The following is a 57,323-nucleotide window of genomic DNA, read 5'->3' on the forward strand; positions in this document are numbered from 1 at the left end:
AGATTCTTCCCAAAAATAAAAATATCGGTGTCCGTCGTCACAATATTCCGGAAGGAGTATGGAGCAAATGCAGCAGCTGTGAACAGGTGCTGTACCGGGCCGAGCTGGATCGCAACCTGGAAGTCTGTCCCAAGTGTGATCACCATATGCGCATCAGCGCCCGTGTACGCCTCGACAAGTTCCTCGACAGCGACGGACGGGAAGAGCTGGGTGCCGAGCTGGAGCCCCAGGACGTGCTCAAGTTCAAGGACTCCAAGAAATACAAGGACAGGATCAGTGCGGCCCAGAAGAGCAGCAACGAAAAAGACGCCATGGTGGTGCAGAAGGGCAGCCTCAAGGGCCTGCCGGTCGTGGCATGTGCCTTCGAATTTTCCTTTATGGGCGGTTCCATGGCGTCCGTGGTCGGCGCCCGTTTTGTCAAGGCGGTCGACGCCTGTATTGCCGAGAATCGCGCCCTGATCTGTTTCTCTGCTTCGGGGGGCGCGCGCATGCAGGAAGCCCTGTTTTCGCTGATGCAGATGGCCAAGACCAGCGCAGCCCTCAACCGTCTGTCGGCCGCGGGCCTGCCGTTTATCTCTGTACTGACCGATCCCACCATGGGTGGGGTATCCGCGAGCCTGGCAATGCTGGGTGATATCAACGTGGGTGAGCCCAAGGCGTTGATCGGTTTCGCCGGTCCCCGGGTTATCGAGCAGACGGTACGCGAGAAGCTGCCGGAAGGCTTCCAGCGCAGCGAGTTCCTGCTGGAGCATGGCGCCATCGACATGATCATCGATCGTCGTGAGATGCGTGATCGCCTCGCCGGCCTGATCGGCAAGTTGATGAACCTGGAACCGGTCGTAGCCTGATGAGCACGACAGCTGCGGTTTCTCCGGAGCGGTCCCTGACCGACTGGCTGGCCTATCTGGAAGGCCTGAACATGGCTCATATCGAGTTGGGCCTGAGCCGGATGGAAGCGGTCGCCGGGCGCATGGGCCTGCTCAGCCTGCCGAGCCATGTGATCACGGTCGCCGGTACCAATGGCAAGGGCTCAACCTGTGCCCTGATGGAGGCCATATTGCAGGCCTCGGGGCACAGTGTCGGAGTATACTCCTCGCCCCATTTGATCGATTTTCGGGAGCGGGTGCGTATTAACGGTCAGTTTCCCGCCGCCGAGCGTTTCTGCACGGCCTTCACCGAGGTGGAGGCCGCGCGGGGCGATATCGCCCTGACCTATTTCGAGTTTGCGACCCTGGCTGCACTCTGGTTGTTCCGCGATGCGGCACCCGAGGTGGTATTGCTCGAAGTGGGCCTGGGCGGTCGGCTCGATGCCACCAATGTGGTGGCGTCGGAGCAGACGGTGGTGACCACCATAGCGCTGGATCATACCGATTGGCTGGGTACGGATCGGGAAGCCATCGGCCGGGAAAAGGCCGGTATTTTCCGGCCCGGAAAGACGGCCGTCTGTGGTGAGCTGGATCCGCCCCTGAGCTTGCTGAATCATGCTCGTGCCCTGGGTACGCCCCTGCAGCGGGTGGGCGTCGACTTCCAGTTTCGCCAGGAGGGAACCCGCTGGGCTTTCGAGGGACAGGGATTGACGCTGTCGGACCTGCCGTTACCCAATCTGCCGCTGATGAATGCGGCTACCGCCCTGGCCAGCCTGGCCTGTTCGCCATTTGTCCCTGGTCGGCAGGCGGTGGTCGATGGGCTGACCCAGGCTCGGCTGATCGGACGTTTCCAGCAGCTGAATCCGCAGCTGTGGGTCGATGTGGCCCATAACCCGGAATCGGCCGGCTATCTGGCGTCCCGGCTGGCCACGCTGGGGGCCAAAGGCCGTATCCTGGCGTTGGTGGGCATGCTCAAGGACAAGGATATTGCCGCGACCCTGGCACCCATGCAGCCGGTGGTGGATGAGTGGTACTTGGCGAGTCTGGCTGGCCCCAGGGGATTGAGCGCCGAGGGGCTGGCGCAGCATGTACGGGGCCGGTGTTTTGACTCGGTGAATGCGGCCCTGGCCGCGGCCGAAGCCGATTGCGGCGAGCAGGATATCGTGATCGCCTTCGGCTCGTTTTTCACCGTGGCAGATGTGTTGGCCAACAAAATAACCGGGTAGGAACTGCATTTGGCGACTCAATTTCAGCATCGTTTGGTTGGTACCGTTATTCTGTTTGCCCTGGGGGTGATCTTCCTGCCCGACCTGTTGGATGGGAAGAAACAGCTGGTCCAGGATGAGGCGGTCACCATTCCCCTGCGTCCTGAGCTGGACCCGCCACAACCCGTGATTAGTCAGCCTCTGCCGATTGCTTCGGCAGGGGTGGCTCCGCAGGTTGAGCCGGCTCAGCGCGAGCCCGATCCGGTCGAGCCGGTGCCTGAAGTCTGGGCCCTGGAACAGCCGCAGGAGGCGCCTCCGGCCGCCAAGTCTCAGCCGGTGGTGCAGGCCGCACCCAAGCCGGCCCCGCCCGAGGTTGAATCCAAGCCCCAACCGGCACCCAAACCGGCCCCGACCAAGGTTGAACCCAAACCCCAGCCGGCACCGGTCAAGACTGAACCCAAACCTCAGCCGGTACCGGTTCCCAAACCTGCTCCGGTGATCAAGCCGGCCCCCATTATCCGTCCTGCGCCGGTTGCGCAACCGGCAGCCCAGCCGCAGCAGGGCAGCTTTGTGGTACAGCTGGGGGCATTCCGTAATGCTGGAAATGTGAACGATCTGGTCAAGAAATTGCAGGCGGCGGGATATCGTGCCCAGACTTCACCGGCGGTGCCCCAGCAGGGGGTGTTGAACCGGGTGTGGGTTGGCCCTGACTCCCGGGCCCGGCTCGAGCAACAGCTGGCGCCCCTGGAGCGGCTGACCGGCCTGAAGGGGCGGATACAGAGCTATCCCTGACAGTTAAAGCAACAAACCATTAGGGTAAGGAGGCCACTCGCGACAGCGGGTGGCCTCTTTTATTGCTGATCGATTAGTAAAATAACGGTTGCTGAGCTCAGTCTCAAAATGGAGCGCTATTGGTATCCGTAATTTAGATGCACTTGACCGGTTTGGGCAGGCCGGCCAGCTTGGTGGCCTGCTTGGCCGGGCCCTTGGGAAACAGTCGGTACAGGTAACGGCTGTTGCCCTTTTCTTCCCCCAGCTCCTTGGCCATCGCTTTGACCAGGGCGCGGATGGCGGGCGAGGTGTTGTACTTCAGATAGAATTCCCGCACAAAATTGATGACTTCCCAATGTTCCGCGGTGAGGGTGATACCTTCTGCCGCTGCAAGGGACTCAGCCAATGCAGGCTGCCAATCCTGCACCTGCTTCAGGTAACCCTGGGCGTCGGTTTCTATCTGACGGCCGTTAAATTCCAACATATTGACTCCTGCTACTGTTGCGGACCGATCTTACCTGTCGCCGTGGTGTGCGGCAACGACCCCTGTTGCTGAAAGCCCCGGGACAGCAAGTAGAGATCATTGACCAGCTGGGTAATATTGCCCAGTAATTGCTGGGTCAGGATTTCCCATTCGTCGTCGGTGGCATCGGGGGTTTGGAGCAGGGGCGTGAAGGCCGCCAGCTCCCGGCCGTTACGCAATGCCTGTGCCGCGGCCTGGAGGCGCTCGACCAGCACCTGTGCGTCCTGCAGCACATCGGCATGCTTGCGGTGGGAGCCCAGGGTCGACAGGTAGGACAGCAGGGTATGGTTGCGGTAGGCGATGTCGAAACACAGGTTGAGCCAGTGCCTGGGTACCGGTTCGACCCGTATATTCTGCCAGGTCAGGGCTAGCTGGTTGTCGGCCTGATGCGCGCGCTTACGGGCAATGCGATAATTCAGCTGTTCATTGCGGCCATGGGCGAACTGATCGATGATGGCGGCCAGATAGTCGGCATTGGCATCCATGGCATCGGCCATCAGGCGGGGCAGGTAACGTTGCTGCCAGTCGGGCCAGATAAACCAGACCGCAATAAAGGCCAGCAGACAGCCGGCCAGGGTGTCGAGCAAACGGGGTAAAAACACCTGTTCCTCGCTGCCTGCCAGCAGGCTGAAGGCCAGCAGTACAAACAGGGTCATAAAGCAGACGGCCCAGCTGTAATGAGTCCTGACCTGGGTAAAGAAGACGAAGATGCTCAGCAGCATGATAATAAGCTGCGCGCCCACAGAGGGGAAAAAAGTCAGCAGCGGCATGGCCACCAGGATGCCGCCCAAGGTACCCAGGGTGCGCTGTACCAGCCGCTGGCGGGTGGCGCTGAAACTGGGCTGGCAGACAAAGAGGATGGTCAGCAGTATCCAGTAGCCCTGCTCCAGCCCCAGGGAGGTGATCAGACCGTAGCCGAGGGCAAAGCACAGGCTGATCCTGACACTGTGACGAAACAGTATGGCATTGGGGTGTAGTAGTGTCTTCAACCGGTCCCAGAATGGGGGCTGCTCGGGCCGGGCCAGCTCGATAGCATCGCTGCTGTAATCCAGCACCGCCGGGTGATGGGGCTGGGTGAGTCGCTCGGCACGTAATAGAGCCTGGTGCAGGTGGCGCATATTGCGGGCAAGAAACTTCATCGGGCTCAGCAGGGAGCGGGGATAATGACGCTGCAGGTGACTGTAGGCCAGCTGATCGCCGAGGGCACTCAGCACCCAGGCGAGCCGTTTGTCATGCCGATAACGGCTGTGGGTCAGAATTGCGTAGCCCAGCCGGTAACAGGCTTCGCCCAGTTCGCACTGGGCGGTCTGATAGCCGGCCACCACCTGACTCTGCTCCAGTTCGACTTTCAGCTGCTGATAGGAGTAATGGCTGGATGTTGCTCGCTCGTGCATATCCATGACCAGCAGATACAGGGCCAGCAGGCGGCTCAGTTCTTCGTCCTGGGGCTCGCTCCCCTGCAGGCGCCGGTTAAGCATTTGTTTGGTGTTATCCAGGGCGGTCACCAGCTGGATATTGAGCTGGGCCAGCTGATGGCGCAACTGCTGGTGCTCCTGTTCAGGGGCATCGAAGAAGCGGGCCTTCTCCAGCAGGTAGCGGGACAGGGCAAAGTAGCACTGGGCCAGCTGCTCGTGTACCTGCTTGTAGGGCCAGGCGAGGAGCACCAGCCAGGAAATGAGGCCATACCAGACGGCGCCGGCGGTCAGTAACAGCGGCTGGTACCAGAAATGGGGGCTGTGCAGATGGCCCTGCATGGCATAGAGAGACACCAGCAGGGTACCGAAGCCCAGGGCCCGGGCCGAGGCACCGGCGGCGCCTATCAGGATGAGCATAAAGGTGCCGGCTATCAGCAGGGGGCCGAAAATAAGGGGTTGGTCGATGAACAGGTTGACAAGGATGGTGGCGATAAAAAAACTGCCGAGGCTGACCAGCAAATGGCGGAAGCGGCCCCAGGGGGCCTGGTCTACCTCACTCAGGGCGGCGGCCATGGCCCCCAGGGCCAGGGTGACGGCAATCTGGATTTCGTCCGCCAGCCAGCCGAAGAACAACAGGCAGGATAACGCCAGCAGGACCTTGAGGGCGAAGAAGAAATGGCTGTCGGTAAAGAGTCGTCTTAACCAGGGTAGCAGGCTGGACATCATGGGCTCGTATAGGCATGCAGAGCAAGGATAATAACGCAAGGCGGGGGGCTGGCACGACGGTTAATTCGGCCTTTTATCTGCATGGGACTGGTGTCACCAGCCGCCTTTGTTCACAATAGGCTTAACCTTTGATATTGGGTAACTCCGATGAAAATCAAACCCTTGCCACCTTTGAATAGCCTGGTGGCCTTCGAGGCGGCGGCCCGGCATCTCAGTTTTACCCTGGCGGCCAGCGAACTCAATGTGACCCAGGGCGCGATCAGCCGGCAGATCCGCCAGCTCGAGGAATACTTGGGCAAGCCGATGTTTGTGCGGGCTAGCCGCAGTATCAACCTGACCCCGACCGGGATGCAGTATTACCAGACCATCTACCGGGCGCTGATGGACATGGCCCAGGCCACCGGGGAAATCAAGAAATGGCAGGGAGAACAGCAGGTAACGGTGGCGACCACCAATGCCATGGCCGCCCTCTGGTTGCTGCCCAAGGTCGCCAGCTTTCAGCAGCAACACGATGAAGTGGATCTGCGCATCCTGGCCTCGGACCAACTCACGGATCTGCGCCGGCTGGATTGTGATATCGCGCTGTTTTACTGTCGGCTCCCACCGGACGAAATGCAGGTCACCAGCCTGTTTCCGGAAGAGGTGTTTCCGGTGTGCAGTCCGGCCTACCTGGAGCGTGTCCAGGGCTGGAGCACGCCGGAGGAGCTGTTTGGCAAGACGCTGCTCTATCTGGATGAGTCCCAGCGGGACTGGGTCAGCTGGCAGGAATGGTTCGAACAGGTGGGCCTGCCCCCGGCCAGCCCCCGTAACCGGGTCAACATCAACAATTACCCCATGTTGCTGCAGGCGGCCATCAATGGTCAGGGTATCGCCCTGGCCTGGGGCTCGCTGGTGGATGAATACCTGGAAAACGGCGCCCTGGTGCGGCCGGTGGACACGGTACTGCGCACCCCGGCCAGTTTCTGCATGCTCGAGCCCTTGAACCGGGGCGTGGTGCCGAGCAGCGTCAAGCTGTTCCGCCATTGGCTGCTGGAGCAGCTGCCCAGCGAAGTGGGGGAGAAAGGGCTGACCTGAGTTATTTGTTTTTTCATAAAGCAAAAGGCCGGGGAATTCCCCGGCCTTTTATTCTTTTATATTGATACAGCTTACTTGCCGAGCAGGGGTGCCTTCGTCCAGTCGGATTGCTGCGACTCGGCCTCTGCCAACGGCTTGACCGGGCCATCCAGCTTGGTCGGCTCCGGACGCACATGGTCCGGAAGCATGGCCCAGGGCTTGGGCTCCCGACGAATGCTGTGGAACAGGGTCAGGCTCATCACCGCGATAAAGATGGCGATGGGGAAGCCGGCGATAATGGAGGCGGTCTGCATCGCCTTGAGGCCACCGGCATAGAGCAGCACACCCGCGATCAGCGCTATCATTATGCCCCACAGCACCCGGATCGAGGTCGGGGGTTCGCTGGCACCGGCGGCATCCAGGGTACAGAGCACCAGGGTGCCGGAGTCTGCCGAGGTAATAAAGTAGGTACCCAGCAGCAGGCAGGCCAGCACGCTCAGCAGCTTGCCCATGGTCCCCGTGTCCAGGTTATCGAACAGGGTGAACAATGCCTGGGTGGTATCGGCCTTGGTCGCCGCCAGTATAGGACCGCCGGCGAACTCGGCCTGTGGCGCTTGACCGGATTCGGCCAACACCACGGCCTGCTGCTCATAGGCGACCCGTGAATCCTGCTCGACCTTGAGCGCGGCGCCGCCGAATACCGACATCCACAGGAAGGTGATCAGGGTAGGCACTATCAGGGCGCCGCCGATCAGCTCACGGATGGTGCGTCCCTTGGAGATGCGCGCCACAAACATGCCCACAAAGGGGGCCCAGGTCATCCACCAGGGCCAGTAGTAGGCGGTCCACCAGTTCTGCCAGCCGGAATCGTTCTGGGTATCGCTCCAGAAGCTCATGCCCACTATATTCTGGGCATAGCTGCCGGTGCTCTCCAGCAGGGTATTGAGGATATAGCGAGTCGGACCGACGTAGAGCACGATCATCACCAGCACCAGAGACAGCAGCATATTCCATTCGGACAGGCGGCGAATGCCCTTGCCGACGCCGGACAACACCGAGGCCACGGCACAGGTACAGAGGATCACGATGATCAGCAACTGCACGCCCAGGCTGATGCTGGTACCGAATACCTGGTTCAGACCGCTGTTGATCTGGATAACCCCCATTCCCAGGGTCTGGGAGATGCCGAAGGCGGTCACCGCCACGGTGAGGATATCCACCACATGGCCGATCGGGCCATAGATGCGGTCGCCAATCAGCGGATACAGGATTGAACGCAGGGTAAAGGGCAGATCCTTGCGATAGGAAAAGTAGGCCAGCGCCAGGGCGACGATGATAAATACCGACCAGGGGTGCAGGCCCCAGTGGAAGAAGGCCAGCTGCATGGCGGTGGCGGCGGATTCGTTGGATAACCCAGGACTAAAGGGGTTATCGGCATAATGCCACATGGGCTCGGCCACCGACCAGAAGATCAGTCCGATGCCCATGCCGCCGGAGAATAGCATGGAGATCCAGGACAGGTAGCTGAATTCGGGCTTTTCATTATCCTTGCCCAGGCGGATATGGCCGAAGCGGCTGATCATCAGGTACAACAAAAAGCCGACCACCAGGCTAACCAGTCCCAGGTAAAACCACTTCATATTCTGCAGCAGTACGCCGGATATGGCTTCAAAATATTGCCCGGCCTGATTGGCCAGGATGGCACAAAACAATACAAAACCGATGACCAGCACCTTGGATGCGATGGTCACGGTCGGATTCAATCCTTTTAGAATCCCGGATGTTGCACGCATAACTCCTCCCTCTGCGTTGCACGCATATATGGTTAATTACTTGTTAACGTCGGGGAGAGTAGGGATATGCGGGATCTGGCTCAACTGATTTTTTCTCATCCACGAGTGAACCCTGGTAATGCATGGATCGCAGAACCAGTCGTTAGCTTCACAAGGATACAGCCGAGACCTGGGCGATGGATGACAAAAGCTCATCGATACCCGGCCAAAAAGTCGTTTGTTTGTTACCCCGCTGTTAACGAGAATGCTCCCCATCGGCACCCCGCGTGCCCGTTGCCAACATCAGCGCAGGGAGCACTGCGTCACAGTGGGAGAAATAACAATGAGCAATGTCAATCAGACCATTATTCCAGTCCGGCAGCTCGAGCAGATCGACAGTGTGTTAAACCCGATCACCGAAGCCAACGGCATGCCCAACGAGTGTTATACCAGCCCGGAATATTTCGCCTTTGAGCGAGATCAAGTTTTGGGTAAAACCTGGACCTGTGTCGGCTTTGCGTCCGATCTGGTCAAGAACGGCTATGTCAAACCGGTCAGCTTTATGGATCTTCCGCTGCTGATGATGCGCAACAAGGACGGGGAAGTGCAGGTATTCCACAATGTCTGCAGCCACCGGGGGATGCAACTGGTCCACGAAGCCGGCGAAGTACAGGGCATGATCCGCTGCCCCTATCATTCCTGGACCTATGATCTGAACGGCAATCTCAAGGGCACCCCCCATGTGGGCGGCATCGCCAAGCACAAGGATGACCGCTTCAACTGTGAAAAGCATGGCCTCAAGGCGTTGCGTTCCGCGGTATGGATGGACATGGTGTTCGTCAACCTGTCCGGAGATGCGGCTCCCTTCGAAGAGCATATCGCGCCCCTGGAAGCCCGCTGGAAAGAGTTCCTGGGCGAAGATGGCCTGAGCCTGCTGCGCCGGGCCAACATGGGTGGTCACCTGGAAATTGAAGTTGCCAGCAACTGGAAGCTGACCGTAGAAAACTACTGCGAAGCCTACCACCTGCCCTGGGTGCACCCGGCTCTGAACACCTATTCCAAGCTGGAAGATCACTACAACATCATGTTCGAGGATCGCTTCGCCGGACAGGGTAGTTACAAATACAACCTGTCCGACACCGCCGGTACCCACCTGCCCAAGTTCCCGAGCTGGCCGGAAGACAAGCTGCGTCATGCGGAATATATTGCCCTGTTCCCCAATGTGCTGCTGGGCATCCAGGCGGATCATGCCTTCGCCATGATGATCGATCCGATCCATGCGGAAAAGACCATCGAAAACCTGCGGCTCTACTATGTGAGCGATGAAGCAACCAAAGACGAATACGCTGCCTGCCGTACCGCTACCCTGGAATCCTGGCGTGTGGTGTTCGGTGAAGACATCGGTGCCGTGGAAGGCATGCAGAAAGGCCGTCACTCCCCCGGATTCGGTGGTGGTGTCTTCTCCCCCGAAATGGATCTGCCGACCCACTTCTTCCAGAAGTGGCTGGCGAATCAGGTTAAAGCAGCACTGGAGGCCTAATCAATGCAGCATTATCAGAACTATATCGATGGTCAGTGGCGGGATGCATCCCGCCAAATCACGGTCATGAACCCGGGCACCGGTGAAGCATACGCCACCATCGCCCAGGCCGGCATCGAGGACGCGGATCTGGCGATGGCCGCGGCCCGTCGTTGTGTGGACAGCGGCGCCCTTAGCGATGTCCGCCCGGCCCAGCGCACCAGCTGGCTGCTAAAGGCCGCCGATGCGATCCGCGCCATCGCGGACGAGGGCGGCCTGGTCGGTTGTCGGGAAAACGGCAAGAGCCTGAACGATGCCCGGGACGAGTTTATCGAGGCGGCCCGCTATTTTGAATACTACGCGGGCATGGCCGACAAGATTGAAGGTATCTCGGTGCCGCTTGGCAAGGGTTATGTGGACTTCACCCAGTATGTGCCGTTCGGCGTGTCGGTGCAGATTGTGCCCTGGAACTTTCCGGTGTCCATCTGTGCCCGCTCCCTGGCTCCGGCCCTGGCGGCCGGCAATGCGGTGGTGATCAAGTCTCCGGAAATTTCCCCGTTGGCCATGACTCTGCTGGTCAAGGCCATCGAGCAGGCCGGCTTCCCCCAGGGGGCGGTCAACCTGCTGTGTGGCAAGGGCTCGGAGGTGGGCAGCCACCTGGTCAAGCACCAAGACACCAACCAGATCGTATTTACCGGTTCGGTACCGACCGGCCAGCGCATCCTCAGGGATGCGGCCGAGCGGGCCACCCCGTCGGTGATGGAGCTGGGCGGCAAGTCTGCGGCCATCGCCCTCAAGGACGTGAACCTGGATACCCTGCTGGCTAGCGTGAAAGTCGGCATCTTCTTCAATGCCGGCCAGGTGTGCTCGGCCATGTCTCGCCTGCTGGTTGCGCGTGACCGCTATGACGAAGTGAAGGCGGCCGTGGTCGCCCTGGCCGAAGGCCTGACCATTGGTCAGGGCGAAGGCAACCCGGATCTGACCCCTGTGGTCTCCAAGGATCAGCAACAGCGGGTGCTGGAGATGATCGAGCAGGCCCGGGCCGAGGGCGCCAAGATCCTGACCGGCGGCGTGGATCCGGAGCTGTCCGGCTACTTTGTGGCGCCGACCGTGATCGAAGCGACCCCCGAGATGACCATTGCCCGGGAAGAAGTATTCGGCCCCGTACTGGTGATCATGCCCTTCGACAGCGAAGACGACGCCATCGAACTGGCCAACGGCACCGATTTCGGCCTGGTGGCCGGGGTGTTTGGCGAAGGCCTGAGCCAGACCCTGCGCGTGGCCAACCGACTGCGCGGCGGCCAGGTGTTCATCAACGAATGGTTTGCCGGTGGCATCGAAACGCCGTTTGGCGGCGTGGGCCTGTCGGGCTTTGGTCGCGAGAAGGGACAGGAAGCGATTTACAGCTATGTCCAGACTCGCAATATCGGTATCCGTCTGAGTAACCGTTGATATCGTCAGGATATTGACGAACACATGAGCCGGGGATGGCTTGTCGCTAAGCCGACCCTCTGCGCCAGGGATGGCGCAGCGGAGCCCTCAGGGATGAGTTCATGGCGAGTCGGCGTGAGGCTGACCGTCCCCGGTTTGCGACGGTAGACAGATTGAAAGACCGGCTTATGTCGGTATCAGCAGTAAACAGGGTAGTGGGGAGAAACAAGATGAAAAAGTGGTTATGCATCATCTGCGGACTGATCTATGACGAGGCCAAGGGCTGGCCCGCCGACGGCATTGCCCCGGGCACCGCCTGGGAAGACGTGCCGGATGACTGGGTGTGCCCCGACTGCCTGGTAGGCAAGGCCGACTTCGAGATGATGGAGATCACCGACGAAGAGCCGGCCCCGCTGGCGGCGGTCGCCGAGGTCAGCACTCCGGAGGTCGAATCAGCCCCCGAGCCGGTGGTGATCATCGGTACCGGTCATGGCGGTTATCAGCTGGCGGCGGCGTTGCGCGCCCAGTCACCGGATCTGCCCATTACCCTGTTTACTGCCGACGACGGCGCCCTGTACAGCAAGCCGGCATTGTCCAACGCCCTGGCCCTGGGCAAGGACGGCGACAGCCTGGTCAGCGAAACCGCGCTGGCCTGGGAGCAGCGGCTCAAGGTGCGGGTCTATCCCCATACCCGGGTTGAGCATATCGACCGGGAAAACAAGCTGCTGCATACCAACATCGGCAGCTACCCTTATGGCCGACTGGTTTTGGCGACCGGGGCATCGCCCATCGTGATCCCGGTCGAGGGCGAACAAGGGGCAATGATCAGCGTCAATGACCTGCTCGACTACCGCCGCTTCCGCCACCAGCTGGCCGGTAAAAAGCACGTGACTATCCTGGGTGATGGCCTGATCGGCTGCGAATTTGCCAATGATCTGGCGGCCCAGGGTATAGCGGTGACTGTGGTTGGCCTGGGACAATGGCCGATGGAGCGATTGATCCCGCAACCCCTGGGGCAGGCATTGCAGCGGGCCCTGACCGGCCTGGGCACCGACTGGGCCCTGCAGGACAGCATCAGCCGGATAGACCGCCAGGGTGAGGGCTATCGCCTGCAGCTGCAGAGCGGCCGCACGCTGGATACCGACCTGGTACTGAGCGCGGTGGGCTTGAGGCCCAATGCCGGCCTGGCTCAGGCTGCCGGCCTCGAGACTGGTCGTGGTATCCGTGTGGATGCCCGCCATCAGACTTCGGATCCGCATATCTTCGCCCTGGGCGACTGTGCCGAGGTGGAAGGCCAGTGGGCGCCCTATATCGCGCCCATTAACCAGGCCATTCCGGCGCTGGTCAAGAGTCTGCTGGGTAATATCACGGCGGCAGCCCTGAAAGCCACGCCGGTATTGGTCAAGACCCCGGTGCTGCCCTTGTCGGTGTTACCGGCGGCGGGCGAGGGTGAATGGCGCACCGAGGTTCATGGCACCGAGCTGGCGGCGGGTTTTTATAATGCAGAGGGTGAATTGAAAGGCTTTGCCCTGCTTGGCAGCCAGCTTCAGGGGCAGAGAAGTGCCTGGTTGGCCCGGCTCGACTTGCAACAGAACGCAGCTTAAGGAACCGAACAATGACAGCCTTACCCTTGGATGATAACAGCTGCGGTTGGTATCAGGCCCTGCCTGTTCCCACCTCCGCCCGGGTGTTGAGCGGCGAGCACAATGCCGATTATGTGGTACTCGGCGCCGGCTTCGCCGGCCTGGGCGCGGCCCGGCGCCTGGCCGAGCACAAGCCCAATGCCCGTATCCTGCTGGTGGATGCCCAGCGGGTGGCTTACGGTGCCTCGGGACGCAACTCGGGCTTTGTTATCGACCTGCCCCATAAATTTGCCCTGGAGCATCCGGATCCGGCCCACAAGCAGAAGCTGCTGGGCCTGAACCGGGCCGCGATCGCCCAGTTACAGGGGCTGGTGGATAAACACGGTATCGACTGCCAGTGGTCTCATGCGGGTAAGTATCAGGGTGCCGTCGGTGAGCGGGGGGAAGCCTACCTCGATCATTTCGAACACCTGATGAAAGATCTGGGCGAACCCTACCGTCGGGTCGAAAAAAGCGAGCTGACCGGGGTGCTGGGTAGCGAATATTACAGCCGGGCCATCTATACCCCCGGCTGCTACCTGATGCAGCCCGCTGCCCTGGTGCGCGGCATGGCCGAGCACCTGCCGGACAACGTCGAACTGCTGGAGCAATCGCCCATCCGCACCCTGAGCCGGGAAGGCGGCATGTGGCGGCTGCAGGGGGACACGGGCACTATACGTACCCCTCAGCTGTTGCTGGGCACCAGCATCTTCACTCGCGAGTTCGGCTATCTGAAGAACCGGCTGTTGCCGGTGATGACCTTCGCCAGCTGGACCCGTCAGTTGACCGATGACGAACTGGCCCGTTACGGCGGCCAGCTGGACTGGGGCCTGACCCCTGCGGACCATGCGGGCACCACGGTGCGCATGACCGCCGACCGCCGGCTGCTGATCCGCAACACCTATAAACATGTGCCCAGATATGGCGCCAATGTTGATGAGGGCGTGCGCAACAAGATCCGGGCCGATCATCGTCGTGCCTTTGTCGCCCGCTACCCGGAGCTGGCTCAGGTGCCCTTTACCCATACCTGGGGCGGGGTCTATGCCATCTCCCGCAACTTTACCAACTTCTTCGGGCAGCTGGAGGACGGTGTCTATGCCAGTGCCTGTGATAACGGGGTCGGGGCCGCCTGGGGCACCATCTCCGGCACCCTACTGGCCGATCTGGCGGTGGGGGCCGATTCCCGGCAGCTGCAGGATATTCAGCAGGTCACCGGCATGCCCAGTCTGAATCCACCCGAGCCCTTTCTGGGACTGGGGGTAAAGAGCCGTATCATGCTGGCCAAATGGCAAAGTCGGAGTGAAATATGAGTGAAGTAAGATTAATCGACAGCAAGGACCTGGATTTCACGGTACGTGGTGGCCCCCCCGGGGCCGCCTATGTGGCCCGGGCACTGAGCCCCGAGGTGTCACCGAATATCGGGGTCGGCTTCGCCCGCTGGGAAGGGGCCGAAGTCGCCTGGACCCTGCTTTACGACGAGGTGGTCTTCGTTATCGAAGGCTGTTTCGAGTTGACCGCCAACGGCAAGAAACATGAAGTTCGGCCGGGCCAGATGCTGTGGATCCCGGAAGGGACCGAGCTGGTCTACGGCGGACATGCCCTCTTTGGATATGTGGTTCATCCGGGAAACTGGAAGGAGCTGCATGGCCTGAGCTGACTGTATCCAGTCCAACAGCAGTACTTTTGCCGGCCTTGTGCCGGCTTTTTTTGGGGGGCATCGCACTTACCCGGAATGGTGTTTTATACCATCCCAGTAAAGCTCAGATCATCTTTGGTCAGGGTTACAGAGGCAACACAGCCGTCTCCCACGACACGCCATGAACCGTCCATGGGGGCTCGGCAATGCCATCCGTGGCATTGCACGGTCGTGGGAGGCGGTCCCTATTGCCTTTTCTTGAACACCGCGTTGCCTGAAGACGGCGTCAACAGATAGCTCTGCTGCATCAAGAAGGACAAAGAGATCTGCTCCAGCGACCATCACATGACAGGCCCAACAACTGCTCCTGCCATGTTGGCATTCCCGTCATCCATGGCGGTCAGATGTCATGTGCTGAGCGTCACATGGATGGGCTTGATGCGGGTCGATGGAGCAGACGCTTTGTCCGATATTAATACAGGGATGAAATAGATCGATTGTTTACTGGGATGGGAATTATCTTCAAGCAGAAGTCGTCCTTGTCCCACTAGCTTGAAGCCATTCACCGGGCTCCTGGTCACAGCAGTCCGGCGGGTGCCACGCTTTGTTGGGAATACCGACGAGCCATAACCAAAAGACAGCTCGGGCCTGTGGTTAGCGAAACGGAGCAAGCTCATCCTGAATAAAGCAAGGAAGGCTGGCGGGCATATGCAGTAACCGATAAAAAAGCCCCTTGCGGGGCTTTGCTTTGGGATTGCCTGCCGGTGATTAATCCCGGCTGAAGCCCAGCAGTTGCAGCAGGCTCAGGAAGATATTGAAGATGGACACATAGAGGGTGATGGTGGCGGAAATATAGTTGCGCTCGCCGCCATGGATGATGGCACTGGTCTGCATCAGGATGGCGCCGGATGAAAACAGGATGAACATGGCGCTCATCGCCAGGCTCAGGGCCGGCAGCTGCAGGAACAGATTGGCGATGAAGGCGACAATGATCACCACGAAGCCGGCCATCATCATGCCGCCCAGGAAAGACATGTCCTTCTTGGTGGTCAGCACATAGGCGGACAGTGACAGGAAGGTGAGTGCGGTTCCCGCCAACGCCAGCATCACGGTCTCAGTACCAGAACTGGTGCTCAGATACAGGTTGAGGATGGGACCTATGGTGTAACCGGTAAAGGCGGTAAAGGCGAAGATAAACAACAAGCCCAGACCACTGTTTTTATTTTTTTCGGTCAGGAACATCAGGCCGTAAAAACCCACCAGGGTAATGATCAGGCCCGGATGAGGCAGGGCCAGCATGGCACTGACACCGGCGGACAACGAGGCTACCACCAGGGTCATGCCCAGCAGCATATAGGTATTGCGCAATACCTTGTTGGTTGACTGTACCGCCGTTTGGGTACGCGATAAGGTGTTGAATTGCATGTTGTTGACTCCCGTTTGCCAGGTTGAAGGTCAAGAGGACGTACTGATTATGACTCATTTGGTCATATTATGGCGGCAATGTCGAGTCATCGCAGGTAAATTTACCGCTTGGGTCCTGCCTCATGGTGAGCGGTGAAGGGGGAAACGAGGTGAACCGGCTTCCTGCCGACAGGGCCATGGCCGGAGTATTTCCGGCCATGGCACAGCAGTTCGATCTGGCTGCTTGCGGTTGTTGCTTTCAGCTTAACGCTGGAAAGGATACACGGAGCCCAGTTGCAGGATGCGGGTCAGCTCGTCGAGGGCGGTGCGGGATTCCTGCAGCAGCGCCGGATCGCGCAGATCACTCAGGGTCAGCCGATCCCGGTAGTGCTGATCGACCCACTGGTTGAGGCGGGCAAACAGGGTCTCGTTCATCAGGCAGGCCTGGTTGGTGGCGGCGTGTTCAACATCGGTCATCGCCACCCGCAGCCGCAGACAGGCGGGGCCACCGCCATTACGCATGCTTTGCTTGACGTCCATGAAGTGCACTTCCCGGATCGGGTTGTCGAGCTCGGTCAGTTTGTTCAGGTAGGCGTTGACGCTCGGGGTGTCACGGCACTCTGTGGGCGCGATAATCGCCATATGGCCGGGTTTGAGGGTCACTATCTGGGTGTTAAACAGGTAGCTTTTCACCGCGTCCTGCAGCGGTACATCGGCTGTCGGCACTTCGATAAAGTGCAATTCGGTACCGGGCAGTTTGGTGCGAATTTCGGCCAGGGCCTGCTCGGTATGCAGGAAGGCCTGCTGATGATAGAAGAGCACATTCTGGTTGCCGACCGCGATCACGTCATTGTGGAATACACCCTGATCGATCACCTCTGGGTTTTGCTGAATGAAGATGGCGGTGCTGTCGCTCAGGCCATGCAGGCGAGCCACGGCGCGGGAGGCTTCCAGTGTCTGCCGGGCCGGATAACGCTTGGGGGCGGGAGCCTGCAGATCGAAGGCGCTGCGGCCGTAAACGAACAACTCGACCCCGGCCTGGCCATATTCGGCACACAGGCGGGTGTGGTTGGCTGCACCTTCGTCACCGAAGTATTCATTGGTCGGCAGCGCCGCATGGTGTTTGAAATGGCGCTCATCGGCAAATACCCGGCTGAGGATGCGACCGGTCACTTCATGTTCGATGGAACGGTGAAATTTGTTGGTCAGGTTGGCCGGTGTGAAGTGTACCCGGCCATCCTCGGTGTCGGCACTGGGCGAAACGGTGGCCGCATTGGCGGTCCACATGCTCGAGGCCGAGCAGCAGGCCGCCAGCAGCACAGGGTCTTCCCGGAAGGCTTTTTCCAGGATCTGGGCGTCGCTACCGGTAAAGCCCAGGCGCTTGAGGGTGTCGATATCCGGCCTTTCCTGGGGGGCGAGCACGCCCTGGATCAAGCCCAGCTCGCTCAGTGCCTTCATTTTTTTCAGGCCCTGTTTTGCCGCTTCTTTCGGATTGGACGCATCCTGGGCATTGGACTGAGAGGCAACGTTGCCGTAAGACAGGCCTGCATAGTTGTGAGTGGGGCCAACCAGGCCATCAAAATTAGCTTCGAACTGAACCATTATATTGTCCTTTAAAATGGTGGAAATGTCTGCAAATATTCTGCTTGGGGACATTATATGTGGTTTTATTTGGCGGGTGTAACCCGTTTTTAACAACAGATTTCACCACAAAAATAAGAATGCATAAAAAGCGGTCGAACAGGCACCTTGATAAAAAAAGCAGTTGATTCCTGCTGGTATGAGGGTGTTAATAAATAAATATAAATTCATGCAATTTTTTTCCGGTTTGGTACAGGCAAGTTTGCGTTTTGCGGTTTTTTCACTTATACAGCCGTCAATACCTCGCCACCGGTTACCCCGGACAGGGGCCAGACTTAAAGGAACAACACGCGCTTTATGAGTAAATCTCTGGTAATTGTCGAATCGCCAGCCAAGGCTAAGACCATCAACAAATATCTGGGCAAGGACTTCATCGTCAAATCCAGTGTCGGCCATGTGCGGGATCTGCCCACCTCGGGCTCAGCCTCTGCCGGCAAGAAAGGCAATGGTCGCAGTGCCGTCGACACCAAGCATCTGAGTGCGGAAGAAAAAGCGAGGCTGAAGAAGCAAAAGGAGCAGCAGGCGCTGGTTGCCCGTATGGGGGTGGATCCGGAGCATGGCTGGAAGGCCGATTACCAGGTGTTGCCCGGTAAAGAAAAAGTGGTGTCCGAGTTGCAATCCCTGGCGGAAAAAGCCGACACCGTTTACCTGGCAACGGATTTGGACAGGGAAGGGGAAGCCATAGCCTGGCATCTGAAAGAACTGATCGGGGGGGACGATGCCCGTTTTAAACGGGTGGTATTCAACGAAATTACCAAGTCGGCGATTCAGGAGGCCTTTAGTCACCCGTCCGAACTGAACCTGAACCGGGTCAATGCCCAGCAGGCCCGTCGCTTCCTCGACCGGGTGGTGGGCTACATGGTCTCGCCCCTGCTGTGGAAAAAGGTGGCTCGAGGCCTGTCCGGCGGCCGGGTACAGTCTGTGGCTGTGCGCCTGCTCGTCGAAAAGGAACGGGAAATTAAGGCATTCGTTCCGGAAGAATACTGGGATGTGCAGGCCGAGCTCAGCAATGAGCAAAGGTTGGCGCTGACCATGATGGTGGCCAAATATCAGGGGCGGGAGTTCAAACCCACCAATGAAGCCGATACCATGGCGGCGGTGGCTGCGCTGAAAGCGGGTAGCTTCAAGGTGGCGTCCCGCGAAGACAAGCCGACCCAGAGCAAGCCGCCCGCGCCCTTTATTACCTCGACCCTGCAGCAGGCAGCCAGCACCCGGCTCAGCTTTGGCGTTAAACGCACCATGATGCTGGCCCAACGGTTGTATGAGGCCGGTTACATTACCTATATGCGTACCGACTCTACCAACCTGAGCCAGGAAGCGGTCGAGGGCGTGCGGGAGTATATCCAGGAGCAGTACGGACAGGACTTTTTGCCCGAGTCGGCCAATCAGTACGGGGCCAAGGCCAACGCCCAGGAAGCCCACGAGGCGATACGCCCCTCGGATGTGCAGCTGAAGGCCGAGCAGCTCGATGGCATGGAGGCGGATGCCAAACGGCTCTATGACCTGATCTGGCGGCAATTTGTCGCCTGTCAGATGGTGCCGGCCCAGTACGACAGCAGTACCATCATCGTCCAGTCCGGGGATTATGAGCTGAAGGCCCGTGGCCGCATCCTGCGTTTTGCGGGCTGGACCAAGGTGTTGAGCCCCCAGGGACGCAAAGGGGACGATACCGAGTTGCCGGCCGTACAGCAGGGAGAAACGCTGACCCTCAATCGGCTGGATCCCAAACAGCATTTCACCAAGCCACCGGCGCGCTTTACCGAAGCGGCCCTGGTGCGTGAGCTGGAGAAGCGGGGCATAGGCCGGCCCTCGACCTATGCTTCCATCATTTCCACCATCCAGGACAGGGGGTACGTCAAGGTTGAAAGCCGTCGCTTCTATGCGGAAAAGATGGGGGAAATCGTCGCCGATCGCCTGCAGGAAAGCTTTGCGGAACTGATGAACTATGACTTTACCGCCCAGATGGAAGGCAAGCTCGACGAAATTGCCGGCGGTACCCTCAACTGGACCCAGGTGCTGGATGCTTTCTATGCGGAGTTCAGCGAGGAGCTGGAGCGGGCCGAACTGCCGGCGGAAGAGGGGGGTATGCGTGCCAACCAGATGGTGCTGACCGATATCGAGTGTCCGACCTGTGGTCGGCAGATGGGCATCCGCACCGCTACCACCGGCGTGTTTCTGGGCTGTTCCGGCTATGCCCTGCCGCCCAAGGAACGCTGCAAGCAGACCATCAACCTGGTGCCCGGTGATGATTTTGTACTGGCCAACGACGACGAGGCCGAGACCGACGCCCTGCGGGCCAAGCATCGCTGCGGCAAATGCGGCACTGCCATGGATGCCTATCTGATCGATGACAAGCGCAAGCTGCATGTCTGTGGTCAGAACCCGGATTGTGATGGCTATGAGCTGGAGCAGGGCCAATTCAAGCTCAAAGGCTATGAGGGTCCGGTAATCGACTGTGATCGCTGTGGCGCCGAGATGCAGCTCAAAAATGGCCGTTTCGGAAAATATATGGCCTGCACCAACGAGGCCTGTGGCAATACCCGTAAAATCCTGAAGAGCGGTGAAGTTGCCCCACCCAAGGAAGATCCGGTGCACCTGCCCGAGCTGCCCTGCAGCCAGTCCGATGCCTACTTTGTATTGCGTGACGGTGCCGCCGGCCTGTTCCTGGCTGCCAGCAACTTTCCCAAGTCACGGGAAACCCGCGCACCGCTGGTGGAAGAGCTGATTCGTTTCAAGGATCGGCTGCCGCAGAAATTCCTGTATTTGACGGAAGCGCCGGTGGCCGACCCGGACGGCAACAAGGCGGTGGTGCGTTTTAGCCGCAAAAACAAGGAACAATATGTGATGACCGAGGTCAATAAAAAGGCAACCGGCTGGACGGCACATTATGCGGAAGGCCAGTGGAAGGTTAGCCAGAAGGGCAAGACCAAGAAGGCTTGAAGCCCTCTCCGGCTGGACCAGGAAGGCCTTGGCAACGGCCAGATAACCACCTGGATGCCCGCTGAGCCCATGGTATGGCGGGCAGAAAATAGGTAATGGGTTCCGAATGCAGACTCGCCGTAGGCTGAAGCCCACTGTTTGCTTGTCGGCGCCTGCCATTGGTCACGGTTTTTTACGGTGTTCGAATGGTGGCTACAGAAAAAACAGGGATGTTGTTAAATGCAGCGGGTAATGGCTGAGGGAGAGAGAATATGGATATTCATGAGGTTAGGCCGGGAATGATCTGTCGTACGTCAGATGGCTCGGGTTATGTATTGGAAGTAGATATTATCAATCAGTTGGTACTGCTTCAGAGAGAGGATGAAACCATCCCCTTTCAGGTACATGTCAGTGATTTACTGGAAGAAACCGACTGACACCAGCACGGGTACGGTTGATGGCTTCATTGTCGCCCTGCCGGGGACCTGTCCCGACAGGGCGAGCTCAGTGTGAGCAGACCTACCCACAGGCCCACAGTGTGTTGCGCCTGCTGCCTTGATCGTGCCCGGTTGGAAAGGTCATGCGCGGTAACGGGACGTCCCTAGTGTTCCATCAGCATCAGCATGGCCATCAGATCCGGCTGCCATTGGTATTTGCGCATATCCAGCCGATTTCCCTTTATCAATACGCCTTCGGCCAACAGCCGTTGGCGTTGCTCGTGCCAGCCCTCGCTGCCTTCCGGCAGGCTGAGTCGGCCGGCCGCCGACACCACCCTGTGCCAGGGCAGGTTTCCGGTATCTTCCGTCTTTAGTATGCGACCCACCAGGCGGGCACGGCCCGGAAGTCCGGCGAGATCCGCCAGCTGACCGTAGCTGACCACCAGGCCCCTGGGGATCAGGGGTAGCAGCTGTAATACACGCAGGCTGGGTGACACCGGTAATGTCTCGTTCATGCAGGTAGCGTTCTCATTCATTGTCCAAGGGCGACTCCCTCCCGGCGGGGGTCGGCACTGGCGGTCAAACCGGCAGGTGTGATCATGATAGCGTGTGTCCCTGAATTCAGCTCGGTTAATTGCGTGTCGAAGCCCAGTTGCTTCATCGCCGGGAGCAGGGCCTGCCCCAGGGAACCTTGTTCAATTTCCAGCGATCCTCCCCGATGCAAAATATGGGGCTGGTGGATGGCTTCCTGTATATCCATGCCCCAATCGAGCACATTGATCAGGCTCTGCAGCACATAACCGATAATGCGGCTGCCACCGGGGGAACCGATGATCAGCAAGGGCTGATTGTTATACAGCACTATGGTCGGGGCCATGGAAGAGCGGGGCCGCTTGCCCGGCGCCACCCGGTTGGCCACCGGCCTGCCGTCCTGTTCGGGGACGAAGGAAAAGTCGGTCAGCTCGTTGTTCAGTAAAAACCCTTGCACCATCAGGCGGGAGCCAAAACCGCTTTCTATGGTACTGGTCATGGACAGGGCATTGCCGGCGGCGTCACGGATGCTGATATGGCTGGTGGAGGGGAATTCAATTGACTGATCCGGTGATGGCCGGCGGTCGAGGGGAGGGGGTAGGCCGGGCTGGACATCGGTGAGTGCGGTGTCGGTTAGTTTCAGCAGGCGGGCACGACCGGCCAGATACTCGGGATCCAGCAGGCCGGCGACCGGCACCGGCACAAAATCGCTGTCGGCCAGGTACAGGCCCCTATCCGCAAAGGCCAGGCGTGAGGCATCGGCGATCAGCCGCCAGCTTTCCGGGGTAGTGGGCCCCAGGGTGGCGAGTTCGAAATGAGACAGGATACCCAGTATCTGCCCCAGGGTCACGGCGCCCGAGCTGGGCGGCCCCATGCCGCAAATTTGATACTGTCGGTAGGGAGCGCATACGGCAGGGCGCTCCTTGACCCGGTAGTTGGCAAAGTCGGCCAGGGCGAGGGTTCCCGGACGCGCGGCATTGCGGACCTTGTCGACAATGGCCCTGGGGGTATCTCCCCGATAGAAGGCCGATGGACCTTCGATACTGATGCGGGTGAGGATGGCGGCCAGTGCCGGATTGGTTTTCTGCTCCCCGGGTTGGAGTGGCCGGCCATCGTCATGAAAGAAATAGGCCCTGGCCTCCGGGTCCCGGGACAGGTATTCCCTGTCGCCTTCGATTAACCGGGACAGCCGGGGAGACACCTCGAACCCCCTGAGTGCTAGTTCGATGGCGGGCATAAAGAGTTGCCGCCAGGGCAGGGTGCCGAAGCGTTGATGGGCTTCCCACAGCAGCCGGACAGTGCCAGGGGTGCCGACCGAACGACCTCCGACCACGGCATCGAAAAAGCTTAGGGGTTGGCCGTGCTCGTTGAGAAACAAGTCCGGCCCGGCCGCGAGCGGGGCGTTTTCCCGCCCGTCCAGGGTGGTCAGCTGTTGTTGCTCGGCATGCCAATGTACCAGGAAGGCACCGCCACCTATGCCTGATGATTGGGGCTCAACCAGGGTCAGCACGGCCTGTACCGCTATCATGGCATCGACGGCGCTGCCACCGTCCGCCAGTATGGCCAGCCCGGCACGGCTGGCATAGGGATTGGCCGAGACCACCATGCTGGTTTTGGCCCGGACCAGGGGGTTGGCCTTGTAGCCGGTGGCCGCCTCCGGGGCTATATCATCGTTATCGGCCAGTGGATAACCGCTGAACAGCAGGGCACATATAACAAGCCAGGCGCGAAGCAACATGGCGATTTCCCGATTCGATATGATTGCCAAAGCTTAGTCAGGCCTCGGTTTTTTTCCAGAGTCCGGGGCTACCTACCGGGATTGTTGCCAAAATGCCCATCTCGTCGAAAAATAAAACAATCAAATCCGTAATCGTAAAAATGGCTTGTAATGTGAGGCAAGGCCCCTATAATCCTCATCCGTCGACAGGGAGCTGCTCCCGTGTTGATATCAGCAGCACCTAATTGACGTTACCGAGGGTTACGATTTGTAATCTAAAGTAAATGTTAAATTGTGTGCAGGAATAGCTCAGCTGATGAGTTTAACCTTGCTGAAGTCATTGAGGGTTGCGACTCGCGGCCTCAAGTAAAAGTTATATTGTGTGCGGGAATAGCTCAGCTGGTAGAGCACAACCTTGCCAAGGTTGGGGTCGCGAGTTCGAATCTCGTTTCCCGCTCCAAATTCGGTTCTGCGGCGCGTTAGCAAAGCGGTTATGCAGCGGATTGCAAATCCGTTTAGTCCGGTTCGACTCCGGAACGCGCCTCCATCTCTTCCTTTATTGACGCTTTATCTCCCCCCTTTGATATCCGGCCAGTCCTGCGCCATAAAGAAATACCAATTTCCTTTCGGGCCAAGATAGCAATGACCACTGCTCTGCACATCGCTCGGACTATGACCGGTTAACCAGCTTAGTTTATGCTGCGCCCGATAATCATCGGCCGGTGGTTGATAGCCCCATACCCCCCTTTCTCCTTCGGGACACAACAGCCGACGGCAATGATGTGGGTAATAGAGTCGACCCTTGAGGATAAGCCGGTGATGTTCGGGCAGGGTACCCTGCTGTTTTAACCTGCCGGCAATGGTGGGTTTTTGGCTGAGCGGCAGCTGTTGCTGGCTCATGTGCTCCAGCTTATGTTGTAGCCTGTCACGGGTATTTGTGCCCAGGGCATGACCGAATTGTTCATCTGGATCTGTTATCAGGTAAAATTTGACCGCCATTTCCCAATGCTCAAAACGGTTCAGCCGGTTGTCCCACAGGATAAAATCGAAGGCGCCCAGGGTGATCCCCTGCTCTATCTGCTGCCAGTTATGGGCAACCAGCTGAAAGCGGGGAGAGTCGAGCAGATAAAAGTGCCACAGGGATTCAAAATACTGCCCCAGGCGACGGTGGGCCTGGGTGTGGCTGATCAGTAATTCAGGGCGTCGGTCAAGTTGATACAGGCGTGGCTCATATTCTTCGAGCAGTTCTTTATACCATTGATTTTCAGGCATAAAAGGATAACCGCCGAGTAGGTTGGGGCTACCAAGCGCCCAGGCCAGATCCCTGACGACGGGTGTTTGCAGGTGGGTTAACACTTCTGACAGCAGGGTACTCATCAAGGTCACCTTTTGTTTTACAATATCGTTTATATTTTCGAATCGGAAGCAGCCATTGAACAATATACAGCTGGAGCAGACCCTGGGTCATTTGCTCAATGTCAGTGCCATTAAGGACTATTCTCCAAACGGTTTGCAAGTAGAAGGCAAACGTGAGGTGAGACGGGTAGTCACCGGAGTGACCGCCAGCCAGGCCCTGATCGATCAGGCGATCAAGCGAGGGGCTGATGCCCTCCTGGTGCATCATGGATATTTCTGGAAAGGCGAGAAGGAAGTGCTCACCGGGATGAAGCGGCAACGGCTGAAGGCATTGCTGAGTCACGACATCAACCTGTATGCCTATCATCTGCCCCTTGATATCCATCCGCAATTGGGTAATAACGCCCAGCTGGCGCGGGTGCTGGATATACGGATGACGGGGCCCCTGGAGCCAGGCAATGCGCTGTCCGTGGCGGTGCAGGGCGAACTGGATCAGCCGCTGACCGGAGCCGAGCTGTCCGCTCGTATTACCGAACGTTTAGGGCGGGCTCCGTTGCATGTAGGGGAAGCGGGGCCCGCGCTGATCGGCAAGGTGGCCTGGTGCACCGGGGGTGGACAAGGCTATATTGAACTTGCCGCCGAGCAGGGAGTGGATGCCTTTATCACCGGTGAGGTATCGGAACAGACGGTGCACATTGCCCGCGAGCTGGGGGTCCATTTCTATGCAGCCGGCCATCATGCCACCGAGCGTTACGGAATTCAGGCGCTGGGCCAGTGGCTGGCCAAAGAGCAGGGACTGAGTGTCGCGTTTGTCGACATTGATAATCCGGCATAAAAAAAGACCAGGGTACATGTATACCCTGGTTTCGCAGCAGCCACACAGGCATAAAAAGTTGCTGTTTTGACAGCAAAAATAAAATGGATGAGCAGTGGACACCAGTGACATATGAGTCACATCAGATGTTTAATGTATGTTAACATACGGTTAACTCGCTGCAAGTGTTTTTTAGCGTCGGTACAGAAAGGGGATCTGGATGAGAGAAGTTGGAGCAGACTATGGTAGATGAACGGCTGAATGTATTGATGGTGGAAGACACGCCTTCTTTGGCCGCCCTGTATCAAGCTTATCTCAAGGATGAGCCGCTGACTTTGACCCTGGTTAATACCGGGCAGCAGGCCATGGCCCATATCCGTCGGCAGCCTCCCGATATTTTGCTGCTCGACCTGATACTGCCCGACACCTGCGGTATGGACATACTGCAATGGCTTCATGATGAGGGCTATAACATTACCACCATAGTGATGACGGCTCACGGCTCTGTGGATGTGGCGGTCGATGCCATGCGCCTGGGGGCGTATGATTTTATCAATAAGCCGGTTGAAGCCGAGCGGCTCAAGGTCACCCTGCATAACACCATGAAGTTCCGCAGCCTGAACAAGCTGGTGGATCAATATCGTCATGAATTCGAGCGGGAGCGATTCCAGGGGTTTATCGGGGAAAGCCTGCCAATGCAGAAGGTCTATCGGCTGATTGAAAATGCCGCGCCCAGCAGCGCCACCGTATTTATTACCGGCGAGAGCGGCACGGGTAAGGAAGTGTGTGCCGAAGCCGTCCACCAGCTCAGTGGCCGTATCGAGGGCCCCTTTATTGCCCTGAATTGCGCCGCCATCCCCAAGGATCTGATGGAAAGCGAGTTGTTTGGCCACGTCAAGGGGTCTTTTACCGGGGCTCTGCAGGATAGGGAAGGGGCGGTGATCCGGGCCGATGGTGGCACCCTGTTTATGGATGAAATTTGCGAGATGGATCTGGAGCTGCAGAGCAAGCTGCTGCGCTTCCTGCAGACCGGCTATATTCAGCCGGTGGGCAGTTCCAAGCAAATCAAGGTCGATGTACGTATCGTCTGCGCCACCAATCGGGATCCGCTCACCGAGGTCGAGCAGGGACGTTTTCGGGAAGATCTGTATTATCGGCTGCACGTGATCCCCATTCATCTACCGCCGTTGCGCGAGCGGGGCGCGGATGTGATCAGCATTGCCAACACCCTGGTGCGTCAGGTCTCCCGAGAAGAAGGCAAGGCGTTTATCGGCCTGTCGGAAGACACCACGGACAGGCTGCAGGCCTATCATTGGCCGGGCAATGTACGGCAACTGCAAAATGTGATCCGCAATGCGGTCGTCTTGCATCAGGGAGAGTGGATCCAGGTGGACATGTTGCCGCCGCCGCTGGACAAACCGACCATAACCGCCGCGGCGCCGCCGTCCGATATGGACGTAACGACTCCCGTGGGTGTACTTCCCCTTGCTATTCAGGAGCGTCGGGCGATCGAAGCCGCCATTGCCCACTGTAAAGGGAATATCGCCCGGGCCGCGGCCCTGCTGGAAGTCAGTCCTTCGACCATTTATCGTAAGCTGCAGGCTTGGGAGACGGTACAGTGACCGACTGGCACAACCTGCAATCCCGCCTGCCCCTGCTGGATCGAAGCCGGCTGGCCCATCTGAGGCAGGACCTGGGCGTTGAGGTGGTGAAAGGGCTGCTGACCCTGTTTATTGAGGATATCCGCCAGCAAAGGCAGGAGGTTGCCCAGGCCTTTGCCGATCGGGATTATGTGCGCCTGTCCCATAGTTGCCATAGCCTGAAGTCGGTTTGTGGCAGCTATGGTGTGCTGCGTTGTCAGTTTCTGTCAGAAAAGCTGGAGGCGGCCGGTCGCCGGGAGGACAGCGAGCGGGTGTCGGCGATGACGCCTGTTTTGTTACAGGGCCTGGAGGCATTGCTGGAAGAGATGGCAAATGAGGTCGGGGGCGGCTGACAGGCAAAAAAAATGGTCAACCCAAGGGGTTGACCGAACTTCAGCGAGAGCTGAAGAGAGCACGGGATAAAAACGACTACCGAATATATATGAAATTATCGTGCCAACTTTTAATGCCCCGCCATGACTGGCTTTCCCGGCAAATACCCCGACAAAAGAAGATTGCATAATGCGAAAATGTGGCGCTATGCGATATGGTTTTCTCATTTTACTACTTTTCCACTCCTGGCCATTCAGATAAAGCCGTATCGCTGTCGGTCGTGATGGTACCTCTGGTTTACGTCGCCGGCGTCGGGAACTTGCGCCCGCTATCGCGTGAAGAAGAGGATACGGCATGGCGCACAGGTCACCTGTACCTGCCGGAGCGCAGGGGGATCGGGGCACACCTTGATGTGATGCAAGGCCAAGGGAATGATTTCGCTTGCTTTGTTACCCTCTTTTTACATATGTTAGTGAGGTTATAAATTTTACAAACTCCGAGTCGGCCTGACCTAAGTTCTGCGGAATAGGGTAGCCCGACCGTTCAGCCCGAGGGCTGTCAGGGTAAGGAGAGAAATGTCCTTGCCTCCCATGCTTGGAAAGGTGTTTATGTCTGAATTGCAAGATGCGTTTGCGCGCAAGTTCTACTATTTACGGCTGTCGGTAACCGATGTCTGTAATTTCAAATGCCAGTATTGTCTGCCCGACGGTTATCGACCGGATGGGCGCAAGTCGTTCCTGACCCTGGATGAAATAGGCCGGCTGACCCGGGCCTTTGCCGCCATGGGCACCAACAAGGTGCGTATCACCGGCGGCGAACCTTCCCTGCGCAAGGATTTCACCCAAATTATCGAAACAGTGGCGGCCACCCCGGGTATCCGCAAGGTGGCAACCACCACCAACGGCTATCGCATGGCCAAACAGGTGGCCGATTGGCGGCGGGCCGGCCTGTCGGCTATCAATGTCAGTGTCGACAGCCTGGATCCGCGCATGTTTCATCAGATCACCGGCGAGAATCGCTTCCATGAGGTCATGGCCGGCATCGACGCGGCGCTGGTAGCGGGATTTAGCCAGGTCAAGGTCAATACGGTGCTGATGCGTGGTCTCAACGATGGCGAGCTGGATCGTTTCCTGGGATGGATTAAACATCATCCCATTCAGCTGCGTTTTATCGAGCTGATGCAGACCGGGGAGATGGATGAGCTGTTCAACCGTCATCATGTGCGTGGTGCGCTTATCAAGGAGCAGTTGCTGAGAACAGGCTGGCAGCAGAAGGTCAGGGCCCATAACGATGGTCCGGCCGAGGTGTTCTGGCATCCGGATTATCAGGGTGAAATCGGCTTGATAATGCCCTACGCGAAGGATTTCTGTGCCAGTTGCAACCGCCTGCGGGTCTCGTCCCTGGGCAAGCTGCATCTCTGCCTGTTTGGCGATTACGGTGTTGATCTCCGCGACCTGCTGACAGAGGACAACCAGCTGGCAAGCCTGCAGGCCCGTCTACGCGAGGCGCTCGCCGACAAGAAGGCCAGCCACTTCCTGCATCAGGGCAACACCGGTTTGACTCCCCACCTCGCTTCAATCGGCGGCTGACGGCTATATTTCCCGCCCACTAATCCCTTCCCTACAGGGGCAAAGCACCGGCTTTTCCCCTGTATTCGACGCTATTCGTTGACCCAGCACAAGACATTCTTTGTTATCCCCGCTTATCGTTGTTCCTATCCAGAGACCATGCATAGCCAAGGTCTTATCTCGCTTCATTTGGCTTCTCGTTTGTTGAGCCGCCGGACAAGGGGAGGAATTACGATGACACAAGCGCTGGATCTCTCCAGGCGCCGATGGCTGAAAGGCGGACTGGCGCCGCTCAAACTGGCCAATTGCCTGCCCTGGTCCGTGGACTGGCTTGACTTTACCGCAGGCTGTACCCGCTGCGGAGACTGCCTGCAGGCGTGCCCCGAACAGATTATCGTCCAGGGTGACGGCGGTTATCCCACTATCCGGTTTTCCCAAGGGGAGTGCAGTTTCTGCGGAAGCTGCGTCGACAGCTGCGGGCAAGACATCTTTGTTGATAAACAGCAGCCCCCCTGGCGGCAGCTGGCCAGCTTCGGGGATGCCTGCCTGGCCAGGCAGGGGATCTATTGCCGCAGCTGTCAGGATGTGTGTGAAGCGGTAGCCATTCAATTCAAACCACGGCCGGGAGGTATATCCCGGCCCGAGCTGGTCGGTGACCTGTGTACCGGATGTGGTGCCTGCGTGGCGCCCTGTCCGGTACAGACCATAGAGATCCTGAGTCAGGAGTAGCAATGGGAAACAACAACGAATGGCATGTAGCCAGCCTGGTGGTCCATTGCCGGCCGGAGCAGCTGGCTGCCGCGCAACAGACCATCACCGCCCTGACGGGGGCCGAGGTACCGGTAACGGAAGCGCGTGGCAAGCTGGTGGTGCTGTTGGAAGGGCCCACCCAGAGGTCGGTGGTCAGCCTGATAGACCAAATAGCATTACTGGATGGCATCTTGTCAACCACCCTCATTTATCACGAATTTGCCGAACTGGAAGCCGGTGAGGAGCAAGTATGAAGCTGAGTCGACGTGACTTTATGAAGGCGAATGCGATCGCCGCCGCGACTGCCGCTGCAGGGCTGACGGTGCCTGCCGGTGCCACCAATCTGATCACCAGCCGGGATCAAACCGCCATTAAATGGGACAAGGCGCCCTGCCGTTTCTGCGGTACCGGCTGCTCGGTACTGGTCGGCTCCCAGGATGGCCGGGTGGTGGCGACCCAGGGTGACCCCGAGGCGCCGGTCAACCGGGGCCTGAACTGCATCAAGGGTTACTTTCTGTCGAAAATCATGTACGGCAAGGATCGGCTGACCACGCCCCTGTTGCGCATGAAAGACGGCAAGTTCGACAAGAACGGAGAGTTCGCGCCGATCAGCTGGGATCAGGCGTTCGACATCATGGCGGAGAAATGGAAAGCCGCCTTGAAAGAAAGGGGCCCCAGCGGTGTGGGCATGTTCGGCTCCGGCCAGTGGACCATCATGGAAGGCTATGCGGCCGTCAAGCTGCTCAAGGCCGGGTTCCGCTCCAATAACCTGGATCCCAATGCCCGCCATTGCATGGCGTCTGCCGTTGCCGGCTTTATGCGTACCTTCGGCATGGACGAGCCGATGGGCTGCTATGACGATATCGAAGCCACCGATGCCTTCGTGCTTTGGGGCTCAAACATGGCAGAGATGCACCCCATCCTGTGGACGCGGGTAACCGATCGCCGGCTGAGCGCGCCCCATGTCAAGGTACATGTACTGTCTACCTTCGAGCACCGCAGCTTCGAGCTGGCCGACAATGGCGTCGTGTTCCATCCGCAGACCGATCTGGCGATGCTCAACTACATCGCCCATTACATCATTGAAAACGGCTATGTAAACAAGGCGTTCATCGAACGGCACGTGAATTTCGTCAAGGGCGTGACCGGTATCGGCTATGGCCTGCGGCCGACCCACAGCCTGCAGCAGGCGGCCGAGAATCCGGACTCGGGGGCCTCGACCCCGATCAGCTTTGAGGAGTTTGCTGCCTTCGTGGCCGACTACGATGTGGATACCGTATCCAAATTGTCCGGCGTGCCGGTCGACAAGCTGGAAGCGCTGGCACAGACCTATGCCGACCCGGCTACCAGGGTGGTGTCTTTCTGGACCATGGGCTTTAACCAGCATACCCGGGGCACCTGGGCCAACAACATGGTGTACAACATTCACCTGCTGACCGGCAAGATTTCCGAGCCGGGAAACAGCCCCTTCTCCCTGACCGGCCAGCCATCCGCCTGCGGCACCGCCCGGGAAGTGGGCACCTTCGCCCACCGCCTGCCGGCGGATCTGGTGGTCACCAATGACCAGCACAGGGCGACCGCCGAGAAGATCTGGAAGCTGCCCGAGGGCACCATCAATCCCCAGGTAGGCTATCACGCCGTGGTGCAGAACCGCATGTTGAAAGAGGGCAAGCTCAATGCCTACTGGGTAATGTGCAACAACAACATGCAGGCCGCTCCCAACATGAACGAGGAAGGGCTGCCCGGCTACCGTAACCCGGCCAACTTCGTGGTGGTGTCCGACCCCTATCCCACGGTCACCGCCCAGGCTGCCGATCTGGTGCTGCCCACCGCCATGTGGGTGGAGAAAGAAGGCGGCTACGGCAATGCGGAGCGCCGTACCCAGGTATGGTACCAGCAGGTGAAATCCCCGGAGGGCGCCAAGTCGGATTTGTGGCAGCTAATGGAGTTCTCCAAACGCTTCACCATGGAAGACGTTTGGCCCGAGGCGCTGCTGGCCAGGATGCCCGAATACCGGGGGAAGACCCTTTTTGAGGTGCTCTATCGCAACGGGCAGGTGGACAGGTTCCCGGCAGAAGACTGCAAGAACGAGCTGAACGACGAGCGTGATCACTTCGGTTTCTATGTACAGAAGGGCCTGTTCGAGGAATATGCCGCCTTTGGCCGGGGTCATGGCCATGACCTGGCACCCTATGACATGTACCACCAGGCGCGTGGCCTGCGCTGGCCGGTGGTGGATGGACAGGAAACCCGCTGGCGCTACCGTGAAGGGGCGGACCCTTATGTGAAGGCAGGCACCGGGGTACAGTTTTACGGCCACAAGGACAACAAGGCGGTGATCTTCGCGCTGCCCTATGAGCCGGCGGCGGAGTCGCCCGATCAGGAATATGATCTCTGGCTGTCGACCGGGCGGGTGCTGGAGCACTGGCACTCGGGGAGCATGACCCGGCGCGTGCCCGAGTTGCACCGATCCTATCCGGATGCCCAGGTCTTCATGCACCCTGAAGACGCCAAGGCGCGCAAGCTGCGGCGGGGGGATTCGGTAATAGTAGCGTCCCGCCGCGGCGAGATGAAAACCCGGGTTGAAACCCGTGGCCGTAACCGTCCCCCCAAGGGGCTGGTGTTCATCCCCTGGTTTGATGAACACCAGCTGGTGAACCGGTTGACTCTGGATGCGACCTGTCCCCTCTCGAAACAGACCGACTTCAAGAAGTGCGCGGTCAAGGTCGGCAAGGCATAACAGAGGCGCTAACAAGGAGCACTGATGATGAATAAAACGGTAATGCTGATGATGGCCCTGCTGCTGGTCATGGGGCCGGTTCAGGCGCAAAGCGACGGTGCCAGCCTTGATACCGGTACAATGAAGGCCTTGCGCGGGACGCTGTCACTCGATCAGGATCCGGCTCCGGAGCGGATCCGCGATCCGCTCAAGGATCAGGGCATCCAGGACCGGCAGTATATGCATCAGCCGCCGCTGATCCCGCACCAGGTCCGGAGTTATGAAGTCGATCTCAAGGTCAATCGCTGCCTGTCCTGTCATGGCTGGAAAAACGCGGCCTCACGCAACGCGCCCCGGGTCAGCGTTACCCACTTTGAACCCAGGGATGGCATGACCCTGAGTGACATCAGCCCGCGCCGATACTTCTGCATGCAGTGCCATGTGCCGCAGACCGGTGCCAGGCCGCTGGTGGAAAACACCTTCACCCCCGTCGAATCACTCAGGTAAGGAACCCTAATGGCCGAGAAGAAAAGCCTGTTAAAGCGGTTGTGGTACGTCTTTCGTTCACCGAGCAAGGTGGCTGTGGGCCTGGTGCTGGTGTTTGGATTTTTCGGTGGGGTGATCTTCTGGGGAGGCTTCAATACCGCGCTGGAGGTGACCAATACCGAAAGCTTCTGTATCAGCTGCCATGAGATGCAGGAGAACGTCTACCTGGAATACCGGGATACCATTCATTACGCCAACCGTTCGGGCGTGCGGGCGAGCTGCCCCGACTGCCATGTGCCCCATGAGTGGACCCACAAGATAGTGCGCAAGGTTGCGGCATCCAAGGAGGTGTGGGGCAAGCTCACCGGTATTATCGATACACCGGAGAAGTTTGAAGGGCATCGTCGTCATATGGCGGAAAGGGAATGGCAACGTATGAAGGAAACCGACTCTCGCGAATGCCGCAATTGCCACAACTTTGACTATATGGATTTCAGCCTGCAAGGCAAGCGCAGTGCCCAGGCCCATTCCACCTCGCTCGCCAGCGGTGAAAAAACCTGCATCGACTGTCACAAGGGCATCGCGCATCAGCTGCCTGATATGCAAGGGGTAGCGGGGTTCTAACGCCATCCATAAGCAGCCAGAAGCCGGTGACTCAGTGCACCGGCGTTATTTTTAAGCTGCCGCCCGTTGACCTCATGACAAGCTGTGCGAGAATGCCTTTATAAAAATATCTTTGCGTGAAAGTTATGAGAGGACGTCATGAGTCATGCCGATAATGCCTTTTTGCCCCTGAATATTGCGGTGCTCACCGTCTCCGACACCCGTAATGAGGACACCGACAGCTCCGGCCGCTACCTGGCCGAAGCCCTGGCCGAAGCCGGTCATCGGCTGGTGGAAAAAGTCATCGTGAAAGACGACAAGTATGCCATTCGTGCCCTGGTGTCCCGCTGGATAGCCAGCCAGGAAGTGCAGGTAGTATTGATCACCGGTGGCACCGGCTTTACCAGCCGCGATACCACCCCGGATGCGGTGTTGCCGCTGTTGGATACCCAGATTGACGGCTTCGGCGAGCTGTTTCGTCACATTACCTATCAAGAGCTGGGTACCTCCACGGTGCAGAGCAGAGCGGTCGGCGGCCTGGCCAACCGGACTGCGGTCTTCTGTATGCCCGGCTCGACCGGCGCTTGCCGCACCGGCTGGAGCAAGATCCTGGTGGAGCAGCTGGACGCCCGCCACAAGCCCTGTAATTTCGTGATGCACCTGGGGTCCGCATGAGTCAATTTACCCATCTCAATGCCTCGGGAGAGGCCAATATGGTGGATGTTAGCGACAAGCCGGTGACGGTGCGCGAAGCCCGCGCCGAAGCCTGGGTATTGATGGCCGCCGAGACCCTGCAGTTGATCGTCACCGGGCGACATCACAAGGGTGATGTCTTTGCCACCGCCCGGCTCGCCGGTATCATGGCGGCCAAAAAGACCGCCGATCTTATCCCCCTATGTCACCCGTTGGCCCTGTCCAAGGTGGACATTGCCCTGACCGCAGACAGCGAGCGCAACGGGGTACGCATCGAGAGCTACTGCAAGCTGGCCGGACAGACAGGGGTGGAAATGGAGGCCCTGACCGCCGCCTCGGTGGCGGCCCTGACCATCTATGATATGTGTAAGGCGGTGCAGAAGGACATGCGCATAGAAGGGGTGCGCCTGCTGGAGAAGCGTGGCGGCAAATCGGGAGATTTCAAGGTATGACGATCAAGGTGATGTTTTTTGCGCAGGTGCGCGAGCTGGTCGGCCTGGACAAGTTGGAGTTGTCCGCCGACTACGCCGATGTCGAGGCCGTGCGCCAGGCGCTGGTTGGCCGGGGTGACAAATGGGCGCTGGCGCTGTCTACCGGCAAGTTGCTGGCAGCGGTCAACCATACCATAGTGCCGCTCGATACCCCCATCAAGGCAGGGGACGAAGTGGCCTTCTTCCCGCCGGTTACCGGAGGTTGAGATGATCCGGGTACAAACCGAGGATTTCAGCCTGGCAGACGAATACCAGGCGCTCAGCGAGAGCCATCAGGTGGGGGCCCTGGTGACCTTTGTCGGCAAGGTGCGCGACATGAATCAGGGGCAGGCGGTGAACGGCATGGTTCTGGAGCATTATCCGGGCATGACCGAGCATGCCCTGCATCAGATAGTGGAGCAGGCCAGGACGCGCTGGCCCCTGCTGGAGTGTCGGGTGATCCATCGCATCGGTCGGTTGGAGCTGGGCGATCAGATCGTCTTTGTCGGGGTGGCCAGCGCCCACCGGGAAGCCGCCTTCGAGGCCTGTCACTTCATCATGGATTACCTGAAAACCCGGGCACCGTTCTGGAAAAAAGAACAGACCCGGGAGGGGGAGCGCTGGGTGGAGGCAAAAGACAGTGACACCCAGGCGGCGGAAAGATGGCAGCGAGGCAGGGTCGAGCAGTAAGGACCCCGCTATCGATCTAGCCCTTGCTCCCCGCCACGGGTATCCCGCATACCGGGCAGTCGGGCGCCTTGGGCAGGGTTAGTTCGCGCATGCCGAGCTGCAGGCCGTCCACCAGGACCAGCTTGCCGCAGGGGCTCCGGCCCATGCCGGCCAGCAGTTTGATGGCCTCCAACGCCTGCAGAGAGCCCATGATTGCCACCATGGGTGCCAGCACCCCGGCTTCCACACAGCTGAGGCTGTCGCTGCCCATCAGCCGGCCGAGACAGGCGTAGCAGGGCTCATCCTCCCTATAGGTGAAAACGCTGAGCTGACCTTCCATGCGGATCACCGCCGCCGACACCAGGGGCACCCCGGCCTGGTAGCAGAGCCGGTTGACCAGCTGGCGGGTATCCAGGTTGTCGGTGCCGTCCAGTACCAGTTGATGCCGGGGGATAAGCGAACCCAACAAGCGCTCGTCGGCGCGCTGACCATAGGTTTCGACCGTCAGATAGGGATTGGCGGCAGTCAGCGACTCGGCGGCGGATTCCACTTTCAAGCGACCCAGGTCCGCATCCTGATGCAATACCTGGCGTTGTAGGTTGGACAGCTCCACCACATCGTGATCCACCAGGGTCAAGCGGCCGACGCCGGCCACCGCCAGCGACTGGGCGGCGGCACAACCCAGGCCACCGGCGCCGATGATCAGTACGGCGGCGTTTTTCAGTGCCTCCTGACCGTCTATGTCGAATTGGCGCAGTACTATCTGGCGGTTATAGCGCAGCCATTCCTGATCGTTGAGCCCGGCCATCAGAGGTAGTGCCCGTCAATCAGCTCCAGGGTGACCGGTTCACCGGCCTCCACATTGCCCCTGTCCTGCTCCAGGTGCAGCAGGCAATTGGCCTGGGCCAGGGCACTGTATACCGCTGAGCCCTGGGCGCCGGTCGGACGGACGCCCAGGGTACCGTCGTCCAGGACCTGCACCAACCCCCGCTGGAAATCCATCCGTCCGGGAGACTTTTTAAAGGGAGCCAGCGCCTTGGCCTGCAGGGTCAGCGGTGGCTGGTACTGTTCCCCGGCCAGTTTGGCCAGGGCCGGGCGAACCAGCAGGTGAAAGGTTACGGCCGCCGAGACAGGGTTGCCGGGCAGCCCGAAAAAGGCGCAGTGGCCGATATGGCCGAAGGCGAAGGGCTTGCCGGGCTTGATGGCCAGCTTCCAGAAGCCGATTTCGCCCACGTCGTCCAGTACCTGCTTGGTGTAGTCCGCATCACCCACAGAGACTCCGCCCGAGGTGATAATGGCATCTGCTTTGTCGGCGGCCTTCAAGAAGGCGCGGCGGATCTGGACGGGATCGTCGGCAATAATGCCCAGATCCAGGACCTCGATGCCCAGCCGGGTAAGCATGGCTCGCACCCCAATCCGGTTGGAGTCATAGATATCGCCGGGCGACAACAGTTCACCCGGCGCCTTCAGTTCATCGCCGGTGGACAGCAGGGCCACCTTGAGCGGACGATATACGCTGATTTGTTCCAGCCCGAGGGATGAAAGCACGGACAGCACCCGGGCATTGATGCGGATCCCGGCTTCGAACACCAGCTCACCCTGGGCCAGATCCTCCGCCGGGTGACGCACGTGCTGCCCCGCTCTGGGGGCTTCCTTGATATAGACCACATTGTGTTCGGTTTGGCAGTTTTCCTGCATCACCACGGTATCCGCCCCCAGCGGTAAGGCCGCACCTGTCATGATGCGTACGCATTCGCCGGCCGCGATCCTGTTATTGTAGGGGTGCCCCGCCAGGCTGGACCCCACCAGTTTCAGCCCGCTGTCGGCCGGGATATCTGCTGCCCGCAGGGCATAGCCATCCATGGCCGAGTTGGCGAAAGAGGGCACGTCCAGGGGGGACAGCACGGGCTCGGCCAGGATGTGATTGAGGGCCTGTTCAAGGGAAATGATGTCGGGTTCGATCACGGCGGCCAGGTGGGCCAACATATCGGCCTTGGCTTCATGGTAGGGACGTAGCCCGGGTTGGCTACAACTGTCGTGACTTGCCATAATTTTTCACCTAGCTATGCAATTGTATTATGTTAGTATTTCAGATTACCGAGATATTTTGGCATATTTTTTGGGTCCTGGGATGCTTGGCATTGCCATTCACAGGTGGGCTCAAATGAACTACTATGACCTAGTTATTTTCCTTATTCCATGGAGACACCCATGACCGCTTTGAGCGAAGCCGCCATTCTGGTGCGTTCGGCCCTGGAAGCCAGAGGCCTGGAAACCCCTATGGTGGATAATGGCCTGACATCGGATGAAAAGCAGCAGCGTATTACCGGTTTAATGACCGAAATGATGGATGTCCTGGGTCTGGATCTGGCCGATGACAGCCTGTGTGAAACGCCTCAACGCATTGGCAAAATGTATGTCCGGGAGATTTTCTCCGGGTTGGATTATGCCCATTTTCCCAAAATCACCTTGATCGACAACAAGATGAAGGTAGATGAAATGGTCCAGGTCCGGGATATTACCCTGACCAGTACCTGTGAGCATCATTTCGTTACCATAGACGGCACTGCCACTGTGGCCTACATCCCCCGCGGCAAGGTGATTGGCCTGTCCAAGATCAACCGCATAGTGCAGTTCTTTGCACGCCGTCCCCAGGTACAGGAAAGGCTGACCCAGCAAATACTGGTTGCCCTGCAAACCCTGCTGGAATCAGAGGATGTGGCGGTCAGCATCAGTGCTGTGCACTATTGCGTCAAGGCCCGTGGTGTGATGGATTCGAGCAGCAGCACCACTACGACCTCTCTGGGGGGGATTTTCAAAAGTCGCCCGGATACCCGCCAGGAATTTCTTACCGGCGTGGTGCGTTAATTGGCAGGGGCGATGACCCCTGCTTTTTACAGTTTCTTGAAACAGGCTTCCATATAGTCAACAAAGCATTTCACCCGGTTGGGGAGAAAATGACGGTGGGGGTAGATCAGATACAGGTTGAAGTGGGGTAGGCTGTACTCTTCCAGCAGTGGCACCAGGCTGCCCTGTGCCAGGTAATCGTCGACGATGAAATGGGGCTGCATGATGATGCCAAGCCCCTGGCTTGCGGCCAGCGCCAGGGCCCGGCCATTGTTGGCGCGCATGGTACTGTTGGGGCGGACACGGTAAGCCTGCTTGCCCTGGGTAAACAGCCACTCGGGATCGGTGAGGGCATAGGTCAGGCAACTGTGCTCGGCAAGCTGGCTCGGATGGGTGGGCGCACCGTGCCGTGCCAGATAATCCGGTGAGGCACAGGTGACCATCGTAATGGGGCACAGGTTGCGGGCGATTAACGACGAATCGGCAAGGGTACTTATCCGCAGCGCCAGATCAAACTCCTCTTCCACCAGGGCGACCAGCCGATCACCGTATTCCAGGTCCAGATGGATATCCGGGTAACGCACCAGAAAATCCGTCAGCAGGGGCGCTATCTTTAGGGTGCCGAAATCCATGGGTACCGAGATCTTGATACGACCGCTTGGTTGCTGGCTGTGTTGGGAAATCAGCGCATTCGCCTGCTCCAGTTCGCTCAGTATGGCATGACACTTTTCATAATACAGGTGGCCGGCCTCGGTCACATTGACTCGCCTGGTGGTGCGCATCAGCAGGCGGGCATCCAGACTTTTTTCCAGTATATTGACCAGTTTGGATACCATGGCCACGGACATACCCAGTTGTTTGGCAGCCTTGGTGAAGCTTTGTTGCTCAGCGACCTTGCAGAAGGCCCGAATGGCGGACAGCTGATCCAATATTATAAACCATTAGTAAATAATTATTAATTTAAGTCTAAATTGTTCCGTTTTTCAATATAGTTTAGTGCTGAACCCGAATGAATACGGTTAAGTAAACAGGCAAACGAGAGAGCGGCGAATCCCATGAAACAGACTGCTTCCTTGCTGTGGTCTTTCGTCCTGTTGGCCGGCCCGTGATGGCTGCCGATTTCAAGGTGGACAATATTTATTCCAAAATTGCCTTCAAGATCAGCCGCATGGGCTTCAGCACCATGCTGGGCCACTTTAACCAGTTTGAAGGCAATGACTTGATCGATGGTGACAATCCCGCTGCGGCAACGCCAACCTGACCATTCAGGCCGACAGTGTCGATATCAATTATGAACCCGGTGACAGGCTCTTGCGCAGCCCTGCCTTCTTTGATGTCCGACAATATCCGACCTTAACTTCACCAGCACCGGTTTTGAGGGCACCAAGGAATCTGGCAGGCTGACCGGTGAGCTGACGCTGTACGGCGTCTCCAGGCCGGTCACCCTGGATGTGACCTTTGTTGGTGAAGGGAATGATCCCTGGGGCCGTTACCGCAACGGTTTCAATGCGGTCGGTAAGATCAAGCGTTTTAAACCCCGTCGCCGGCCTTTGCGGTGGATGTGATCGGCTGGCGGAGGCCCTGCTTGAACTGGCTCGACGCCTCTTTGTATTCATCTTATCGCGCCTGCGGGCGCTATTTGTGCTTTACCCGTTGGCGGGCGTGCGCCATGCTCGGGATTTTGGGGGAATAAAACATGAAACCAAGGGTAGAAATACGCTATTGCACCTTGTGTCGCTGGCTGCTGCGCTCCGCCTGGCTGGCCCAGGAGATCCTGTCCAGCTTCGCCGATGAAGTGGGGGAGGTCGCGCTGATCCCGGGGGAGAAAGGGCAGTTTCAAATCTATGTAGATGGCCAGCTGATCTGGTGCCGGGTCATCGATCAGGGCTTTCCCGAAGCCAAGGAAATCAAGCAACGGCTCCGGGACAAAATTGCTCCGGAACGGGATCTGGGTCATGTCGACCGCTAAAAAATTGAAACGCATGTCATCATATGTCGAGAGGGGGATCAGAAACCTGACAAGCAGCTCGCTCGCCACGGCCTGATCTCTATAGCCCAATCAGGAACAGGCATTTAGGTGGGGCGCGATATAACGCTGATAGCGACTGGCTTTAAGCCGCTGCAGATCCACCATCACCAGGCCGTCGACACAGTCGGAAAAATCCGGATCCGTGCCGAAGTCAATAAACTGTACGCCGCCGGCTTCGCACAGCTCGGTATATTGTTTATAGAGGGTGGGGATGGCGACACCCATGTTGTCCAGCAGGTGCTTGAGCAGAGTGAGATCCTGCTGGTAGTCGGTGCCGTTGAAGGTAGCCAGCAGCTGGGGTGTGCTCGGAGGCAGTGGCCGGCGGGAGCGGGCCAGCGCGTTGGCGGCAGGAAAATGCAGGCGGTAGAAGGCCACCAGCAGCTCGCGGGCCGCCAGCGGCAGGGCGGCGCTCAAGGAAACGGGACCGAACAGGTAGCGATACTGGGGATGTCTGGCCAGAAAGGCGCCGATGCCGAACCACAGATAATCCAGGCTGCGGCGGCCCCAGTAGGCCGGCTGGATAAAACTGCGCCCCAGCTCCAGGCCCGACTCAAGGTAGGGCCGCATGCTGTCATCATAATCGAACAAATGATGGCTGTAGAGACCGTCCAGGCCCTTCTCCGCCACCTGCCGTTGGGTCGGCACAAAGCGGTAGGCACCGATGATTTCCAGATCATGGGGATGCCACAGGATCAGGTGGTAGTAGTCGTCATCAAACTTGTCCAGATCCCGGCGTCGACCGGTGCCTTCTCCAACGGTCCGGAACGACAGCTCCCGCAGCCGGCCCACTTCGCGCAGGATCACACAATGACTGTCCTGATCCGCGCGGGCCAGGTAAATCGACTTGTCGTCATGGGTTTGTCCCAGGTGTTCGCATTGCTCTACCGCCCTTTTCAGCAGCTGACGCGGCTCGGGTGCGGCGATGGCCGACTGGGTCTCAAATAACCCTGATTTATCCTTGCCGATACGGTACAGGTGGCGGCGAAACAGCAGGGTGAGCCCCTTGTCGTTGAGGCCTTTCTGGTGGCAATTCTGCCAGGGAATGGGCTGACCGATGCGGACCTGGAGTTGCTTGTCTTGCTGGCGAAACATTTCTCGCACCAGTAACAGGGCGCTCAGGGGGCGATAGGCTATGGAGCTCAGGTAGAAAAGGGCTGAATTGCGGCCATGTAGATGCACAGGTACCACAGCGGCCCGGTTTTTGGTCGCCAGGCGGATGAACCCCGAATGCCACCGATCATCCTGGATGCCTTTTGCGCCAAGGCGGGAGACGGAGCCCGCCGGAAAGATGATCACTACCTTGCCCTGTTTGAGGTGCTGATTCACCGCATGCAGTTGCGCCCGACCGGTGCGCCCGCCCAGGTTGTCGACCGGTAACAGCAGCGAGGATAGGGGGGCCAGCTTGGCCAACAGTTGATTGGCGACGATTTTAACATCGGGTCGAACCCGGGAGACCAGGCGTAGCAGCGCCAGGCCATCGAGGGAGCCGATCGGATGGTTGGCGATAATGACCACCGGACCCTGGCTCGGGATATGCTCCAGTTCGTCTTCCCGCAGCTGAATATGAAAGCGGAAGTATTCCAGCACCTGCTCGACAAAATCGAGCCCCCTCAGGTGCGGATATTGCTCTGCGAACTGGCCGAAGGCCTGCTCATGCAGCAGGTAACGCAGCAGGGCTTTGCAGCCGGGGAAATGTTGCCATTTGGGTAGGTGTTCGGCGGCCAGGGTATCTACAGATAACATAGCAGGCTCCTCCATGGTTTAAGCTAATAGTAAAAGGAAGGAATGAACAATCAGTGGCGCTCCGATGACGCTTTAATGACAGGATGCAATTATGGCGAATCATCTATCCATCAATAGGGAAAGAGTGGCTCCCTTGTTGGGGCCGGCTCCTGCGGGCAGGGGCACGTTAGCCTTGGTGTGCGAGGGTGGTGGGCAGCGAGGTATCTTTACGGCCGGTGTGCTGGATGCCTTTATGGCGGAGGGGTATGACCCTTTCCAGTTGATGATAGGATCGTCGGCGGGAGCCCAGAACCTGTCGGCCTTTACCTGTAACGCGGCCGGCTATGCCAGGGAAATGATCATCGATTACACCACCCGATCGAATTTCTTCCGGCCACTGGACTTTGTTCGTGGCGGAGATCTGGTGGATCTGGATTGGTATTTCGAGGTGCTGTCCGGCGAGCACCCCCTTGATATAGAGACGGGCCTGCAGCGCCTGGACGGTCGGGAGCTGTTGTTTTGCAGTACCAGGACTCGCGATGTGCAGGCCTGTTATTTCCACCCCCGGGAAGTCGACTGGATGACGGGCATGAAGGCATCGAGTGCCATTCCCCTGTTTTACCGGGCCGGCGTACAGTGGCAGGGTGAGCGTTACCAGGATGGCGGCATTGCCGATGCCATTCCGGTACAGGAGGCCTACCGGCGGGGAGCCAGGACCATAGTGGTGATCCGGACCGTACCCCAGCACAGCCGGGTCAGCCTGCAATGGGCCCAGCGGCTGGAGCAGTGGATCGGGGCCGATCGCTTCGGGGAGATAATGCAGATAGTGCGGGCCCATGAGCGTTGCTATTCCGATACTCAATCCTTTATCAAGGATCCTCCCCTTGATGCCCGGGTGATCGAGATCTATCCCAGTCGGCCACTGGTGAGCCGGGTGCTCGGTTCAACCAGGTCTCAGCTGGAGCAGGATTATCAGCTGGGTCTGCGCTGTGGCCGCTATTTTTTATATTCACTGGGGGCGGCGCTGCTGGATATATCTGTGTGCTAAAAAATGCCTTTATTACAGGATATTGATACTGGTCAAGCGGGCATGCACTGTGTACACTCGCCCCCCGATTGACAGGGGTGCAGGCGCCGGCCTGATGCGCACGGCAGGACAGGATGACAATTGAATATGAGGCAGTGTGGCAAACCATTTGTCGTATGGATACAGTTGCTCGTCCGGTCATTGCAGATGTGTGCAGCATGCGTGGTCATGACTGCCAGCCCCCCCCGTTCGTTATTATCACCGGGTCAATCAACCGAGTTTTCTAGACGGGCGGCTATACTGTCGCTGTTGGTATTATGCCCGGCCTGTGCCGGTGGCGCTCGTTTGAGCGCCCAGTCAAGGAGTTAGCCATGTCTCAGGACACGCGTTATTTAGAAAGCCTCTATCCAGGCTATGGTCAGTCATTCACCATCGACAAGGTGTTGTTCCATCATCAGACCGAACACCAGGACCTGATCATATTCGAAAATCAGGAAATGGGCCGGGTAATGGCACTGGATGGTGTTATCCAGACCACGGAGCGGGATGAATTTATCTATCACGAAATGCTGACCCATACCCCGCTGTTTGCCCATGGCAATGCCAAAAGCGTGCTGATCATCGGTGGCGGCGACGGCGGCATACTGCGTGAGGTGCTCAAGCATCCGACCGTTGAACAGGTCACCATGGTGGAAATTGACCAGCAGGTCATCGAGATGTGCAAGGAATACCTGCCCAATCATTCCCAGGGCGCCTATGAAGATGCCCGGGTGCAGGTGGTGATCGGTGACGGTAAGGACTTTGTCGCCAACAGCGACGGCCGTTTCGACGTGATCATTTCCGACAGCACGGATCCTATCGGCCCGGGAGAGGCCCTGTTTACTTCCGCCTTCTATGAAGGCTGTCGGCGGATCCTCAACGAGGGCGGTATTTTCGTTGCCCAGAACGGCGTCTGCTTTATGCAGCTGGATGAGGTCACCACCACGGCCAAGCGGCTGTCCCCCTATTTTGCCGACCGCACCTTCTATTGTGCAGCCGTGCCCACCTATGTGGGTGGCGTCATGACCCTAGCCTGGGCCAGTCAGGACCCGTCGTTGAAAGCGGTGGCCCTGGAAACCCTGCAGGCCCGTTTTAATGCCGCCGGGTTGAAAACCCGTTACTATACCCCAGAGGTACACAAGGGCGCCTTTGCCCTGCCTCGCTACGTACTCGATGCCATCGAGGCGTAATTTACTGATTCGAGCCTGAATGTTTCAGGCTCGATTTATTCTATGGCCCGAACAATTTCAATGGGACAAAGATATGGCTGATTGGTCCGCAAGCGACGCCCTCAAGATCTATAACCTGCCTTATTGGGGAGCCGGTTTTTTTCATCTGGACGACAAGGGAAGAGTCGTTGTCACGCCCGACAAGAGCCGCCCCGATGCGGCGGTGGTATTGACCGAGGTAGTAGAGCAACTGAAGGCGGAAGGCTTTGCCGCGCCCGTGTTGCTGCGCTTTCCCGACATCATCAAGAGCCGTATCGATGCCCTGTTCAGTGCCTTTAATGGTGCCATCGAAGACTATGGTTACCAGGGCGACTACCTGACCGTCTACCCGATCAAGGTCAACCAGCAACGCGGCGTGCTGGAAGCGGTGACCAAGGCCTATAAGGACAAGCCCAGACTGGGTCTGGAAGCCGGCTCCAAGCCGGAGCTGCTGGCGGTGCTGGCTCATAGCCATGAAACCGAATCGGTGATTGTCTGTAATGGCTATAAGGACAAGGAATATATTCGCCTGGCATTGCTCGGTACCAAGATGGGCCATCAGGTCTATATCGTGATCGAGAAGCTGTCCGAACTGACCATGGTGATGGAAGAGGCCAAGCGTATCAATGTCAGCCCCCGGCTGGGGGTTCGGGCTCGGCTGGCCTCCCAGGGGGCGGGCAAGTGGCAGTCCAGCGGCGGTGAAAAATCCAAGTTTGGCCTGAGTGCCGCCCAGGTATTGAGCCTGGTCGAACAGCTGCGCAATGCCGATTGTTTGGACTGGCTGCAGCTGCTGCATTTCCACCTGGGCTCCCAAATAGCCAATATTCGCGATATCCAGAAAGGGGTACGTGAATGCGGTCGCTTCTACGGCGAACTGCGTCGTATGGGCGTGCCGGTCGATATCGTCGATGTGGGCGGCGGCCTGGGGGTGGATTACGAGGGGACTCGTTCCCAGAGCTATTGTTCGGCCAACTATAACCTGCGTGAGTATGCCAACAATGTGGTGTGGGGCATCGGCAATGTGTGCCGTGAATACGATCTGCCTTACCCGCTGATCATCAGTGAGTCCGGTCGGGCCATCACAGCCCACCATGCGTTGCTGGTGGCTAATGTGATCAGCATTGAGTCGGCCAATCCTCAGGCGGCCAAGGCGCCGGCGGAAGACGCGGCCTTCCTGTTGCAGAATATCTGGGAAACCTGGCAGGATCTGTGCCGTGAAGACCCGCCCTTGCTGGAAATATACCACGATACGGTGGCTGAGCTGGCCGATGTGCACGAGCAGTACAACATGGGGCTGATGACCCTGGAAGACAGGGCCTGGGCGGAAGAAATGCACCTGAATATCTGTCTGGGCATCAAGTCGCGGCTGGATACGGTGAACCGGGCCCACAGACCCATCATAGATGAGTTGAACGAGAAGCTGGCGGATAAATGCTTCGTCAATTTCTCGCTGTTCCAGTCGCTGCCCGATGCCTGGGGGATTGATCAGATCTTCCCGGTGTTGCCGCTGGATGGACTGGACAGGGCACCGACCCGCCGGGCGGTGATCCTGGATATCACCTGCGATTCAGACGGCGCCATCGACCAGTATGTGGATGGTCAAGGTGTGGAAACCACCCTGCCGATGCCGGAGTTCATCCCCGGCCAGCCCCAGTACCTGGGCTTCTTCCTGGTCGGAGCCTATCAGGAGATCCTGGGCGATATGCACAACCTGTTTGGCGATACCCACAGTGCCGAAGTGGCGGTGGATGAGCAGGGCAAGGTAGTGATCAGCAATGTGAAGGAAGGCAGCAATGTGGCCGAAATGCTGCGCTATGTGGATATCGATCCGTCGGTGATCAATGCCCGCTATGAAGTGCTGGCCAATCATCCCGACCTGGATGAAGATACCCGTACCATGTTGCTCAAAGAATTGTCGGCCGGCCTGGAAGGGTATGCCTACCTGGAAGACGAGCTGTAAGCAGCAGGCGTCATCCTTCAAGCCAAGCCGGAAGCCAGGTTATGCCGCACGCCAGCCTGTGGATGCGGATTATCCGGCTTCCGGCTTTTTAGTGCCAGCCATATCGGGAGCAGGGCAAGGGAGGATACCGCTTGCTCTACACAGCCGGTCAACAATGACAACAGTGCTGTTGATGAGTGTCACGGGGATCAACTATCAGCCGTCTTTTGTTGTTCGAGTTTATGTTCAAAATCCCGCCTGACAATCGCCAGGGCCGCGAGAGCGACGGCGGGCTCTACTTCGTTGAGCTCGAGCAGTTCGATCAAATCAACGGCCAGCTTAATTTCCGGTGGGGCGTCGGCCAGGCTCATGGGGTCTCCTCTCTGGTTTGAGGTAAAAGCCTTATTTTACACAAAAAAATGCCCAGCAGGGCTGGGCGAAGACTTAGTGCTTAATTGCAGTGGCACTAAGTATGAACAAATATTAACCATAAGGTTCCCGATAAATTCCCAAAAATAAAAAAATATCTCCCCGGCTTTAAGCTTGACAGTAGGCAGCTCTGAAACGTAAATTTAAAACATGCGTTTTATTCCGGGATGACCGATGAGCAAGAAAGACACCAAGCAGAAAATACTCGATGCCGCCGAAGTTCTCTTTGCCGAGCAAGGGTTCAATGACGCCTCCCTGCGCATCATCACCAGCACCGCCGATGTCAACCTGGCATCGGTCAATTACCACTTTGGATCCAAGAAAGATTTGATCAAGGCGGTCATGGACCGCTACCTAAGCATCTTTATGCCGAATGTGGACGACGCGCTGCAACGTTTGCTGCAGGAGCCCGACTTCAGGCTGGAGCAGGTATTCGAGTGCTTTGTCGCCCCCTTGATGGCGCTCACCAGGATCAAGCGGCGGGGGCCGGAGATTTTTATTCAGCTGCTCGGTCGTGGCTATATTGATAACCAGGGGTTCTTGCGCTGGTTTATCGTTAATCACTATGGGCAGGTTCTGGAGCATTTTTCCCAGGCCATCCGCAAGGGGGCCCCTGAGCTATCGGCATCCGATGTGTTTTGGCGGCTGCATTTCACCCTGGGCACAGTGGTCTTCACCATGGCCTCCAGCGATGCCCTGCGCGATATCGCCCAGGCCGACTTTAATGAAGAAATCGATGTCGAGGGCCTGGTACGCAAGCTGATCCCCTATCTCGCCAGCGGTGTTGGTGCCAGATCCTAGGTTTAATCATACAGGAGGACAGGGAGCATGAGTTTACGGAAGAAATGGATTAGTGAGCCTGCGTTTAACACCTTCAAGAAGATCTTGCCTCCCCTGTCGGCTACCGAGCGTGAAGCGATGGAGGCCGGCTCGGTATGGTGGGATGGCGAACTGTTCCGCGGCAAGCCGGACTGGTCAAAGTTGTTGGCCTATGGTCCCTCTACCCTGACCTTCGATGAGCAGAGCTTCCTGGACAATCAGGTCAGTACCCTGCTGGCCATGCTGGACGATCACCATATCGTCAACGAACGGCGGGAAATGCCGGAGGCAGTCTGGGATTACCTGAAGCGGGAGGGTTTTTTTTCGCTGATCATCCCCAAATCCTATGGCGGACATGACTTTTCCGCCTATGCCAACTCGACGATAGTCGCCCGTATCGCTACCCGCAGCATCAGCGCCGCTGTGACCGTCATGGTGCCCAACTCCCTGGGGCCCGGTGAGCTATTGATGCACTATGGAACCCAGCAACAGAAAGATCGCTGGCTGCCGGGGCTGGCCAAGGGCTCGGAAGTCCCCTGTTTTGCCCTGACCGGTCCCGAGGCCGGCTCAGATGCGGGGGGCATACCCGACACCGGCGTTGTCTGTCGGGCTGAGTTTGAAGGCGAAGAGGTGCTCGGTATCCGCCTGAACTGGGACAAGCGCTATATTACCCTGGCCCCCCGGGCCACCGTACTCGGTCTCGCCTTTCGGCTGCTCGATCCCGATGGTTTGCTGGGGGAGAACAGGGAGCCGGGTATTACCTGCGCGCTTATCCCCACCAGCCACCCGGGAGTGGAAATCGGTGATCGGCATTTTCCCATGGGGCTGGCGTTTTTGAATGGCACGACCCGGGGGCAGGATGTCTTTATTCCCCTGGAGTGGATCATCGGTGGTCCCGACTATGCGGGGCGCGGCTGGCGCATGCTGGTTGAATGCCTGTCTGCCGGGCGGGGTATTTCACTGCCGGCACTGGGCACCGCCAGCGGCCATCTGGCGACCCGCAGCACCGGGGCTTACGCCTATGTGCGCAGGCAGTTCGGGTTGTCCATCGGCAAGTTTGAAGGAGTACAGGAAGCCCTGGGCCGCATCGGTGGCCTGACCTACCAGCTGGAAGCCACCCGCCGCCTGACTACCCGCGCCCTGGATTTGAATGAAAGTCCGGCGATAGTGACCGCTATTTCCAAGTATCATATGACGGAAATGGCGCGCACCGTCATCGATGATGCGCTGGACGTGCATGCAGGCAAAGGAATTCAAATGGGGCCAAGCAACTATCTGGCCCACAGCTATATGGGCATCCCCGTGGCCATTACCGTGGAGGGGGCCAATATCCTGACCCGTAACCTGATGATCTTCGGTCAGGGAGCCAGCCGCTGTCATCCCTATGTGTTGCAAGAACTGGAGGCCGCGGCCAACCCGGATCAGCAGGCGGGCCTGGATGCCTTCGATATCCTGTTGTTCAAGCATATCCGCTTTGCTCTTGGCAATGTGTTTGGCGCCTTCTGGCAGGGGATGACCGGCGGCCGCCTTAACTCGTCGCCGGTGGCCGGTGAAACCGCCGGTTACTACCGTCAGCTGACCCGGATGAGCAAGGCACTGGCCCTGTGTGCCGATGTGGCCATGCTGATGATGGGCGGGGATCTCAAGCGCAGGGAAATGCTCTCCGCCCGTTTGGGTGATGTGCTCAGCCACCTGTATCTGGCCTCGGCCACCCTGAAATTTTACGAAGACAACGGCCGACCTGTCGATGAACTGCCGTTCGTGCATTATGCCGTCGGCCGCAACCTGTACCTGATCGCCGATGCCCTGGAAGGGTTCTTGCAGAACTTCCCCAACCGGCCGATGGCTTTTATCCTGAAAGCCCTGATTTTCCCCCTGGGCAAGCGATACAAGAAACCACTGGATCGACATGCCCAGGCGATCAGCAAGCAGTTGATGAGTACTGGGGGGATACGTGAGCGGCTGACCTGGCTGTGTTATATCGGAGAGCAGAGCGAGCCTGGTTTGGGTCAGCTGGAGCGAGCCTTCGGTGCCATGCTGGCGGTTCAGGGTCTGGAGAAAACACTGGCAGATGCCCAGCATGACGGTACACTGCCCCTAAAGGAGACGCTAACCACCTTGCTCGAACAGGCCAGGGAAAAGGGAGTGTTGACCGAGACCGATATTCAACGGTTGTTGCAGGCGGATGAATGGCGCCGCGCCGCCATTGCGGTGGACAGCTTCCCGGCAGAGGTGCTGGCCCGCCAGTCGCGCCAAAAAACTGACGACGTTGCCTGAGGCCCAGTAAAAGGCCACACGCCAAGATTAGCTAGCAGGGTCCCGTCACCTGCATTGATTGGGCTGACGAAACCGTGATGGTTAGGGGACCGTCCCTGACTGAAATTGCACCCGAGCCCTGCTTCAAGGGCTGTTCTTGTCAGCCTTGTTCTCGTTATTGCTGGCCACTTCCTGAATATGGAGACCCTTCCTGATAATCAGAAAGACGGCGTCGCAACCCAGGCAACGGTATCGTCTCGATCCTCGGTATCGCAGCTTCTGGGAGGTTTTTCGGCGGATACGAATGCTTCGTGACCCACATCGGGCACATAGGGGTTCGTCCATGTCAGTTTCCTTCTGGTAACCGGGATGCCAAGGGGCGATTCTATCATACGGAATGATCTGGTTGAATTTTGCGCTGCAACTATGACAGGCCAAGGTCATTCATAGCGCATCCGCTTGTTTTTCAAACAGACTGGCAAACGCCGCTATTGGGATGTTGTCCGTATTACAATTCCGGCGAGGATGTTTGGCCCATCACCGAAATTGATGCAGGCCGCAAGCTGACCACTGAGGGCTCGGGACATGCCATCTGACCGTCAGATAGATGGCGGGAAGGCCGGAATAGCAGGCGCATTTTCCGGCCATGTCACTGGTATTAAGCCAGTTTTTCCAGTCGTGGTTTTTTGAAAGCAATTACAAAGAAATTAAAAAAGCCACTGAAAAGTTCAGTGGCCCTTGGTTTGGAAGTATAGCCGAACCCTCTGGTTCGGCTTTATCCGGCAAACTATTGCCTTGCTTATTCTACGGTCAGTATCTTGCAGGTATTGGTACTGCCGACCACTTCCATCTTGTCGCCGTGGGTCAGGAGCACCAGATCACCGGCATTGACATAGCCGCTTTGCTTCAGGCAGGCCAGGGCTTCGCGGCAGACTTCTGCCGTGTTCTGCTCATCGGAGGGCTCAAAGAACACGGGGGTAACGCCGCGATACAGGTTTGACCAGCCCAGAGTCTGCTTTTCCCGGGACAGGGAGAAGATCGGCAGCCCGGAACTGATGCGGGACAGCAGCAGCGGTGTGGTACCGGAGTGGGTCAGGGCGACGATGGCTTTGACCCCCTGCAGGTGGTTGGCCGCGTACATGGTAGACATGGCGACGGTTTCTTCCACCGATGTGAAGGTGAAGTTCATCCGGTGATTGGAGACATTGACGCTGGGGTGCTTTTCTGCCCCCAGACAGACATCCACCATGGCCTTGACGGTTTCGATCGGAAAGTCACCGGCGGCGGTTTCGGCCGACAGCATGACCGCATCGGTGCCGTCCAGCACAGCGTTGGCCACGTCCATCACCTCGGCACGGGTCGGCAGCGGGGCGCTGATCATGGATTCCATCATCTGGGTAGCGGTAATCACCACCCGGTTCAGGCGACGGGAAGTGCGGATCAGTTTTTTCTGTACGCCGACCAGCTCGGGATCACCGATTTCCACACCCAGATCTCCCCGGGCCACCATCACCACGTCCGAGGCCAGGATCACATCTTCCATGGCGGCATCGGTGGCCACGGCCTCGGCACGCTCGACCTTGGCGACGATCTTGGCATTGCTGCCGGCGGCACGGGCCAGTTCGCGGGCGATGCGCAGATCTTCACCGGTGCGCGGGAAAGACACAGCCAGGTAATCGACGCCAATCTTGGCGGCGGTGATGATGTCTTCCTTGTCTTTTTCGGTCAGGGCCGGCGCCGACAGGCCACCTCCCTTCTTGTTGATGCCCTTGTTGTTGGATAGTGGGCCGGCAACGGTGACTTCGGTCAGGATCCGGTCGCCATCGACAGATTCTACCTTGAGTTGTACCCGGCCATCATCCAGCAGCAGTACATCCCCGGTTTTCACATCTTTAGGCAGCGCCTTGTAATCGATACCGACCTGCTGCTGATCCCCTTCGCCCTTGCCGAGGGCGGCATCCAGGACGAATTTGTCGCCAACAGCCAGCTGTATCTTGCCGTCCTTGAAGGTGGATACCCGGATCTTGGGACCCTGCAGGTCACCCAGGATGGCAATGTGCTTACCCAGTTTCTGGGCGATTTCGCGCACCTTGTTGGCACGGGCCATGTGATCTTCGGGGGTGCCGTGGGAGAAGTTCATGCGCACCACATTGGCGCCGGCGCGAATAATACCTTCCAGGTTATCGTCGCGATCCGTGGCCGGGCCCAGGGTAGTGACAATCTTGGTACGTCTTAACATATGAGACTCCAGTTGAAATACATTCGAAGTAATGATGAACAATAAGCGTGGGGTTTAAAATGGTGCGGACTGCGAATGTCAGACTGACAGTAGGCATCTGCAGATAGCGATTCGGCGGCCATGTTTCGGCTGATTTGACATCCGGTTAACATTGAGACTGGCTTGCTCACGATCTGACGCTGTGCCCTTAGTTTTGTAAATTGTTACCAAGAATACCCTATGTCTGGCAGGAAGTGTAGACTGGATCACAAAAATGGCCGGTAAATGCCGGCCATCTGATCAACATTAAAGGTGAGGGTTATCAAATCGTGAATTTTTTATCCCTTCTTTAACTTTTTTCAGGTTTTCCCGAAACTTGCCTCCGCGGCGCAGGATAAAGCCGGTAGCCAGCACATCGATCAGCACCATCTGGGCCAGGCGTGAGGCCATGGGCAGGTATACGTCCGTGTCTTCCGGCACGTCCATCGATAACACCAGGGAGCACTCCCGCGCCAGCGGAGAATCCTTGGCGGTCAGGCCGATGACGATGGCATCGTTCTGACGGGCCAGCTGGGCAATTTCCACCAGTGCCTTGGTCCGTCCGGTATGGGAAATCAGTACCACTACATCCCCTTCGCTGCTGCCGATACAGCTCATGCGCATCATCACCACATCGTCGAAGCAGAGCACGGGCACGTTAAATCGGAAAAACTTGTTCATGGCATCGTGTGCCACGGCGGAGGAGGCTCCCAGGCCGAAGAATGACAGCTTTTTGGCCTGGGTCATGATATCGACACAGCGGTTGACGGCGAGCGGATCCAGGCTGTGGCGGGCGGCGTCCAGGCAGGCCATGCTGGACTCGAAAATCTTGGCAGTATAGGACTCGGGTGTGTCGTCTTCTTCCACATGGCGATTCACATAGGGTGTGCCATTGGCCAGGCTCTGGGCTAGGTGCAGTTTGAAGTCGGGAAAGCCCTTGGTATCCAGGCGGCGGCAGAAACGGTTGACCGTCGGCTCACTGACATCCGCCAGCTTGGCCAGGGCGGCGATGCTGGAATGGATGGCGGTTTGTGGTGACGCGAGGATGACTTCCGCCACTTTTCTTTCAGACTTGCTGAAACTATCGATATTTTTTGTGATTTTTTCTAACGTATTCATCTGGATAACCGGGCTGGATGCGACAGGGTATGAAGCTACCCCGTAAAGCTGAAATATGATGTCTACTATACAAGACAAACGGTTAGCTTGAGAGTAGTCCTATACCAAAGTATGACTAATCTCTAAAAACCTGACCGAGCAAGGGAGATATTTTCATTTTTTTATGTCATTTAATGACAAATGGAAGGAATTAACAACGGTTGTCATCGTCCGGGCAAACAAAAACCCTGTTACCTTGGGTAACAGGGTTGAGTTTTTAGGGGGTTACTGGCGCCGTGAGCGGGCGGGGTTAAGCCAGTTCACCCCAGAGATCGTACTCATCGGCATGCTGTATGTTGACCATCACCTTGTCACCGGGCTTGAGGCTGGTTTCGCCATTCAGGTAGACCAGGCCGTCGATTTCCGGGGCATCGGCACTGGAGCGGCCGATGGCACCTTCTTCGTCCACCTCATCGATCAGCACTTCCAGGGTTTTGCCCACCTTGAGCGCCAGCTTGCGGGTGGAGATGGCCTGTTGCAGTGCCATGAAGCGATCAAAGCGCTCCTGCTTGACGTCTTCCGGTACCGGGTCCGGCAGCTCGTTGGCACGGGCGCCTTCTACCGGGCTGTAGGTAAAGCAGCCCACCCGATCCAGCTCGGCCTGCTCGATAAAGTCGAGCAGCAGCTGGAAGTCTTCTTCGGTTTCGCCGGGGAAGCCGACGATAAAGGTCGAGCGTATGGTGATCTCCGGGCAAATCTCGCGCCAGCTGCGGATACGCTCCAGGGTGCGCTCCACGGCGCCCGGGCGTTTCATCAGTTTAAGGATGCGTGGGCTGGCGTGCTGTAGCGGGATGTCCAGATAAGGCAGCAGCTTGCCGTCGCGCATCAGCGGGATCAGGTCGTCTACATGCGGGTAAGGGTAGACATAATGCAGCCGCACCCAGACGCCCATCTTGCCCAGTTCTTCGCACAGGTTTTGCATATGGGTCTTGACCGGCATGCCGTCGGCGAAGCCGGTCTTGTGCTTTACATCCACCCCGTAGGCGGAAGTGTCCTGGGAGATCACCAACAGTTCTTTTACACCTGCGTCTACCAGGCGACGGGCTTCACTTAGCACCTCACCGATGGGGCGGCTGTCCAGGCCACCGCGCATGGAGGGAATGATACAGAAGGTGCACTTGTGGTTGCAGCCTTCGGAAATCTTCAGGTAGGCATAATGCTTGGGGGTGAGCTTGACGCCCTGTTCGGGCACCAGGCTGACAAAGGGATTGAACTCCGGCTTGGGCACATACTGGTGCACATGGTTGAGCACCTGCTCATAGGAATGGGGACCGGTAATTTCCAGCACCTTGGGATGCACTTCACGGATTTGATCTTCCTTGGCGCCCAGACAACCGGTGACGATCACCTTGCCGTTTTCGCTCAGGGCCTCGCCTACGGCTTCCAGGGATTCCTGCACGGCACTGTCGATAAAGCCACAGGTGTTCACTATCACCAGATCGGCATCGTCGTAGGAGGGAACCACTTCGTAACCTTCGATACGTAACTGGGTCAGGATGCGCTCGGAGTCGACCAGATTCTTCGGACAACCCAGGCTGACAAAACCGATGCGGGGGACTTTGCTATCTTTCATTGCTTGTTTTTTAACCAAACTGACGGGGAAGGCGGCAATTGTAGCGCAAACGGGAAGGTCAGGACAGTAAACCATCTGCGCCCAGAAACAGCTGCCGGCAATTGACCTGGGGTTTCCTTACCTCAGCCTGCACATGTTTCCTGAGCTTTTCCGAACAGCCTACCGAATGCCTGTGCCAGCCAGGACTTTTCCCAAATGCCCCAATAAGGAGGCCTTGGTTGCGCTATTCCAATGCAAAGCGGATTTGCTCTTTACCCACATCAGGTACGTTTACCCTGACTACAGCTTTGGCATTGGGCTCAGGGTTGACCCCTGGTCCTGAAAGGGCATTGTATCCGGCGGGAGCGAGCGGGATCTGGGACTTCTTGCCGCCGCTGAGCAATATCAGTTCACCACTGGCGGCAGAGGAATCTATGGGTGTGCCGTGCTCACTCAAATAAACCCTGGTCATATCGGGTTGGGTCACCAGCTCTACCGTGATGTTTTTGCCTTCAGTGATCAGGCCGCCGTGGGCAGGGATGAGATCTCCATGGGGGTATACCCAGGAGGGTAACAGCATACTCAAGACCAGCAAGCGGCATGTTTTCATCGGGTTTGTTCCTTCGATTAAGGTATTAAAAAGTATCTTCGGATTTATCTTCAAGCAGCATCTCTAGCGGAGGCTGCCCGTAAAGCCAGAACATCAGAGGTGTTAACAGGGTATCCAGCAAGGTGGAGCTCACCAGGCCGCCAAAAATGACCACGGCGACCGGGTGTAGTATTTCCTTGCCGGGGGCATCCGCCGCCAGCAGCAGCGGTAATAGCGCAAAGGCCGCCACCAGCGCCGTCATCAGTACCGGTGTCAGCCGCTCCAGCGAGCCACGCACGATCATCTCTTTGCCGAAGTGCTCGCCTTCAAATTTACACAGGTTGATGTAGTGGCTGATTTTGAGAATACCATTGCGGGTGGCTATCCCGGTCAGGGTAATAAAGCCCACCAGGGACGCAACCGAGAGCGAAATGTCCGCCAGCCACATGGCGGCCACACTGCCGATTAGGGCCATGGGGATATTGCCCATGATCATCAGCGCCAGCCGGGATGAACGATAACGGCTGTAGAGCACCATGAAGATCAGTGAAAAAGACACCAGTGACAGCAGGGCGATCATCCGGGTTGCCTGTTCCTGAGCCTGGAACTGTCCTTCCAGATTGATGAAGTATCCTTCAGGCAGGGGGCTAGCGGCGATGGTCTGCCGGATCTGAGCGATAACCGCAGCGAGATCCGAGCCATCGGTATTGGCGGCAATCACGATACGGCGGCGGCTGTTTTCCCGGCCGATCTGATTGGGGCCATCATCTTCCTCTATGCTCGCGACCCGGGATAAGGGGATCCGGCCATGGGGGGAGTCTATCAGCATATTGGCCAGACCTTGGGGATTACGCTCCTGGTCGGGAAGGCGCACCACCAGGTCGAAGCGTTTGTTGCCGTCGATAATTTGGGTGACCGTATCCCCTTCGGTGAGGGTTTCCAGGTTCGACAACAACTGGCCGGGAGAAATACCGTATAACGCCGCCTGGCCATAATCGAGACGAATTTTAATCTGTGGGATCAGCACCTGTTTTTCAATTTGCAGGTCGGTCAGCCCGGGTATCAGTAGCAGTTGCTCTCGCAGACTGGCTGCCTGCCCGCGCAGGGTATCCAGATCATCCCCGAAGATCTTGATGGCAATCTGGGCTCGTACCCCGGACAGCAGATGATCCAGCCGATGTGAAATCGGCTGGCCCAGCAGAGCGACCGCCGGTAAGGGGGCCAGCTGGGCACGAATATCTGCCATGATCGCTTCCTTGTCACGCTCACTGGACTTCAAATCCACATCCAGCTCGGTGGAATGTACGCCTTCGGCATGTTCATCCAGCTCGGCTCGACCGGTACGGCGGCCGACGCTTTTTACCTCGGGTACGCTCAGAATCGCGGTCTCGGCCAGACGGCCAATACGGTTCGATTCCTCCAGCGAGGTGCCCGGGTTGAGCAGCAAACTGATGGTCAGGGTACCCTCATTGAACGCGGGCAGGAAGGCGCGCGGAAAGAAGGGCACAGTGGCGATGGCCAGCAACAGCAGGGCACAGGCACCGAGCAGGATCGGCCGGGCATGGTCAAAGCTGGCGTTCAGCAGTCGTTTGTCCCAGTTTTTCAGCCAGGTCACCAGGAAGGAGTCGCCATGAGATATGCGTTTCATTCTGGGCAGCAGATAGAAGCACATCACCGGCGTCACCGTCAGCGCTACCACCATACTGGCGAGGATGGAGGTGATATAGGCTATGCCCAGTGGCACAAACAGCCGCCCCTCTATACCGGGCAAGGCAAACAGGGGCACAAACACCAGCACTACCACCAGAGTCGCAATCACCACCCCGGAGCGTACCTCATTGCAGGCTGCCGCTATGGTCTGGATGATCCGGGCAATGCCCTGGGGTTTTCTCTGCTTGAGGCGACGGAGCACATTCTCCACATCCACCAGGGCATCATCGACCAGTTCACCGATGGCAATGGCGAGTCCGCCCAGGGTCATGACATTGATGGACAAGCCCATGAGTTTGAAAACCAGCGCGGTGACCGCCATCGATAACGGAATTGCCGTCAGTGAGATCAGCGTGGTGCGTACATTGAGCAGGAACAAGAATAGGATCACCGCGACCATGATGGCGCCATCGCGCAGGGCTTCCTGCACGTTGAAGATCGAGGCTTCGATAA

At 58.1% G+C, this 57,323-nt stretch carries 50 protein-coding genes, 2 tRNA genes, 1 pseudogene and 1 riboswitch (2 of these 54 running past the window's edge); of the genes and pseudogenes, 35 read left to right on the top strand and 18 right to left on the bottom strand.

From position 1 onward, the window contains the following. The 3 genes in view from accD to dedD are tightly spaced (at most 9 nt apart) and all read left to right on the top strand, a layout consistent with a single transcriptional unit that may run on beyond the window. Nucleotides 1–848 carry the 3' portion of an acetyl-CoA carboxylase, carboxyltransferase subunit beta gene (accD, locus tag DCS96_RS03035; protein WP_116472873.1) on the top strand. 16 nt of this gene lie to the left of the window's left edge, so only the last 848 of its 864 coding nucleotides appear in the window; its start codon lies beyond the left edge, outside the window; it ends in the stop codon at nt 846–848. After that, nucleotides 848–2,092 carry a bifunctional tetrahydrofolate synthase/dihydrofolate synthase gene (gene folC / locus DCS96_RS03040; protein WP_116472874.1) on the top strand — a complete coding sequence of 415 codons (1,245 nt, stop codon included), beginning with the start codon at nt 848–850 and terminating at the stop codon, nt 2,090–2,092. The genes accD and folC overlap by 1 nt, the downstream gene beginning before the upstream one ends. 9 nt (nt 2,093–2,101) lie before the next feature. Further along, nucleotides 2,102–2,863: a cell division protein DedD gene (dedD, locus tag DCS96_RS03045; protein ID WP_116472875.1), complete on the top strand. Its 762-nt coding sequence runs from the start codon at nt 2,102–2,104 to the stop codon at nt 2,861–2,863. Between the two features lie 133 nt (nt 2,864–2,996). On the opposite strand, the gene DCS96_RS03050 is transcribed toward dedD, so the two are convergent. Together DCS96_RS03050 and yccS are read right to left on the bottom strand one after the other, a co-directional pair. Beyond that, nucleotides 2,997–3,326: a TusE/DsrC/DsvC family sulfur relay protein gene (locus tag DCS96_RS03050; protein ID WP_116472876.1), complete on the bottom strand. Its 330-nt coding sequence runs from the start codon at nt 3,324–3,326 to the stop codon at nt 2,997–2,999. 11 nt (nt 3,327–3,337) lie between these two features. Next, entirely contained in the window at nt 3,338–5,503 is a 2,166-nt protein-coding gene (yccS, locus tag DCS96_RS03055) for a YccS family putative transporter (protein WP_116472877.1), read from the bottom strand. A gap of 150 nt (nt 5,504–5,653) precedes the next feature. On the opposite strand from yccS, the gene gcvA reads away from it, so the two are divergent. Then, complete coding sequence (gene gcvA, locus DCS96_RS03060; protein ID WP_116472878.1) at nt 5,654–6,580, top strand: transcriptional regulator GcvA; 927 nt, start codon at nt 5,654–5,656, stop codon at nt 6,578–6,580. Between the two features lie 71 nt (nt 6,581–6,651). On the opposite strand, the gene DCS96_RS03065 is transcribed toward gcvA, so the two are convergent. Continuing rightward, nucleotides 6,652–8,352 carry a BCCT family transporter gene (locus tag DCS96_RS03065; protein WP_116472879.1) on the bottom strand — a complete coding sequence of 567 codons (1,701 nt, stop codon included), beginning with the start codon at nt 8,350–8,352 and terminating at the stop codon, nt 6,652–6,654. Nucleotides 8,353–8,674: 322 nt separating this feature from the next. On the opposite strand from DCS96_RS03065, the gene DCS96_RS03070 reads away from it, so the two are divergent. The 5 genes from DCS96_RS03070 (at nt 8,675) to DCS96_RS03090 (ending at nt 14,560) form a co-directional block, all read left to right on the top strand. Next, nucleotides 8,675–9,871, top strand: coding sequence for an aromatic ring-hydroxylating oxygenase subunit alpha (locus DCS96_RS03070; protein WP_116472880.1), 1,197 nt, complete (start codon nt 8,675–8,677; stop codon nt 9,869–9,871). Nucleotides 9,872–9,874: 3 nt separating this feature from the next. Next, nucleotides 9,875–11,302 (top strand): aldehyde dehydrogenase family protein, encoded by a 1,428-nt coding sequence (locus tag DCS96_RS03075; protein ID WP_116472881.1) that lies wholly within the window; start codon nt 9,875–9,877, stop codon nt 11,300–11,302. 209 nt (nt 11,303–11,511) lie between these two features. Beyond that, the gene (locus DCS96_RS03080; protein WP_116472882.1) at nt 11,512–12,885 is read left to right on the top strand and encodes an FAD-dependent oxidoreductase; all 1,374 of its coding nucleotides are present in this window, start codon (nt 11,512–11,514) and stop codon (nt 12,883–12,885) included. Nucleotides 12,886–12,896: 11 nt separating this feature from the next. Next, a complete protein-coding gene (locus DCS96_RS03085; protein WP_116472883.1) occupies nt 12,897–14,213 on the top strand; it encodes an NAD(P)/FAD-dependent oxidoreductase in 1,317 nt (438 codons plus the stop codon). Then, nucleotides 14,210–14,560 (top strand): cupin domain-containing protein, encoded by a 351-nt coding sequence (locus DCS96_RS03090; RefSeq protein ID WP_116472884.1) that lies wholly within the window; start codon nt 14,210–14,212, stop codon nt 14,558–14,560. Before DCS96_RS03085 ends, DCS96_RS03090 begins: the two co-directional genes overlap by 4 nt. A gap of 747 nt (nt 14,561–15,307) precedes the next feature. Here the strand turns inward: DCS96_RS03090 and DCS96_RS03095 are convergent. Next, nucleotides 15,308–15,964 carry a Bax inhibitor-1/YccA family protein gene (locus DCS96_RS03095; RefSeq protein WP_116472885.1) on the bottom strand — a complete coding sequence of 219 codons (657 nt, stop codon included), beginning with the start codon at nt 15,962–15,964 and terminating at the stop codon, nt 15,308–15,310. 243 nt (nt 15,965–16,207) lie between these two features. After that, nucleotides 16,208–17,545, bottom strand: a complete 1,338-nt coding sequence (gene astB, locus DCS96_RS03100; RefSeq protein WP_116472886.1) for an N-succinylarginine dihydrolase — start codon at nt 17,543–17,545, stop codon at nt 16,208–16,210. Nucleotides 17,546–17,881: 336 nt separating this feature from the next. Here astB and topA point away from each other — a divergent pair, with 336 nt between their 5' ends. Beyond that, entirely contained in the window at nt 17,882–20,524 is a 2,643-nt protein-coding gene (topA, locus tag DCS96_RS03105; protein WP_116472887.1) for a type I DNA topoisomerase, read from the top strand. Nucleotides 20,525–20,775: 251 nt separating this feature from the next. After that, entirely contained in the window at nt 20,776–20,940 is a 165-nt protein-coding gene (locus DCS96_RS18670; RefSeq protein ID WP_198649906.1) for a hypothetical protein, read from the top strand. Between the two features lie 164 nt (nt 20,941–21,104). On the opposite strand, the gene DCS96_RS03110 is transcribed toward DCS96_RS18670, so the two are convergent. Continuing rightward, entirely contained in the window at nt 21,105–21,476 is a 372-nt protein-coding gene (locus DCS96_RS03110; RefSeq protein WP_232818170.1) for an MGMT family protein, read from the bottom strand. After that, a complete protein-coding gene (gene ggt, locus DCS96_RS03115; protein ID WP_116472888.1) occupies nt 21,473–23,209 on the bottom strand; it encodes a gamma-glutamyltransferase in 1,737 nt (578 codons plus the stop codon). The genes DCS96_RS03110 and ggt overlap by 4 nt, the downstream gene beginning before the upstream one ends. A gap of 363 nt (nt 23,210–23,572) precedes the next feature. On the opposite strand from ggt, the gene DCS96_RS03120 reads away from it, so the two are divergent. After that, nucleotides 23,573–23,648 (top strand) — tRNA-Gly (locus DCS96_RS03120). A gap of 13 nt (nt 23,649–23,661) precedes the next feature. Further along, nucleotides 23,662–23,735: transfer RNA gene (locus DCS96_RS03125), tRNA-Cys, on the top strand. A gap of 20 nt (nt 23,736–23,755) precedes the next feature. On the opposite strand, the gene DCS96_RS03130 is transcribed toward DCS96_RS03125, so the two are convergent. After that, the gene (locus DCS96_RS03130; protein WP_116472889.1) at nt 23,756–24,565 is read right to left on the bottom strand and encodes a DUF1853 family protein; all 810 of its coding nucleotides are present in this window, start codon (nt 24,563–24,565) and stop codon (nt 23,756–23,758) included. A 55-nt stretch (nt 24,566–24,620) separates the two neighbouring features. On the opposite strand from DCS96_RS03130, the gene DCS96_RS03135 reads away from it, so the two are divergent. The 13 genes from DCS96_RS03135 to moaE all read left to right on the top strand — a co-directional run bounded on the left by DCS96_RS03135 (nt 24,621) and on the right by moaE (nt 35,310). Next, nucleotides 24,621–25,379 carry a Nif3-like dinuclear metal center hexameric protein gene (locus DCS96_RS03135; RefSeq protein WP_116472890.1) on the top strand — a complete coding sequence of 253 codons (759 nt, stop codon included), beginning with the start codon at nt 24,621–24,623 and terminating at the stop codon, nt 25,377–25,379. A 221-nt stretch (nt 25,380–25,600) separates the two neighbouring features. Next, nucleotides 25,601–26,980, top strand: coding sequence for a sigma-54-dependent transcriptional regulator (locus DCS96_RS03140; RefSeq protein WP_116472891.1), 1,380 nt, complete (start codon nt 25,601–25,603; stop codon nt 26,978–26,980). Continuing rightward, nucleotides 26,977–27,351, top strand: a complete 375-nt coding sequence (locus DCS96_RS03145) for an Hpt domain-containing protein (protein WP_116472892.1) — start codon at nt 26,977–26,979, stop codon at nt 27,349–27,351. Before DCS96_RS03140 ends, DCS96_RS03145 begins: the two co-directional genes overlap by 4 nt. Before the next feature lie 462 nt (nt 27,352–27,813). Then, a riboswitch (molybdenum cofactor riboswitch) is annotated at nt 27,814–27,952 on the top strand. Further along, nucleotides 27,940–28,920: a GTP 3',8-cyclase MoaA gene (gene moaA, locus DCS96_RS03155; protein ID WP_116472894.1), complete on the top strand. Its 981-nt coding sequence runs from the start codon at nt 27,940–27,942 to the stop codon at nt 28,918–28,920. It overlaps the preceding riboswitch by 13 nt. A gap of 213 nt (nt 28,921–29,133) precedes the next feature. After that, nucleotides 29,134–29,628 carry a ferredoxin-type protein NapF gene (gene napF, locus DCS96_RS03160; protein WP_116472895.1) on the top strand — a complete coding sequence of 165 codons (495 nt, stop codon included), beginning with the start codon at nt 29,134–29,136 and terminating at the stop codon, nt 29,626–29,628. Nucleotides 29,629–29,630: 2 nt separating this feature from the next. Beyond that, nucleotides 29,631–29,903: a chaperone NapD gene (locus DCS96_RS03165; protein WP_116472896.1), complete on the top strand. Its 273-nt coding sequence runs from the start codon at nt 29,631–29,633 to the stop codon at nt 29,901–29,903. Continuing rightward, a complete protein-coding gene (napA, locus tag DCS96_RS03170; protein WP_116472897.1) occupies nt 29,900–32,389 on the top strand; it encodes a nitrate reductase catalytic subunit NapA in 2,490 nt (829 codons plus the stop codon). Before DCS96_RS03165 ends, napA begins: the two co-directional genes overlap by 4 nt. Before the next feature lie 27 nt (nt 32,390–32,416). Then, on the top strand, nt 32,417–32,875 hold the full coding sequence (locus DCS96_RS03175) for a nitrate reductase cytochrome c-type subunit (RefSeq protein ID WP_116474509.1): 459 nt from the start codon (nt 32,417–32,419) through the stop codon (nt 32,873–32,875). 9 nt (nt 32,876–32,884) lie between these two features. Beyond that, entirely contained in the window at nt 32,885–33,478 is a 594-nt protein-coding gene (locus DCS96_RS03180; RefSeq protein WP_116472898.1) for a cytochrome c3 family protein, read from the top strand. Nucleotides 33,479–33,616: 138 nt separating this feature from the next. Next, a complete protein-coding gene (moaB, locus tag DCS96_RS03185) occupies nt 33,617–34,132 on the top strand; it encodes a molybdenum cofactor biosynthesis protein B (RefSeq protein WP_116472899.1) in 516 nt (171 codons plus the stop codon). After that, nucleotides 34,129–34,602, top strand: a complete 474-nt coding sequence (gene moaC / locus DCS96_RS03190; protein WP_116472900.1) for a cyclic pyranopterin monophosphate synthase MoaC — start codon at nt 34,129–34,131, stop codon at nt 34,600–34,602. Before moaB ends, moaC begins: the two co-directional genes overlap by 4 nt. Continuing rightward, nucleotides 34,599–34,847 (top strand): molybdopterin synthase sulfur carrier subunit, encoded by a 249-nt coding sequence (gene moaD, locus DCS96_RS03195; protein ID WP_116472901.1) that lies wholly within the window; start codon nt 34,599–34,601, stop codon nt 34,845–34,847. Before moaC ends, moaD begins: the two co-directional genes overlap by 4 nt. Nucleotide 34,848: 1 nt before the next feature. Continuing rightward, nucleotides 34,849–35,310 carry a molybdopterin synthase catalytic subunit MoaE gene (gene moaE / locus DCS96_RS03200; RefSeq protein WP_116472902.1) on the top strand — a complete coding sequence of 154 codons (462 nt, stop codon included), beginning with the start codon at nt 34,849–34,851 and terminating at the stop codon, nt 35,308–35,310. A 16-nt stretch (nt 35,311–35,326) separates the two neighbouring features. On the opposite strand, the gene moeB is transcribed toward moaE, so the two are convergent. Together moeB and moeA are read right to left on the bottom strand one after the other, a co-directional pair. Further along, nucleotides 35,327–36,097 carry a molybdopterin-synthase adenylyltransferase MoeB gene (gene moeB / locus DCS96_RS03205; RefSeq protein ID WP_408645996.1) on the bottom strand — a complete coding sequence of 257 codons (771 nt, stop codon included), beginning with the start codon at nt 36,095–36,097 and terminating at the stop codon, nt 35,327–35,329. Further along, nucleotides 36,097–37,338 carry a molybdopterin molybdotransferase MoeA gene (gene moeA / locus DCS96_RS03210; protein ID WP_116472904.1) on the bottom strand — a complete coding sequence of 414 codons (1,242 nt, stop codon included), beginning with the start codon at nt 37,336–37,338 and terminating at the stop codon, nt 36,097–36,099. Before moeA ends, moeB begins: the two co-directional genes overlap by 1 nt. Nucleotides 37,339–37,500: 162 nt before the next feature. On the opposite strand from moeA, the gene folE reads away from it, so the two are divergent. After that, the gene (folE, locus tag DCS96_RS03215; RefSeq protein WP_116472905.1) at nt 37,501–38,157 is read left to right on the top strand and encodes a GTP cyclohydrolase I FolE; all 657 of its coding nucleotides are present in this window, start codon (nt 37,501–37,503) and stop codon (nt 38,155–38,157) included. Nucleotides 38,158–38,183: 26 nt separating this feature from the next. Here the strand turns inward: folE and DCS96_RS03220 are convergent, their stop codons facing one another. Beyond that, nucleotides 38,184–39,065: a LysR family transcriptional regulator gene (locus DCS96_RS03220; RefSeq protein ID WP_116472906.1), complete on the bottom strand. Its 882-nt coding sequence runs from the start codon at nt 39,063–39,065 to the stop codon at nt 38,184–38,186. Between the two features lie 179 nt (nt 39,066–39,244). On the opposite strand from DCS96_RS03220, the gene DCS96_RS18505 reads away from it, so the two are divergent. The 3 genes and pseudogenes from DCS96_RS18505 to DCS96_RS03235 all read left to right on the top strand — a co-directional run bounded on the left by DCS96_RS18505 (nt 39,245) and on the right by DCS96_RS03235 (nt 40,105). Next, on the top strand, nt 39,245–39,397 hold the full coding sequence (locus DCS96_RS18505; RefSeq protein WP_157953564.1) for a YceI family protein: 153 nt from the start codon (nt 39,245–39,247) through the stop codon (nt 39,395–39,397). A 23-nt stretch (nt 39,398–39,420) separates the two neighbouring features. Further along, nucleotides 39,421–39,701: pseudogene (locus tag DCS96_RS03230) on the top strand (YceI family protein). 131 nt (nt 39,702–39,832) lie between these two features. Further along, complete coding sequence (locus DCS96_RS03235; protein WP_116472909.1) at nt 39,833–40,105, top strand: SelT/SelW/SelH family protein; 273 nt, start codon at nt 39,833–39,835, stop codon at nt 40,103–40,105. A 90-nt stretch (nt 40,106–40,195) separates the two neighbouring features. Here the strand turns inward: DCS96_RS03235 and DCS96_RS03240 are convergent, their stop codons facing one another. After that, nucleotides 40,196–41,908 carry a lysophospholipid acyltransferase family protein gene (locus DCS96_RS03240; protein WP_116472910.1) on the bottom strand — a complete coding sequence of 571 codons (1,713 nt, stop codon included), beginning with the start codon at nt 41,906–41,908 and terminating at the stop codon, nt 40,196–40,198. 91 nt (nt 41,909–41,999) lie between these two features. Here DCS96_RS03240 and DCS96_RS03245 point away from each other — a divergent pair, with 91 nt between their 5' ends. The 3 genes from DCS96_RS03245 (at nt 42,000) to speA (ending at nt 46,121) form a co-directional block, all read left to right on the top strand. Then, nucleotides 42,000–42,935: a patatin-like phospholipase family protein gene (locus DCS96_RS03245; protein WP_116472911.1), complete on the top strand. Its 936-nt coding sequence runs from the start codon at nt 42,000–42,002 to the stop codon at nt 42,933–42,935. A 350-nt stretch (nt 42,936–43,285) separates the two neighbouring features. Continuing rightward, nucleotides 43,286–44,143 (top strand): polyamine aminopropyltransferase, encoded by an 858-nt coding sequence (gene speE, locus DCS96_RS03250; protein WP_116472912.1) that lies wholly within the window; start codon nt 43,286–43,288, stop codon nt 44,141–44,143. 73 nt (nt 44,144–44,216) lie between these two features. Next, entirely contained in the window at nt 44,217–46,121 is a 1,905-nt protein-coding gene (gene speA, locus DCS96_RS03255) for a biosynthetic arginine decarboxylase (RefSeq protein WP_116472913.1), read from the top strand. Nucleotides 46,122–46,309: 188 nt separating this feature from the next. Here speA and rsmS read toward each other — a convergent pair whose 3' ends face one another. After that, the gene (rsmS, locus tag DCS96_RS03260; protein WP_116472914.1) at nt 46,310–46,471 is read right to left on the bottom strand and encodes a pleiotropic regulatory protein RsmS; all 162 of its coding nucleotides are present in this window, start codon (nt 46,469–46,471) and stop codon (nt 46,310–46,312) included. 232 nt (nt 46,472–46,703) lie between these two features. Here rsmS and DCS96_RS03265 point away from each other — a divergent pair, with 232 nt between their 5' ends. Beyond that, nucleotides 46,704–47,330 carry a TetR/AcrR family transcriptional regulator gene (locus DCS96_RS03265; protein WP_116472915.1) on the top strand — a complete coding sequence of 209 codons (627 nt, stop codon included), beginning with the start codon at nt 46,704–46,706 and terminating at the stop codon, nt 47,328–47,330. Nucleotides 47,331–47,357: 27 nt separating this feature from the next. Then, complete coding sequence (locus DCS96_RS03270) at nt 47,358–49,625, top strand: acyl-CoA dehydrogenase (protein ID WP_116472916.1); 2,268 nt, start codon at nt 47,358–47,360, stop codon at nt 49,623–49,625. Between the two features lie 778 nt (nt 49,626–50,403). Here the strand turns inward: DCS96_RS03270 and pyk are convergent. From pyk to DCS96_RS03295, 5 genes are all read right to left on the bottom strand, one after another. Further along, nucleotides 50,404–51,843, bottom strand: a complete 1,440-nt coding sequence (gene pyk / locus DCS96_RS03275) for a pyruvate kinase (protein ID WP_116472917.1) — start codon at nt 51,841–51,843, stop codon at nt 50,404–50,406. Between the two features lie 285 nt (nt 51,844–52,128). Continuing rightward, nucleotides 52,129–52,980 carry a MurR/RpiR family transcriptional regulator gene (locus tag DCS96_RS03280; RefSeq protein ID WP_116472918.1) on the bottom strand — a complete coding sequence of 284 codons (852 nt, stop codon included), beginning with the start codon at nt 52,978–52,980 and terminating at the stop codon, nt 52,129–52,131. Nucleotides 52,981–53,269: 289 nt separating this feature from the next. Further along, entirely contained in the window at nt 53,270–54,592 is a 1,323-nt protein-coding gene (gene rimO / locus DCS96_RS03285) for a 30S ribosomal protein S12 methylthiotransferase RimO (protein ID WP_116472919.1), read from the bottom strand. Nucleotides 54,593–54,815: 223 nt separating this feature from the next. Next, nucleotides 54,816–55,235 (bottom strand): hypothetical protein, encoded by a 420-nt coding sequence (locus tag DCS96_RS03290; protein WP_157953565.1) that lies wholly within the window; start codon nt 55,233–55,235, stop codon nt 54,816–54,818. Then, a protein-coding gene (locus DCS96_RS03295) for an efflux RND transporter permease subunit (protein WP_116472921.1) crosses the window boundary here: on the bottom strand, nt 55,207–57,323 show its 3' portion. 985 nt of this gene lie beyond the right edge of the window; only the last 2,117 of its 3,102 coding nucleotides appear in the window; its start codon lies off the right edge, out of view; the stop codon is at nt 55,207–55,209. The genes DCS96_RS03290 and DCS96_RS03295 overlap by 29 nt, the downstream gene beginning before the upstream one ends.

The sequence above is a fragment of the Zobellella maritima genome, from assembly GCF_003075035.1.
Lineage (GTDB): Bacteria > Pseudomonadota > Gammaproteobacteria > Enterobacterales > Aeromonadaceae > Oceanimonas > Oceanimonas maritima.

Coding starts and splice junctions, on each gene's coding strand:
- folC (WP_116472874.1), top strand. CDS start 848: ATGAGCACGACAGCTGCGGTTTCTCCGGAGCGGTCCCTGACCGACTGG.
- DCS96_RS03050 (WP_116472876.1), bottom strand. CDS start 3,326: ATGTTGGAATTTAACGGCCGTCAGATAGAAACCGACGCCCAGGGTTAC.
- yccS (WP_116472877.1), bottom strand. CDS start 5,503: ATGTCCAGCCTGCTACCCTGGTTAAGACGACTCTTTACCGACAGCCAT.
- gcvA (WP_116472878.1), top strand. CDS start 5,654: ATGAAAATCAAACCCTTGCCACCTTTGAATAGCCTGGTGGCCTTCGAG.
- DCS96_RS03065 (WP_116472879.1), bottom strand. CDS start 8,352: ATGCGTGCAACATCCGGGATTCTAAAAGGATTGAATCCGACCGTGACC.
- DCS96_RS03070 (WP_116472880.1), top strand. CDS start 8,675: ATGAGCAATGTCAATCAGACCATTATTCCAGTCCGGCAGCTCGAGCAG.
- DCS96_RS03075 (WP_116472881.1), top strand. CDS start 9,875: ATGCAGCATTATCAGAACTATATCGATGGTCAGTGGCGGGATGCATCC.
- DCS96_RS03080 (WP_116472882.1), top strand. CDS start 11,512: ATGAAAAAGTGGTTATGCATCATCTGCGGACTGATCTATGACGAGGCC.
- DCS96_RS03085 (WP_116472883.1), top strand. CDS start 12,897: ATGACAGCCTTACCCTTGGATGATAACAGCTGCGGTTGGTATCAGGCC.
- DCS96_RS03090 (WP_116472884.1), top strand. CDS start 14,210: ATGAGTGAAGTAAGATTAATCGACAGCAAGGACCTGGATTTCACGGTA.
- DCS96_RS03095 (WP_116472885.1), bottom strand. CDS start 15,964: ATGCAATTCAACACCTTATCGCGTACCCAAACGGCGGTACAGTCAACC.
- astB (WP_116472886.1), bottom strand. CDS start 17,545: ATGGTTCAGTTCGAAGCTAATTTTGATGGCCTGGTTGGCCCCACTCAC.
- topA (WP_116472887.1), top strand. CDS start 17,882: ATGAGTAAATCTCTGGTAATTGTCGAATCGCCAGCCAAGGCTAAGACC.
- DCS96_RS18670 (WP_198649906.1), top strand. CDS start 20,776: ATGGATATTCATGAGGTTAGGCCGGGAATGATCTGTCGTACGTCAGAT.
- DCS96_RS03110 (WP_232818170.1), bottom strand. CDS start 21,476: ATGAATGAGAACGCTACCTGCATGAACGAGACATTACCGGTGTCACCC.
- ggt (WP_116472888.1), bottom strand. CDS start 23,209: ATGTTGCTTCGCGCCTGGCTTGTTATATGTGCCCTGCTGTTCAGCGGT.
- DCS96_RS03130 (WP_116472889.1), bottom strand. CDS start 24,565: ATGAGTACCCTGCTGTCAGAAGTGTTAACCCACCTGCAAACACCCGTC.
- DCS96_RS03140 (WP_116472891.1), top strand. CDS start 25,601: ATGGTAGATGAACGGCTGAATGTATTGATGGTGGAAGACACGCCTTCT.
- moaA (WP_116472894.1), top strand. CDS start 27,940: ATGTCTGAATTGCAAGATGCGTTTGCGCGCAAGTTCTACTATTTACGG.
- napF (WP_116472895.1), top strand. CDS start 29,134: ATGACACAAGCGCTGGATCTCTCCAGGCGCCGATGGCTGAAAGGCGGA.
- DCS96_RS03165 (WP_116472896.1), top strand. CDS start 29,631: ATGGGAAACAACAACGAATGGCATGTAGCCAGCCTGGTGGTCCATTGC.
- napA (WP_116472897.1), top strand. CDS start 29,900: ATGAAGCTGAGTCGACGTGACTTTATGAAGGCGAATGCGATCGCCGCC.
- DCS96_RS03175 (WP_116474509.1), top strand. CDS start 32,417: ATGAATAAAACGGTAATGCTGATGATGGCCCTGCTGCTGGTCATGGGG.
- DCS96_RS03180 (WP_116472898.1), top strand. CDS start 32,885: ATGGCCGAGAAGAAAAGCCTGTTAAAGCGGTTGTGGTACGTCTTTCGT.
- moaB (WP_116472899.1), top strand. CDS start 33,617: ATGAGTCATGCCGATAATGCCTTTTTGCCCCTGAATATTGCGGTGCTC.
- moaC (WP_116472900.1), top strand. CDS start 34,129: ATGAGTCAATTTACCCATCTCAATGCCTCGGGAGAGGCCAATATGGTG.
- moaD (WP_116472901.1), top strand. CDS start 34,599: ATGACGATCAAGGTGATGTTTTTTGCGCAGGTGCGCGAGCTGGTCGGC.
- moaE (WP_116472902.1), top strand. CDS start 34,849: ATGATCCGGGTACAAACCGAGGATTTCAGCCTGGCAGACGAATACCAG.
- moeB (WP_408645996.1), bottom strand. CDS start 36,097: ATGGCCGGGCTCAACGATCAGGAATGGCTGCGCTATAACCGCCAGATA.
- moeA (WP_116472904.1), bottom strand. CDS start 37,338: ATGGCAAGTCACGACAGTTGTAGCCAACCCGGGCTACGTCCCTACCAT.
- folE (WP_116472905.1), top strand. CDS start 37,501: ATGACCGCTTTGAGCGAAGCCGCCATTCTGGTGCGTTCGGCCCTGGAA.
- DCS96_RS18505 (WP_157953564.1), top strand. CDS start 39,245: ATGGCTGCCGATTTCAAGGTGGACAATATTTATTCCAAAATTGCCTTC.
- DCS96_RS03235 (WP_116472909.1), top strand. CDS start 39,833: ATGAAACCAAGGGTAGAAATACGCTATTGCACCTTGTGTCGCTGGCTG.
- DCS96_RS03240 (WP_116472910.1), bottom strand. CDS start 41,908: ATGTTATCTGTAGATACCCTGGCCGCCGAACACCTACCCAAATGGCAA.
- DCS96_RS03245 (WP_116472911.1), top strand. CDS start 42,000: ATGGCGAATCATCTATCCATCAATAGGGAAAGAGTGGCTCCCTTGTTG.
- speE (WP_116472912.1), top strand. CDS start 43,286: ATGTCTCAGGACACGCGTTATTTAGAAAGCCTCTATCCAGGCTATGGT.
- speA (WP_116472913.1), top strand. CDS start 44,217: ATGGCTGATTGGTCCGCAAGCGACGCCCTCAAGATCTATAACCTGCCT.
- rsmS (WP_116472914.1), bottom strand. CDS start 46,471: ATGAGCCTGGCCGACGCCCCACCGGAAATTAAGCTGGCCGTTGATTTG.
- DCS96_RS03265 (WP_116472915.1), top strand. CDS start 46,704: ATGAGCAAGAAAGACACCAAGCAGAAAATACTCGATGCCGCCGAAGTT.
- DCS96_RS03270 (WP_116472916.1), top strand. CDS start 47,358: ATGAGTTTACGGAAGAAATGGATTAGTGAGCCTGCGTTTAACACCTTC.
- pyk (WP_116472917.1), bottom strand. CDS start 51,843: ATGTTAAGACGTACCAAGATTGTCACTACCCTGGGCCCGGCCACGGAT.
- DCS96_RS03280 (WP_116472918.1), bottom strand. CDS start 52,980: ATGAATACGTTAGAAAAAATCACAAAAAATATCGATAGTTTCAGCAAG.
- rimO (WP_116472919.1), bottom strand. CDS start 54,592: ATGAAAGATAGCAAAGTCCCCCGCATCGGTTTTGTCAGCCTGGGTTGT.